Origin of the sequence: Pseudoalteromonas sp. Of7M-16 (assembly GCF_022347805.1) — a bacterium.
Taxonomy (GTDB): Bacteria; Pseudomonadota; Gammaproteobacteria; order Enterobacterales; family Alteromonadaceae; genus Pseudoalteromonas; species Pseudoalteromonas luteoviolacea_F.
Map to the genome: position 1 here is coordinate 173,015 of NZ_JAKRFY010000001.1, position 57,671 is coordinate 230,685.

The 57,671-nt window shown below is 41.7% G+C and carries 59 protein-coding genes (2 of these 59 running past the window's edge); 33 read left to right on the plus strand and 26 right to left on the minus strand.

Features of this window, described 5'->3' with window-relative positions:
• On the minus strand, positions 1-224 hold the beginning of the coding sequence (locus MHN81_RS00775) for a tRNA (guanine-N(7)-)-methyltransferase (protein ID WP_239424791.1). It extends 451 nt beyond the left edge of the window; the window shows 224 of its 675 coding nt (coding positions 1-224); the start codon lies at positions 222-224; the stop codon falls past the left edge of the window.
• A gap of 301 nt (positions 225-525) precedes the next feature.
• Here MHN81_RS00775 and MHN81_RS00780 point away from each other — a divergent pair, with 301 nt between their 5' ends.
• Positions 526-882, plus strand: a complete 357-nt coding sequence (locus MHN81_RS00780) for a hypothetical protein (RefSeq protein WP_239424792.1) — start codon at positions 526-528, stop codon at positions 880-882.
• 326 nt (positions 883-1,208) lie between these two features.
• On the opposite strand, the gene MHN81_RS00785 is transcribed toward MHN81_RS00780, so the two are convergent.
• From MHN81_RS00785 to rph, 6 genes are all read right to left on the minus strand, one after another.
• Positions 1,209-1,976, minus strand: coding sequence for an ABC transporter permease (locus MHN81_RS00785; RefSeq protein WP_036976472.1), 768 nt, complete (start codon positions 1,974-1,976; stop codon positions 1,209-1,211).
• 2 nt (positions 1,977-1,978) lie between these two features.
• On the minus strand, positions 1,979-2,899 hold the full coding sequence (locus tag MHN81_RS00790) for an ABC transporter ATP-binding protein (protein WP_023399781.1): 921 nt from the start codon (positions 2,897-2,899) through the stop codon (positions 1,979-1,981).
• Between the two features lie 42 nt (positions 2,900-2,941).
• Positions 2,942-3,559: a flavin prenyltransferase UbiX gene (locus MHN81_RS00795; RefSeq protein WP_239424793.1), complete on the minus strand. Its 618-nt coding sequence runs from the start codon at positions 3,557-3,559 to the stop codon at positions 2,942-2,944.
• Between the two features lie 4 nt (positions 3,560-3,563).
• Entirely contained in the window at positions 3,564-4,913 is a 1,350-nt protein-coding gene (mpl, locus tag MHN81_RS00800) for a UDP-N-acetylmuramate:L-alanyl-gamma-D-glutamyl-meso-diaminopimelate ligase (protein WP_239424794.1), read from the minus strand.
• Positions 4,914-5,052: 139 nt separating this feature from the next.
• Positions 5,053-5,697, minus strand: coding sequence for an orotate phosphoribosyltransferase (pyrE, locus tag MHN81_RS00805; RefSeq protein ID WP_023399778.1), 645 nt, complete (start codon positions 5,695-5,697; stop codon positions 5,053-5,055).
• Positions 5,698-5,711: 14 nt separating this feature from the next.
• Positions 5,712-6,425, minus strand: a complete 714-nt coding sequence (gene rph, locus MHN81_RS00810; protein WP_023399777.1) for a ribonuclease PH — start codon at positions 6,423-6,425, stop codon at positions 5,712-5,714.
• Between the two features lie 153 nt (positions 6,426-6,578).
• On the opposite strand from rph, the gene MHN81_RS00815 reads away from it, so the two are divergent.
• A complete protein-coding gene (locus tag MHN81_RS00815; protein WP_023399776.1) occupies positions 6,579-7,439 on the plus strand; it encodes a YicC/YloC family endoribonuclease in 861 nt (286 codons plus the stop codon).
• Between the two features lie 141 nt (positions 7,440-7,580).
• Here the strand turns inward: MHN81_RS00815 and MHN81_RS00820 are convergent, their stop codons facing one another.
• Both MHN81_RS00820 and MHN81_RS00825 read right to left on the minus strand, forming a co-directional pair.
• On the minus strand, positions 7,581-8,438 hold the full coding sequence (locus tag MHN81_RS00820; protein ID WP_239424795.1) for an alpha/beta hydrolase-fold protein: 858 nt from the start codon (positions 8,436-8,438) through the stop codon (positions 7,581-7,583).
• A 149-nt stretch (positions 8,439-8,587) separates the two neighbouring features.
• Positions 8,588-9,712 carry a helix-turn-helix domain-containing protein gene (locus tag MHN81_RS00825; RefSeq protein ID WP_239424796.1) on the minus strand — a complete coding sequence of 375 codons (1,125 nt, stop codon included), beginning with the start codon at positions 9,710-9,712 and terminating at the stop codon, positions 8,588-8,590.
• A 242-nt stretch (positions 9,713-9,954) separates the two neighbouring features.
• Here MHN81_RS00825 and MHN81_RS00830 point away from each other — a divergent pair, with 242 nt between their 5' ends.
• The 13 genes from MHN81_RS00830 (at position 9,955) to MHN81_RS00890 (ending at position 23,326) form a co-directional block, all read left to right on the plus strand.
• Entirely contained in the window at positions 9,955-10,629 is a 675-nt protein-coding gene (locus MHN81_RS00830) for a hypothetical protein (RefSeq protein ID WP_239424797.1), read from the plus strand.
• Positions 10,630-11,177: 548 nt separating this feature from the next.
• The gene (locus MHN81_RS00835; RefSeq protein WP_239424798.1) at positions 11,178-11,462 is read left to right on the plus strand and encodes a helix-turn-helix transcriptional regulator; all 285 of its coding nucleotides are present in this window, start codon (positions 11,178-11,180) and stop codon (positions 11,460-11,462) included.
• Positions 11,463-11,468: 6 nt separating this feature from the next.
• Positions 11,469-11,999, plus strand: coding sequence for a hypothetical protein (locus tag MHN81_RS00840; RefSeq protein WP_239424799.1), 531 nt, complete (start codon positions 11,469-11,471; stop codon positions 11,997-11,999).
• Positions 11,983-12,126, plus strand: coding sequence for a hypothetical protein (locus tag MHN81_RS00845; RefSeq protein WP_239424800.1), 144 nt, complete (start codon positions 11,983-11,985; stop codon positions 12,124-12,126). Before MHN81_RS00840 ends, MHN81_RS00845 begins: the two co-directional genes overlap by 17 nt.
• Positions 12,127-12,553: 427 nt before the next feature.
• Complete coding sequence (locus MHN81_RS00850) at positions 12,554-12,700, plus strand: hypothetical protein (RefSeq protein WP_239424801.1); 147 nt, start codon at positions 12,554-12,556, stop codon at positions 12,698-12,700.
• 415 nt (positions 12,701-13,115) lie between these two features.
• Entirely contained in the window at positions 13,116-13,256 is a 141-nt protein-coding gene (locus MHN81_RS00855; RefSeq protein ID WP_023399761.1) for a hypothetical protein, read from the plus strand.
• A gap of 762 nt (positions 13,257-14,018) precedes the next feature.
• The gene (locus MHN81_RS00860) at positions 14,019-14,834 is read left to right on the plus strand and encodes a hypothetical protein (RefSeq protein WP_023399760.1); all 816 of its coding nucleotides are present in this window, start codon (positions 14,019-14,021) and stop codon (positions 14,832-14,834) included.
• Between the two features lie 681 nt (positions 14,835-15,515).
• Entirely contained in the window at positions 15,516-17,528 is a 2,013-nt protein-coding gene (locus tag MHN81_RS00865) for a methyl-accepting chemotaxis protein (protein WP_239424802.1), read from the plus strand.
• 97 nt (positions 17,529-17,625) lie between these two features.
• Positions 17,626-18,249 carry a guanylate kinase gene (gmk, locus tag MHN81_RS00870; RefSeq protein ID WP_023399757.1) on the plus strand — a complete coding sequence of 208 codons (624 nt, stop codon included), beginning with the start codon at positions 17,626-17,628 and terminating at the stop codon, positions 18,247-18,249.
• Between the two features lie 122 nt (positions 18,250-18,371).
• Positions 18,372-18,647 carry a DNA-directed RNA polymerase subunit omega gene (gene rpoZ, locus MHN81_RS00875; RefSeq protein ID WP_023399756.1) on the plus strand — a complete coding sequence of 92 codons (276 nt, stop codon included), beginning with the start codon at positions 18,372-18,374 and terminating at the stop codon, positions 18,645-18,647.
• 183 nt (positions 18,648-18,830) lie between these two features.
• A complete protein-coding gene (gene spoT, locus MHN81_RS00880; protein WP_023399755.1) occupies positions 18,831-20,933 on the plus strand; it encodes a bifunctional GTP diphosphokinase/guanosine-3',5'-bis pyrophosphate 3'-pyrophosphohydrolase in 2,103 nt (700 codons plus the stop codon).
• 11 nt (positions 20,934-20,944) lie between these two features.
• Positions 20,945-21,337, plus strand: a complete 393-nt coding sequence (locus MHN81_RS00885) for a RidA family protein (protein WP_023399754.1) — start codon at positions 20,945-20,947, stop codon at positions 21,335-21,337.
• A 378-nt stretch (positions 21,338-21,715) separates the two neighbouring features.
• Positions 21,716-23,326: a FapA family protein gene (locus MHN81_RS00890; RefSeq protein WP_239424803.1), complete on the plus strand. Its 1,611-nt coding sequence runs from the start codon at positions 21,716-21,718 to the stop codon at positions 23,324-23,326.
• Between the two features lie 24 nt (positions 23,327-23,350).
• Here the strand turns inward: MHN81_RS00890 and asnA are convergent, their stop codons facing one another.
• Positions 23,351-24,346, minus strand: coding sequence for an aspartate--ammonia ligase (asnA, locus tag MHN81_RS00895; protein WP_239424804.1), 996 nt, complete (start codon positions 24,344-24,346; stop codon positions 23,351-23,353).
• 177 nt (positions 24,347-24,523) lie between these two features.
• On the opposite strand from asnA, the gene asnC reads away from it, so the two are divergent.
• The 3 genes from asnC to recG all read left to right on the plus strand — a co-directional run bounded on the left by asnC (position 24,524) and on the right by recG (position 27,864).
• Complete coding sequence (gene asnC / locus MHN81_RS00900; RefSeq protein WP_023399751.1) at positions 24,524-24,982, plus strand: transcriptional regulator AsnC; 459 nt, start codon at positions 24,524-24,526, stop codon at positions 24,980-24,982.
• A gap of 93 nt (positions 24,983-25,075) precedes the next feature.
• Positions 25,076-25,777, plus strand: a complete 702-nt coding sequence (trmH, locus tag MHN81_RS00905; RefSeq protein ID WP_023399750.1) for a tRNA (guanosine(18)-2'-O)-methyltransferase TrmH — start codon at positions 25,076-25,078, stop codon at positions 25,775-25,777.
• Between the two features lie 2 nt (positions 25,778-25,779).
• Entirely contained in the window at positions 25,780-27,864 is a 2,085-nt protein-coding gene (gene recG / locus MHN81_RS00910; RefSeq protein ID WP_239424805.1) for an ATP-dependent DNA helicase RecG, read from the plus strand.
• Here recG and MHN81_RS00915 read toward each other — a convergent pair.
• Positions 27,861-28,256: a VOC family protein gene (locus MHN81_RS00915; protein ID WP_239424806.1), complete on the minus strand. Its 396-nt coding sequence runs from the start codon at positions 28,254-28,256 to the stop codon at positions 27,861-27,863. The two genes, recG and MHN81_RS00915, sit on opposite strands and share 4 nt — an antisense overlap.
• A 14-nt stretch (positions 28,257-28,270) precedes the next feature.
• Here MHN81_RS00915 and MHN81_RS00920 point away from each other — a divergent pair, with 14 nt between their 5' ends.
• Together MHN81_RS00920 and MHN81_RS00925 are read left to right on the plus strand one after the other, a co-directional pair.
• Positions 28,271-28,540, plus strand: coding sequence for a ribbon-helix-helix domain-containing protein (locus MHN81_RS00920; protein WP_023399747.1), 270 nt, complete (start codon positions 28,271-28,273; stop codon positions 28,538-28,540).
• A gap of 112 nt (positions 28,541-28,652) precedes the next feature.
• A complete protein-coding gene (locus MHN81_RS00925; RefSeq protein WP_239424807.1) occupies positions 28,653-29,330 on the plus strand; it encodes a hypothetical protein in 678 nt (225 codons plus the stop codon).
• Positions 29,331-29,396: 66 nt separating this feature from the next.
• Here the strand turns inward: MHN81_RS00925 and galU are convergent, their stop codons facing one another.
• The 7 genes from galU to rplU all read right to left on the minus strand — a co-directional run bounded on the left by galU (position 29,397) and on the right by rplU (position 33,851).
• The gene (gene galU / locus MHN81_RS00930; RefSeq protein ID WP_239424808.1) at positions 29,397-30,272 is read right to left on the minus strand and encodes a UTP--glucose-1-phosphate uridylyltransferase GalU; all 876 of its coding nucleotides are present in this window, start codon (positions 30,270-30,272) and stop codon (positions 29,397-29,399) included.
• Between the two features lie 108 nt (positions 30,273-30,380).
• The gene (gene raiA, locus MHN81_RS00935) at positions 30,381-30,737 is read right to left on the minus strand and encodes a ribosome-associated translation inhibitor RaiA (RefSeq protein WP_023399744.1); all 357 of its coding nucleotides are present in this window, start codon (positions 30,735-30,737) and stop codon (positions 30,381-30,383) included.
• 250 nt (positions 30,738-30,987) lie between these two features.
• Positions 30,988-31,362 carry a DUF3718 domain-containing protein gene (locus tag MHN81_RS00940; protein ID WP_023399743.1) on the minus strand — a complete coding sequence of 125 codons (375 nt, stop codon included), beginning with the start codon at positions 31,360-31,362 and terminating at the stop codon, positions 30,988-30,990.
• A 78-nt stretch (positions 31,363-31,440) separates the two neighbouring features.
• Complete coding sequence (gene folA / locus MHN81_RS00945; protein WP_023399742.1) at positions 31,441-31,932, minus strand: type 3 dihydrofolate reductase; 492 nt, start codon at positions 31,930-31,932, stop codon at positions 31,441-31,443.
• 52 nt (positions 31,933-31,984) lie between these two features.
• Complete coding sequence (gene cgtA, locus MHN81_RS00950) at positions 31,985-33,133, minus strand: Obg family GTPase CgtA (protein ID WP_023399741.1); 1,149 nt, start codon at positions 33,131-33,133, stop codon at positions 31,985-31,987.
• Positions 33,134-33,262: 129 nt separating this feature from the next.
• Complete coding sequence (rpmA, locus tag MHN81_RS00955) at positions 33,263-33,520, minus strand: 50S ribosomal protein L27 (RefSeq protein ID WP_023399740.1); 258 nt, start codon at positions 33,518-33,520, stop codon at positions 33,263-33,265.
• A 19-nt stretch (positions 33,521-33,539) separates the two neighbouring features.
• Positions 33,540-33,851 carry a 50S ribosomal protein L21 gene (gene rplU, locus MHN81_RS00960; protein WP_023399739.1) on the minus strand — a complete coding sequence of 104 codons (312 nt, stop codon included), beginning with the start codon at positions 33,849-33,851 and terminating at the stop codon, positions 33,540-33,542.
• Between the two features lie 379 nt (positions 33,852-34,230).
• Here rplU and ispB point away from each other — a divergent pair, with 379 nt between their 5' ends.
• Entirely contained in the window at positions 34,231-35,205 is a 975-nt protein-coding gene (ispB, locus tag MHN81_RS00965) for an octaprenyl diphosphate synthase (protein WP_063383359.1), read from the plus strand.
• A gap of 33 nt (positions 35,206-35,238) precedes the next feature.
• Here the strand turns inward: ispB and MHN81_RS00970 are convergent, their stop codons facing one another.
• Both MHN81_RS00970 and mutY read right to left on the minus strand, forming a co-directional pair.
• The gene (locus MHN81_RS00970) at positions 35,239-35,511 is read right to left on the minus strand and encodes an oxidative damage protection protein (protein WP_023399737.1); all 273 of its coding nucleotides are present in this window, start codon (positions 35,509-35,511) and stop codon (positions 35,239-35,241) included.
• A 39-nt stretch (positions 35,512-35,550) separates the two neighbouring features.
• Positions 35,551-36,609 (minus strand): A/G-specific adenine glycosylase, encoded by a 1,059-nt coding sequence (gene mutY / locus MHN81_RS00975; protein ID WP_239424809.1) that lies wholly within the window; start codon positions 36,607-36,609, stop codon positions 35,551-35,553.
• Positions 36,610-36,734: 125 nt separating this feature from the next.
• On the opposite strand from mutY, the gene trmB reads away from it, so the two are divergent.
• From trmB to arcA, 5 genes are all read left to right on the plus strand, one after another.
• Complete coding sequence (trmB, locus tag MHN81_RS00980) at positions 36,735-37,460, plus strand: tRNA (guanosine(46)-N7)-methyltransferase TrmB (protein ID WP_036976469.1); 726 nt, start codon at positions 36,735-36,737, stop codon at positions 37,458-37,460.
• A gap of 77 nt (positions 37,461-37,537) precedes the next feature.
• Positions 37,538-38,575: a methyltransferase gene (locus MHN81_RS00985; RefSeq protein WP_239424810.1), complete on the plus strand. Its 1,038-nt coding sequence runs from the start codon at positions 37,538-37,540 to the stop codon at positions 38,573-38,575.
• 145 nt (positions 38,576-38,720) lie between these two features.
• The gene (locus tag MHN81_RS00990; RefSeq protein WP_023399733.1) at positions 38,721-40,340 is read left to right on the plus strand and encodes a HAMP domain-containing sensor histidine kinase; all 1,620 of its coding nucleotides are present in this window, start codon (positions 38,721-38,723) and stop codon (positions 40,338-40,340) included.
• Positions 40,340-40,867, plus strand: a complete 528-nt coding sequence (locus MHN81_RS00995; protein ID WP_023399732.1) for a YfiR family protein — start codon at positions 40,340-40,342, stop codon at positions 40,865-40,867. Before MHN81_RS00990 ends, MHN81_RS00995 begins: the two co-directional genes overlap by 1 nt.
• A 107-nt stretch (positions 40,868-40,974) precedes the next feature.
• Positions 40,975-41,700: a two-component system response regulator ArcA gene (gene arcA / locus MHN81_RS01000; RefSeq protein WP_023399731.1), complete on the plus strand. Its 726-nt coding sequence runs from the start codon at positions 40,975-40,977 to the stop codon at positions 41,698-41,700.
• Between the two features lie 4 nt (positions 41,701-41,704).
• Here the strand turns inward: arcA and arcB are convergent, their stop codons facing one another.
• Positions 41,705-44,032 (minus strand): aerobic respiration two-component sensor histidine kinase ArcB, encoded by a 2,328-nt coding sequence (gene arcB, locus MHN81_RS01005; RefSeq protein ID WP_023399730.1) that lies wholly within the window; start codon positions 44,030-44,032, stop codon positions 41,705-41,707.
• A 262-nt stretch (positions 44,033-44,294) separates the two neighbouring features.
• On the opposite strand from arcB, the gene folE2 reads away from it, so the two are divergent.
• The 4 genes from folE2 to MHN81_RS01025 all read left to right on the plus strand — a co-directional run bounded on the left by folE2 (position 44,295) and on the right by MHN81_RS01025 (position 47,689).
• On the plus strand, positions 44,295-45,215 hold the full coding sequence (gene folE2 / locus MHN81_RS01010) for a GTP cyclohydrolase FolE2 (protein ID WP_023399729.1): 921 nt from the start codon (positions 44,295-44,297) through the stop codon (positions 45,213-45,215).
• A 110-nt stretch (positions 45,216-45,325) separates the two neighbouring features.
• Complete coding sequence (locus tag MHN81_RS01015; protein WP_023399728.1) at positions 45,326-45,916, plus strand: DUF2726 domain-containing protein; 591 nt, start codon at positions 45,326-45,328, stop codon at positions 45,914-45,916.
• Positions 45,917-46,035: 119 nt separating this feature from the next.
• Positions 46,036-46,743 carry a 5'-methylthioadenosine/S-adenosylhomocysteine nucleosidase gene (gene mtnN / locus MHN81_RS01020; RefSeq protein WP_023399727.1) on the plus strand — a complete coding sequence of 236 codons (708 nt, stop codon included), beginning with the start codon at positions 46,036-46,038 and terminating at the stop codon, positions 46,741-46,743.
• 1 nt (position 46,744) lies between these two features.
• Positions 46,745-47,689: a cobalamin biosynthesis protein gene (locus tag MHN81_RS01025; RefSeq protein WP_239424811.1), complete on the plus strand. Its 945-nt coding sequence runs from the start codon at positions 46,745-46,747 to the stop codon at positions 47,687-47,689.
• A gap of 38 nt (positions 47,690-47,727) precedes the next feature.
• Here MHN81_RS01025 and tyrS read toward each other — a convergent pair whose 3' ends face one another.
• Positions 47,728-48,927 (minus strand): tyrosine--tRNA ligase, encoded by a 1,200-nt coding sequence (tyrS, locus tag MHN81_RS01030; protein ID WP_036976467.1) that lies wholly within the window; start codon positions 48,925-48,927, stop codon positions 47,728-47,730.
• A 151-nt stretch (positions 48,928-49,078) separates the two neighbouring features.
• On the opposite strand from tyrS, the gene MHN81_RS01035 reads away from it, so the two are divergent.
• Positions 49,079-50,416 carry a peptidoglycan DD-metalloendopeptidase family protein gene (locus MHN81_RS01035; protein ID WP_023399724.1) on the plus strand — a complete coding sequence of 446 codons (1,338 nt, stop codon included), beginning with the start codon at positions 49,079-49,081 and terminating at the stop codon, positions 50,414-50,416.
• Between the two features lie 46 nt (positions 50,417-50,462).
• Here MHN81_RS01035 and MHN81_RS01040 read toward each other — a convergent pair whose 3' ends face one another.
• Positions 50,463-51,386 carry a hypothetical protein gene (locus MHN81_RS01040; protein ID WP_239424812.1) on the minus strand — a complete coding sequence of 308 codons (924 nt, stop codon included), beginning with the start codon at positions 51,384-51,386 and terminating at the stop codon, positions 50,463-50,465.
• A 9-nt stretch (positions 51,387-51,395) separates the two neighbouring features.
• Positions 51,396-52,766, minus strand: coding sequence for a DNA repair protein RadA (gene radA, locus MHN81_RS01045; RefSeq protein WP_023399722.1), 1,371 nt, complete (start codon positions 52,764-52,766; stop codon positions 51,396-51,398).
• Positions 52,767-52,905: 139 nt separating this feature from the next.
• Here radA and MHN81_RS01050 point away from each other — a divergent pair, with 139 nt between their 5' ends.
• The gene (locus MHN81_RS01050; RefSeq protein WP_023399721.1) at positions 52,906-55,404 is read left to right on the plus strand and encodes a PilZ domain-containing protein; all 2,499 of its coding nucleotides are present in this window, start codon (positions 52,906-52,908) and stop codon (positions 55,402-55,404) included.
• Between the two features lie 19 nt (positions 55,405-55,423).
• Here the strand turns inward: MHN81_RS01050 and ampE are convergent, their stop codons facing one another.
• Both ampE and ampD read right to left on the minus strand, forming a co-directional pair.
• Positions 55,424-56,308 (minus strand): beta-lactamase regulator AmpE, encoded by an 885-nt coding sequence (gene ampE / locus MHN81_RS01055; RefSeq protein WP_239424813.1) that lies wholly within the window; start codon positions 56,306-56,308, stop codon positions 55,424-55,426.
• A gap of 5 nt (positions 56,309-56,313) precedes the next feature.
• The gene (gene ampD, locus MHN81_RS01060; RefSeq protein WP_036976403.1) at positions 56,314-56,877 is read right to left on the minus strand and encodes a 1,6-anhydro-N-acetylmuramyl-L-alanine amidase AmpD; all 564 of its coding nucleotides are present in this window, start codon (positions 56,875-56,877) and stop codon (positions 56,314-56,316) included.
• A 166-nt stretch (positions 56,878-57,043) separates the two neighbouring features.
• Between ampD and nadC the strand changes: the two genes are divergently transcribed.
• On the plus strand, positions 57,044-57,671 hold the 5' portion of the coding sequence (gene nadC, locus MHN81_RS01065) for a carboxylating nicotinate-nucleotide diphosphorylase (protein ID WP_239424814.1). Its footprint extends 212 nt past the window's final position; the window shows 628 of its 840 coding nt (coding positions 1-628); it begins with the start codon at positions 57,044-57,046; its stop codon lies beyond the right edge, outside the window.

The following is a 57,671-nucleotide window of genomic DNA, read 5'->3' on the forward strand; positions in this document are numbered from 1 at the left end:
TTAGCCAAATTAGCTGTACTTTCTCCAACCCCACAACATGAATCCAAAATAATTGGGCCTGAAAATGCCTGAACCTTGTCATTTACTTCATTAAATGCCTTTAAAGTATGCTCAGCAATGGGTTTTTTGAACTCAGCTTCCAGATGCTTTTGCACGATTTCATCTAACTTTTCGTGCAAGTCAGTTTGGTTTGAGGTGATACTCCGAGAGTTTGCGTCAGCCATTTTGCTCGTATCGTTAACTTTAAATGGGGCAATTTTAGAAGTTTGAGAAGTAAAGTAAATAGGGGACTGCCAATTTTAATAGACTTGTCCCTAAGGTATAGCAATACAGCGACAATCAACATTTCGATACGTATAAGCCAACGCCCTCACCAAAATATCAAAAGCGCATCGTTAGACCCAACCCCCTCATTCTATGCTTCTTTTCATGCCTTACTTGGGTACAATATGCACAAGCGTAATGATACGAGATATAATTACAGCTTAAATATCATTAATTTACAAAACTTTTAAGGATACAAAATTGAAAACATTTATCATCGCTTTATTCGCGCTATTAATTACTACCTCAGCTAGTGCTGCGCGATATGACATAACAGCAAATGTTGGTGAAATTCGATTTCACGGTTCAACTCAGTCAACGGCTGGTGGCCATTGGAATGGGGTTGTTTGGATATCATTAGAAAACCCAGATAAAAACCCGAACTGCGTAAAATACCGCAATAAATACGCAGTTGCCGTTGCTAAGGGTGATGATAGCGCCTTGAGTATTGCCCTTATGGCCAAAGCGTCTAACTCAAAAATTTTACTGACGCTAGACGACAGTAAAAAAATGCAAGGCGATGTGACTTGCTTACTTCAATATATTACTTTGCTTTAAAAGCTAAGCTTGTTGTTTAGGCTCAATTTGCATACACGGCGAGCAGCAGTTCGCCGTGTATGATTATATTGGACAGAACATTACTGCATGAAAAAAACAAAGCGCTAAGCGCGTTTATCAAATGACGTTATTGCCAATTAAACTGTGTGTATTAGAACACAGACTCCTTAATGCAACTCGAATCACATTAACACGCCAAAAAGCGCACCATACATTTGTTCTTTGTCTTGCGCCAATAAAAAAACCGATACCATCGCTGATATCGGTTTTTTAATGAGGCAAGCTAAAAGAGTAGGATACCTTTCAGCTGACCCTTTATATTGCCATTAGTGCCTTAGCCCTACACCACGTTTAATCAGGGTTAGTGCTATCGTAAACAGCACAGAAATAAAGCCAATTAACACACCAAATGCAACATAGATATTAACGTCAGAGACACCTAAAAAGCCGAATCTAAACGCATTAACCATATAGATGATTGGGTTGATCTGCGATACCCCTTGCCAAAACTCAGGCAAAAGTTGAATTGAGTAAAACACTCCGCCTAAATAAGTCAACGGTGTCAATACAAACGTTGGGATAATGCTAATATCATCAAAGCTGTTTGCGTATACGGCATTGATAAGTCCACCCAAAGCAAACACCGCTGAGGTTAAAACCACAGTGGCGACAATCACTGCAATATTGTGAATTTGAATGTCGACGAAAAATAAGCTGACTATACTGACAATCAAGCCCACCAGAATGCCCCGCGCCATACCGCCGCCCATATAACCAAGTACAATGACGTAGTTTGGTACAGGTGCAACTAGCAGCTCTTCAATGCTTTTTTGAAACTTGGTGGAATAAAAACTCGACGCCACATTAGAGTATGAGTTAGTGATCACCGACATCATGATTAGGCCTGGGACGATAAATTCCATATAGCCAAAACCACCCATTTCACCAATGCGTGAGCCTATCAGGCTTCCAAAAATAATAAAATAGAGCGTCATTGTGATCGCTGGCGGCACCAAAGTCTGAACCCAGATACGCAAAAAGCGAATGCACTCTTTGATCCATATACTTTTTAACGCAACACGATATTTTAATATGCTCATTGATTACGCCCCTGCTCTAATAACCCCACAAATAACTCCTCTAAGCGGTTGGCTTTATTGCGCATACTTAAAACAGTGTTTCCCTGCTCACTTAATTGAGCAAAAACCCCATTTAAACCCTGTGATTTTTCAACTTCGACTTCAAGCGTATGATCGTCTACCAAGGAATACGCATAACCCGATAGGTTCACGGGTTTTATCGGCGCGTGTAAATCCAAGACAAAGGTTTCTTTATCTAGTTTTGCCAGTAGCGCTTTTATCGTGGTGTGCTCAACAATGACTCCTTTATCAATGATGGCGATATTACGGCACAGCAGCTCCGCCTCTTCCAAATAGTGGGTCGTTAGTATGATAGTGACGCCTTGGCTATTAATCTCACGTAAAAAGTCCCACATTGAACGTCTCAGTTCAATATCTACACCAGCTGTTGGCTCATCCAGTATCAGCAACTTAGGTTCATGCATTAATGCACGTGCGATCATTAAACGACGCTTCATACCACCAGACAAGGTACGCGCTTGTTTGTCTTTTTTATCAAACAAACCGAGCTGTTTAAGGTATTTTTCTGCTCGCTGGTGCGCCACTTGACGAGGTACACCATAATAACCCGCCTGATTCACCAATATTTGGTTGAGGGTTTCAAACTGGCTAAAGTTGAACTCTTGCGGTACTAACCCCAATTCAGATTTAGCATCTTCCAATGCAGTATCAATGGAGTGACCGAAAACTTTGACGTCACCTTGGGTTTTATTTACCAAAGAAGCGATTACGCCTATGGTGGTTGATTTACCCGCACCATTTGGGCCCAATAATGCGAAGAAATCCCCTTCTTCGACTTCCAAATCGATCCCTTTGACGGCTTCAACACCGTTTTTATAGACTTTTCTTAAGCCTTTTATACTTAATGCAGTTGTCATGTACTTCGGATCCCCAATCCCCATAATGTGTTTTGAATCAATTTAATCCCCGTAACCCCAGCGTTTAGCGAGATTATGCTCTATGTTCAGATGATCTAAAATCCGCGCAACCATAAAGTCCACCAAGTCTTCAATAGACTGAGGCTGATGATAAAAACCAGGCGCTGCTGGCATGATGGTGACACCCAATTGGCTCAGTTTGAGCATATTTTCTAAATGAATTGGGCTAAACGGCGTTTCGCGAGGTACTAAAATTAATTGACCACGCTCTTTAATTACCACATCGGCTGCGCGCTCAAGTAAATTATCCGAGGCCCCTAACGCAATGGCAGATACACTACCTGCACTACACGGACAAACGACCATTTTTTTCGGTGCCGCAGAACCAGATGCCACAGGGCTAAACCAATTGTCTTTACCAAACACTTGAATTTGACCGTCTTTGGCATTGCACAAAGCACTGAGCTGTTCAGTTGCCTTAGCCTCATTCCCAGAAAGCTTAACATTAGATTCGGTATCTAGTACCACCCGTGCCGCGCTGGAAATAAGTACATACACTTGATAGTCCAGTGCAACTAAAACCTCTAGTAACCTTAAACCGTAGGGCGCACCGGATGCTCCACTAAATGCTAATGTGATAGGATCTTTATATTGTGACATATGTTTATGACATTACCTTTTCTAGCTCAGTCGTTATGGCATCATGGATGCCATTAAAACCACCATTGCTCATAATTAAAATATGTTGATTTGGTTTGGCCTGCGCAATGACTTGAGCAATGATCTCGTCAGTACTTGAAAAACACTGTCGTCCAGCTTTTTGCGCCGCATCTTTGAGTGACCAAGCCAGTCCATCAGGCTCATATACCAACGCGCTATCTGCCGCTTGTAACGCATTCATCAAGGTATCTTGATGTACGCCCATTTTCATGGTGTTTGAACGCGGCTCTAAAATGGCGATAATTTCATCATCGCCCACTTTTGCACGAAGACCTGCTAGGGTCATTTTTATCGCGGTAGGATGGTGCGCAAAGTCATCATATACTCGCACTCCGCCAATCTCAGCTTTGAGCTCCATACGTCGTTTTGGCGACTTAAAGGTTTGCAATGCTTCGATACTTACTTCCACCGGGATCCCAACATGACGCGCTGCCGCTATCGCCATCATGGCGTTTTTCACATTGTGCTCACCAATAGCAGACCAGCTTACCTCTCCAACAACCTCACTCTCGAGCAGTACTTTAAAGCGACTGCCATCTGAGCTGATTAATTGATACGACCAATCTCCGCCGAGCGATTCTTTTTGACTCCAAAATCCGCGTTCAAGTACTTCATTTATTGCATTATCTTGTGCTGGATAGATGGCTTTCCCCTGCCCCGGTAAAGTCCTTACTAGGTGGTGAAACTGAGTTTGAATGGCGTTTAAGTCCGCAAAAATATCGGCGTGATCAAATTCCAAGTTATTTAAAATTAAAGTACGAGGGAGGTAATGTACAAACTTGCTGCGCTTATCAAAAAAAGCGGTGTCGTATTCATCCGCCTCAATCACAAAAAATGGCGTGTCTGTTACACGTGCTGACAGACCGAAATTTTGTACAATTCCACCGATTAAAAATCCGGGTTTAAGGCCTGCGTATTCTAGTAACCATGCGAGCATACTTGCCGTGGTGGTTTTGCCATGGGTGCCGGCAACTGCCAGTACCCACGCGTCTTGCAACACATGATGTTTTAACCACTCAGGCCCCGAGGTGTATGGTAGGCCTTTTTCTAGCACATATTCAACACACGGATTGCCGCGGCTCATAGCATTACCGATCACCACCACATCCGGTTTGGGCTCTAGCTGAGCTGGATCATAGCCTTGGGTTAACTCAATCCCCAAAGACTCTAGTTGGGTACTCATTGGCGGGTAAACGTTTTGATCTGAGCCTGTTACTTTATGGCCCAAAGATTGTGCAATGGCTGCAATGCCCCCCATAAAGGTGCCGCAGATCCCAAGAATATGAATATGCATAAGTTCAGCTAGTTATGAAAATTGCAGTAAGAGTAACATACTCCAATGAGCCTAGGCTGACTTTATATGCAAAACACTTTTGCACAGACAAAAAAATACCAGCCACTTGGCTGGTATTTTTCAAATCGAGCGAAGCTGATTAAGCAACACCATATTGGTCGCGGTAAGCTTTTACTGCTGCTAAGTGCTCAGAAGCACTACCTTGCTGCTCAAGGTAAGTAATCAAATCAGCTAGCTTTACAATGGATACCACTGCAGTGCCGAAGTCACGTTCAACTTCTTGAATCGCTGAAAGCTCGCCTTTGCCTTTTTCTTGGCGATCAAGCGCAATTAACACACCTGCTAAATCCGCTTCGTTCGCCTTGATGATTTCCATCGACTCACGGATCGCTGTACCTGCTGTGATCACATCATCAACTAACATGATACGGCCTTTAAGCTCAGAACCTACTAGGTTGCCACCCTCACCGTGTTGCTTTTTCTCTTTACGATTAAAGCAATAAGGCACATCTTTGTCATGGTGATCAGCAAGTGCAACCGCCGTAGTTGTTGCAATTGGAATACCTTTGTACGCAGGGCCAAACAGCACATCATACTCAATGCCCGCATCCTCTAGTGCCGCAGCATAAAAGCGACCTAAGCGCGCAAGGTCGCGGCCAGTGTTAAATAAACCTGCGTTAAAAAAGTAAGGGCTTGTACGACCTGATTTAAGCGTAAACTCACCAAACTTAAGTACCTGCTTTTCAAGAGCAAACTCGATAAAATCTTTTTGATACTGTTTCATAACTAACCTTTTGTTTACGCTAATGCTTGTTTTTGAATATCGATGATCTCACGAATTGAATGCTTGGCTAGTGCCAGTAACTCGTCAAGTTCTTCGAATGAGAAAGGTTCACCTTCAGCGGTGCCCTGAACCTCAATTAACTTACCTGTTTCTGTCATGATCACATTCATATCAGTCTCAGCTTCTGAGTCTTCAAGGTACTCTAAATCACTAATGGCTTCACCGTTGTATACACCAACTGAGATCGCTGCAATCATAAACTTAAGAGGATTGGCATTGATCATACCTTTGGCACGCATATGCGTCAGGGCATCAACAAGGGCAACACAAGCACCGCTGATAGATGCAGTACGTGTTCCGCCATCTGCTTGCAGTACATCACAATCAATAGTAATGGTGTTTTCACCCAGTGCAGATAGGTCAACAGCGGCACGTAAAGCTCGTGCGATCAGGCGTTGAATTTCCATTGTACGACCGCCTTGCTTGCCTTTTGCAGCTTCGCGACCATTACGGGTATGAGTAGAGCGAGGAAGCATACCGTACTCTGCAGTGATCCAACCTTTACCCTGTCCTTTCATAAAACGCGGTACGCCCGCTTCCACAGTGGCTGTACACAGCACTTTTGTATTGCCAAACTCTACAAGCACCGACCCTTCGGCATGCATTGTATAGTTACGGGTAAATGTTACAGGTCTAATCTGATTTGCAGTTCTTTCGCTTGGACGCATCCACGTTCCCCTATCATCAAAGTTTCGCAATATTATAAAGGGATCCTTTGCGCTATGCCACGCAATACCAAAAGAAATCTTAGCTTTACCTATCGAGCAGCGTTTTTCTTAGGCTATAATGGCCACGCAAACTAAATTAAATAGGAACTTTATATGATCCATAGTATGACCGCCTACGCTCGAAAAGAGATTAAAGGCGATTGGGGCACTGGGGTTTGGGAGATCCGCTCAGTTAATCAACGCTATCTCGAAACATTTATCCGCGCGCCGGAGCAATTCAGGGCACTAGAGCCAGTAGTACGTGAACGCCTTCGCAAGCAATTACAGCGAGGCAAAGTGGAAGTCTATTTAAAATTTGCAGCAAACCCAGCTCACGTTGGTCAGCTGTCTATCAATGAAACCCTTGCAAAACAAATTCTTGAAAACGCAAAATGGGTGCAATCTATCAGCGGTGGTGACATTAACCCGACTGAAATTTTGCGCTGGCCCGGCGTTATGGAAGCGGAAGAAGTTGATTTAGACGAAGTCAATGGCGCTTTGTTAGCTGGCTTTGATGAGCTAGTTCAAGATTTTAAAGCAGCCAGAGCGTCTGAAGGTGCAAACCTTGAGAACATGATCACCACGCGTTTAGACGGCATTCTTGAGCAAGTATCTATCGTTGAAGGCCATATGCCAGAAGTCACCAAGTGGCAGCGCGACAAGCTTTCGCAAAAACTTGAAGAACTACAAGCTGATATCGATGAGTCTCGCCTAGAGCAAGAACTTATCTACCTTGCACAAAAACAAGATGTAGCAGAAGAGCTAGACCGCTTAAAGTCTCACGTTAAAGAGACCCATAAAATCTTGAAAAAAGGCGGTGCATGCGGCCGTCGTTTGGACTTTATGATGCAAGAGTTTAACCGCGAGTCGAACACCTTGGCCTCTAAGTCAATCAATTCAGAGATCACCAACGCCGCCGTTGAGCTTAAAGTCTTGATTGAGCAAATGCGTGAGCAGATCCAAAATATTGAGTGATATTTTGGTAAACCGAATTTTTGACAAGAGCCCAGCATTACTGGGCTTTTTTGTGTTTATTGGCAAATACGATTGCAAGGGTTCCTAGACAATTGCTCAACTAAGCAATTTAAAACCAGCTATCTTAAACTGATAGCTATATCACTTTGAATAAAGCCATTGCATTGCGCGCATAAATCCAATTGGGAAGGTTGTTTCATGCAGCCCTTCTTCGATCACATCCTGTTTAATGTTTAAGTTTGCATAACGCCGACCTGACAGCTGTTTTACAAAGGCCGTTTGATATTCCAGCCACTTGAAAGGATACCTTTTTGATGTTTCATGTGTGCCTACGGCAAAATACACCCGAGCCGCTAGGTCATCGTGATTTTTTGCGTATTCCCTTTCTTGTTTAAACAACAATCGTTTGTCCCAGAAAAAAGCGCCGCTTAATACCACATAGCTCTCAAACAAGTCGGGTTTATTGAGTAATACGTAACTGGCAAATAAACCACCAGCAGAATGCCCTACCAAGGTACGTTTGTTTTGGTCAATTGAGTATCTGGCTTCAATAAATGGCAGTAACTCACTTTCAATAAAGCTTAGGTATTGCTGGGCTTGACCGGGTTTGAAAGCGCGCCAATTAGCATCAATCGAAGGGGTATAATCTCGAATGCGGCTATGCATCATATTGTCTCCCTTCGAAAACCCAATACCCACTAAAATGACTTTTTCGAGCACACCTGCACTCATGGGTACACTCAGTGAACTCGCCGCTAACGGAAATGCATAAGGGCCATCGTTCACAATAACCACTGGGTATTTGGTCTTCGTTGTTTTTGAGTAACCTTTGGGAACAGCAATAAAAACAGGATAGGTTCTACCCAATTTCTCTGATTTAATTTCATAAACAGACGAGTTAGGTAATGAAAATGCAGTAAGTTTGCTTGTTGCATCAAGGTTTGCCCATGCAAGGTGCTGATAAAAAAATAAAAGAGATAAAATAAAGAATCTGTACATGTTAATCCTATTTCGGCTTAAATATTGTCGTTAAATCTGGACCAAACAACATTGGTCAATGAAACGCTATATTTTCACCGAAATAGTATACAGGCGACCGACCCAGCTTATCTGGACACGTTATGGATTACGCACCTTACTTATCTCTTTTAACCTCCCCTTGATGCAGCGTTTGCGCTATGTTGCTTTCTATATTGGCTAGGGCTTTGTTTTATATACTTTTTAAATGCAGCACCAAATGTCGAACGTGAATTAAAACCCGCGTCAAAAGCAACGGCGACAATTTTGTGATCCGTTTGTTGAAGTAATCGACATGCTTCGCGCACTCGGTGTTGATTCACAAAATCGAAGAAGCTTGTCTTCATATGCTGGCTAAAAGTTTCTGATATTCGCACTTCAGAGACTTGGATTTTGTCAGACAAAGTCCGCAGCGATAACTCACTGTCTTTATAGAGCTGTTCAACGTCCATAACATAAAGGAGCTTTTTGGCAATTTCTACTCTCGCCTCTTCAGTCAAACTCGATTTTGAATACACAGACTCTTTGTCTGAATTTGAGGCTGTTTCGACCCAATCCAATTCAGCATTAGACTCTTGATACACCGGTTGCTGATTGATGCCCCGAAGTGCAATAAAACCAACAAAGAACATTTCAATAACCATATTGGTTAAATAAACACTGCCCGGTTGTTTACCTGTCAACAGCCATAGTTCACAAATTGCGTACCATATCCAAGCCAGTGTGATTACTATAATTACCCATCGCAACCAACTAATTTGTTTATCTTCAATTTGTGAAAACAACATTCTCAGTCGCGATGTATGGGCTCTGAACAACTTAAAAGACATGCCCAAGTATGTAAAAGCAGTGACAACAAATAAAACCAAACCTATCTGACACCCTAATACAGCACGCTCATACAACACAGGATCGCGCGTTAACGGGTTCATGAGCGCCACCTTTTGCTCTGCCGACAACACATAATAAGGCGTAGCAACTAACGCTGCGATAAAAGGAGCGCATAATGCAAAAGTATCTTGGCGCTTAAACCGTTGCTCTTTTTGTTCGGTTAACGACCTAGTATAAAAGTACATAACAGAAGGTAAAAATAGCTTGAGCGAGAACATGATCCCCGCAAGATGCGGCCATATTTCAAAACTGTTAGTGTGCATGTAAAGTTGGTCAAACTTAACCAAGCCATAAATAAACAAAAATAGCGCAAGGAATCGCTCTTGATCACTTCGCCCAGACTGCTTAGTCAGCACTATTGCCATTGATAAAAAACACATTGCAATGGTCATTGACGAAATTATGACTTTCCAAATATCTAGACTTGCCATCGGTACTAAATGGTATTCCTGAGCGCTTTATAGTTACTCCTAATTTACCGCAGCGCACGCTTTTAATCATTCATTTTGAAGCAGTTTTTAGTCCTACCTAGCTTTCTCGGACGCATCGTTACAACAAATAGTGCAGATTTAACACGATATCCTTGTTAAAGCAAAGAGAGGTAATAATGAGTTTAACAGTAGGAATGGTTGGCCACATGGTGTTTGGTGGTGCGGGACTAATTGCGGGTTTTTCAGCCTTTATTGCTAAAAAGGGGTCGCTTAACCACATCTTCATTGGCCGAATATACGTGATAGCCATGATATTAATGGCTGTGACTGGGTTTTATTATGCCTATATAAGAGCTGTACATATTTCTATGTTTGCCGCGGTGTTGACAGCTTACCTGATTGCAACCAGTTGGTTATATGTTCAGAAAAAGGTTAAATATCTAATAATTACAAGGTACTTACCGATATTTTTGGGTTTGCCCGTTTTTGTTTATGCCAGTTATTTAAGCTACCTTGCCATGAATGGCATCACCGATGATTTTGGCCACTTCCAAATTCCAGCGATCAAGTACTATGAATTTGCGTTAGTCACCTTAATTGCTTTTGGCTATGACTTGTTGTTTGGACTTGGGAAAGCTCATAGCTTTAAACAGCGCATGAGCCAACACATTTGGCGAATGGCCTTTACTTTATATATCGCGTGCAGTGCTTTTTTCGAAGGGCAAGCCAAGTTGTTCCCTGAAAATCTACAATATTCGGTATGGTTAAGCTTGCCAGAAAAGTTCGTACTCGGCCTTATGGTGTACTGGTTGTTTAAAGGTAAAATCCAAAAACTTTGGCATAAGTTTTAGCGCTGTAAACTATTCAGCATTGATTGCCAGTGGCTAGCGCACTGGCTTTTGTTTGCAAAAAAACGTTTGCATGAGGAATACAAGTAACCAGTTACCCACCCACCTATAGCAAGAAAACTTGAACAACAGTCGTGCTTTGCAGCACCTCCATTAGTGAAGGTGCTTAAATAGCTCAATGCAAACATGAAGTAGAAAGAACTAAAGTGGTGTTAAAAATTTGGTGACCGCGCTAAGGACATAAATAACAGCTTAAGTAATCTCCTGATAACAGCCTACTTAGAAATATGAGAAGGCGCTAATGTAAAGCTGTATTGATAAAGGGTAAAAGAAGCGCACATAAAAACTGTAAGCTTACGCATCCATAACAGTACCTTATATAACAACATTCATGTAAACAACTCCCCTATTAAGACTTCGATTAATCCACCTTATTTTTATTAATACTTTTATAAAATGCTAATTTTAAAGGGTTTTTGTTAATTTTTAGTTGCGCAAAGTTTCATCTATTGATAATTTACGACAATCTATTAAGGAAGAGGTATAAGGGTGTGGTAGGCAGCACAAGAAGGATCAAAACAGAGAACTTTCGCATGTATGTCCAGCGTTCAATGCGACAACTGCGCAGGGAAAAGAAATGGACTCAAGAGCAGCTAGGTAGAAAGCTAGGAGTTGACCAAGCAACCATCAGTAATTATGAGTCTGGAAAAACGGATATGACGTTTACACAACTATTTGAGTTATTTCTTATTTTTGGTAAAGACTTAAGCGGTATCTTCGATTTTAAAGCATCGGTAATTGCAGATAAACAACAAGAAGAGCAAGAAAAGGAGTAAAAAACCATGTACGAACTTTATTCACTAGTCGATCATGCTCTATTCATTTTTATTATTTTAGGGCTAATAGTAAGCTGGAAAGTTGCCACAGCACGGTGGTTTTTCATTTCATATCTTGTAGTTATCCTGATTAATATGACTATGTTTTCAATAACATTCGAATGGAAAACTCATTACTATATTTTCCAAGCATTTCTAAATATTGTGTTTATACTACCAGTAGTTTATCGTAGGGATTTGGCGTTATTTCTCCATAAGAAAATCGGGGCTAATTTTTATCAACAAGTACATGAAAAGCAAAGTCTTTCCTCTCAAGAATGTATGATTTTAATCATCTTTTTTGGAGCTGCTGTGGTCAACTTAGTTACTTGGTTTGAAGTGTTAGCATATAAGTATTATTGGATTGATAATGCTTATTTTAAACTCTATTTCAGAAATAACATTATTATGGTTATCCAGCTTTTACTTTGTGCTTGCTTTTTAGCATATGCACTCCAAGCTGAATCGAGGGAATTGAATTATGAAAATACTGAATAAACAAATGACTAAAATTATTGTTGGTGGAGACGCTCGAGCCCCAGACCTACCACATAGAGCCCAATCAGTTAAGCAGCCAAGGAATACATTAACACCAACTTCAAAACGCAATGAAGAAAGAGGCTAAGAGCTGTCTCATATCACTACATAACTTTACTAGAAGGAATTGAATAGTGAAGACATTAAATATTAAGGTACTAAAAATATATATGGAGGAGTTCATACGAGCTCCCCGGCACACCAGAGAGCTCAATAGAAAATTTTGAAACAAGCGTAATTGCCTGACAAATATTTAGAAGGTGCATTTTTAGTGCGTCTTCTATTATGAAAATATACATTTGCAAGCTACCAAGTTTACCCACAGCACTGTTGTCTAACTCCCTTAAGAGATGTGTCCTTAAAGGAGGAGTGGATAGCTTGAAGTGGTTGCTTGTATGGATAGGTAACACCTACATAAGGATTTACTTACGAGATAATGTATTTTATTGATTACGCTCGTCTTACGCAGGTGCTTAAAACGCTATCAATACCAACAATGTCTAAGGAAATGGATTATGAAATTACTGAAACTTGATCTTTTAACGCTCGTTCAAGGCGGGACAGGAAGTGCAGATTCACCAAGTTTACCACAAAGAGCTCAACATGTCGCACTACCAAGAATTGAGAAAAGTGGAATTTATAAAAAGTCACTAGAAGATTAAACCTTCACTTCAATGAGTAGGTGCATGTTTGCGCTTACTCCGATGAAAATATACATGAAAAAGTATTTTATAAGGAAATTAAAATATGAAAGTACTTAGTAAAATTCATACAAAACATATTGTCTGTGGCAGTGCCAATGCCCCCAAGCTCCCACCTAGAACTCAGACCATACTGCACAAAATAAACCCTAATGTTTCAACAAACGACTCTTTAATTCTAACGCTGGACATTTAGTCGACAGTTAAAGAGCCGGTTAAGCATTCTCGACTCTGATTCTCAGTGCTATTTGTCTTAAATAGAACTTACTAAAACAAACTATGAAAAAAGCTCAGGTAATGTAATAACCACATTTAGTAGGACTTTCTACGCATTACTTTAGCCACACGATACAACTGCAATCGAAGGAATAGAACGATGAACAAACTAAATATTGAATTTTTAGCGCGTATCCAAGGTGGACAGCACTCTAGAGATCCTGACTTGCCACAACGTGCTCAGTCGGTGAACCAACCAGCATCTAAGCCCAAGATTACTCCACATTCTTGTTTTAGATAGTAGCTGAGCCTATTCATTCTTTAGTGCAGAAAGCGCCTTTAATGGCGCTTTTTGTATGAATATATACATTTTTATAACGGCTGTTGATTTGCAAAAATATGAAGATTTCCTGCTGACAAACATATCAAAGTACTTATTTTCTAATACATTCTCTCTTTACTCGTAATTAAGAGCTTAATTTTCTAGAGTTCAGTGACTTAAGAAGTCATCTTAACTCTTTTCCTAAACTTAAGAATACAATCTCCCCCTTAATACGAAGGTAATGACTATCATTCAATTGAATACATTCTGAATAAAGAAATTCCTAATTGCTCACTTAAAAAATTGTTCATATCAGAACAAGGCGTAAGATAGATAAAGCTCTCAATATAGTCCAGGTTACCAAACGGCTACGTACCCATTATTTCTATTCTTCGGAAGCTTTCAGCATAAGTAATACCCTAGACCAAGATGCCAACAAAACAAGCTCCCCCCACCCTAAGACCAAGCAAGACCGCAAGACAAGCGCTCTATTCAATAATTAACGATATAAAATTTTAAATTGAGAATATTTGCGACCGAACAAGCCTAAAGCCCCCTCATAAAAACAACTACTTAAACCCTGTTTTTGCTACCACTTCTCAATATGTGCAACAAACCACTCACTCGATAAAATAGTTAATATAAAGTCAATTGAATCAGATATTTACTCAACTCCATTTAATTGCTGAATCAACCAAACTAGACAACATTTAACAAGCAATTCAATAAGGAGATATCAATATGAAAAAAGAGCTACTCAACTCTGTTTTATTCACGCTATTTATGCTTTTTACCAACCTAGAAGCACACGCAGACAATTACATAACTTGCTCTAGTTGTTCATCTATTGGCGCAATGCAAAGTAAAGCCAAATCTTACATTTTTGATAGGACCAATGGCGATAGTATGTCATCTACCTATATCGTTCATTTAGTTAGTATTCCCAATGGCATTGCAGGCTCATTTCGCGTCACTTCTCGACCAGAATTAAATAGGTTTGGAGAAATTGAAACCACAGTGACCGCAAGAAGGTCATCGACGCCTCAACACCTAATTGATCAGGCCAAACGTGCACAATCTTATATGTATTTGGCCAAAAAGACGCGAGTTCCCGCCTCTAGCGGCTACCGCTCCGCTTGGGAGATGGCGCGAAATAGTAGTAGCAGAGATAGATTTGACGATTGGGCTGCACAAAACGATTCATTGAAGTATTGGTCGACACAAATAATTTCGATATTTGGCGGCTTATTTTACGACCCACTTGCTGGAATTGAACTATTATTTGAGTTCGAAGATGGCTCTCAACTCATAATGAAAGCAGCAACTTTGCGATCTGGTACTAAATTGCGCTTATCCTACACACGGCATAGTGCGATTGACTCTGATGGAAATCGAATTCCAGATGCAGGTACATCTATCGAAGGAACTTATCAATTTTCGTCGCAATATAAGCTTGAGCAGTACATTCAAAAAGCGGCTGAGTACGGAATTAGAGTAAGAGTAATTTATTCAGGAGTAAGGGGCAGAGTTACGATTGTCCCCATTAACAGGACTTAAACTATGATAGAAATGCTTAGAAATGGCGAATTACATTTAGCCCCGGTAGTGCTTGTGATTCAAGTGTTAATTTGTCTTGCGATTAATATTTTCGTGGCACAGAAATATAAATACAGTAAGGTTGTTGCAGTTTGCATGGCGGTGGTCCCCCTACTAAATATGTATGCGACGTGTGTTTATATTGCCTTGGCAATTTTTCATTCAAGAAAGCCTCTGAGCAACAGTGAAAACTGATTGGCATATAGGCTGAGCCTACATAGCGGCTTGGCCTAAAAGCTCATTCTCTGTGACTTGGATTTGTGACTATATTTCTCGCAACAAAAGTGTAGCTTGAGAATCCTTTGCACAATTCAATTGAACGCTCTGCAGCCACACTGCGTTTTAGCCTAACTCACCAACGTTATTACCGCCTAATTAAACAAAGCTATGTTTCAAAAATACGTGTAAGCCCAATACCACAGCTCGATATTAGTTGTTCAAATCTAGTATTTGGTTGTTTGACGCTTAAAACCTGTACTTTAACCAAGTAACCCTAATTTATGAACTTCTTCATATCTGGATAAGAAACAATCACTCAAATTAATTCTGAAATTCGCAATTTTCGTATCCTTAAATAATAATTTGGGAAGGCAAATTTGATATTCCAAGGAATCGGAGTACATAACTTTCTTGGGTAACAATATGAACTTGAGTAAAAAGCTTTATTTGGCCTTTGGCTGCCTCATAGCATTGATGGTGTTTTCCAGTACTGTCGTTTGGTTTAAAGTTTCCACCGAAACTGCCCGTGCATTCGAAGTAAAAGGCGATGATTTGCCGGGGATGATTTTATACAACCGATTACTACACCTAGAGTACCAATTAAGCAACATCGCGCTTGAATACCTCAACGGAGATATCAGTAAAGTGGGGCAGTTTAACCAGCTGTTTGAGCGCTTCAAATCCACCCAAAAAGAGCTGTATGGATATGAGTCGGCAAAACAAGCTGACCGCGAGAAAATGGCGCGGATCATGACCCTTGCTGAAACCTTCCACCGTGAAGTTAACAACGAGATATTCGCCAAATACGACCCAAGAGCTTATGAGCAGGTGAAGCAACGCGTAGATAAGCTTGAGCAAGAAACTGGCGAACAGTTGGAAAGTTTACTGGACTCTTTAAAAGAGCAAGAATTCAATGACGCACTGAAATCTACTGACTTACAAGAGTCACTCAACGATGACTTACCGGGAGTCCGGTACTACCTAGAACTGGTTGATGAAGCTGGCGATATGATAGCGGCCATCATTTCTCATACCACAGGAGCAAGCGGTGCGGAAGCTGATTTTAATGACGATGCAGAAAGCTTTAGGCACTACTTGAATTTACTCAAGCCACTAGAACAAAAACCGAATGAACTGCGAGATATTGCCCGTATTGAAGAGATGTTCGGTACGATTCAAAGCGAAGCTAAAGATATATTTAAAAGCTATGACTCTACGGCGTATGTGAAAGCACAGCGTAAACTCGCCGATTTGACGTCAAAGCAAATGATTGAGCTGTCTAAAATCCTTGATGTATCGAGCGAAGAAGAAAAAGACGACGCCATAAGGGCATTAGACTTACTCGTAGAAGGTCTCAACACCACCTTGGTGATTATTATTATGATCACTTTAATCGCGGCCATTATAGCGATTGCGGTTGCCTATGTGATCAGCCGCTCGATTGTAACCAGATTGAGCCAGGTGCTTACGATAGCCGAAAGAATAAGTGAAGGTGATATTTCAAGGCCACTTCTGTCTCATGCAGGTAAAGATGAAATAGATAGCTTGGCCGAAGCCACTAATAAAATGTCAAACTCGTTGAACACGTTGTTACAGGCCATCAGTAATGTGGTGAATGATGTTAAAACTTCCAGCGACAACATTGCAGAGACCAATAATCAAATTGCGTCCCGAAGTCAGGCGTCAGCAGATCAGTCCACTCAGGTTGCTACGGCAATTGAGCAAATGAGTGCCACAGTATCAGAGGTGGCATCGCAAAGTCAGGTCGCTGCCAGTCATGCAGATGGCGCGCGCAGCCTTGCATCTGAAGGGGGCTCAACGGTTACATCAACGGTAGAGAAAATAAAATCTGCTTCCAATGAAGTGCAAGACACCGCTGAAAATGTCACTCACCTCGGTGAGCTAAGTAGCCAAATAGGTAATGTGATCGGCGTGATAGGCAGCATTGCAGAACAAACTAATCTACTGGCGCTCAACGCTGCAATTGAAGCCGCACGTGCAGGCGAACAGGGCCGCGGATTTGCCGTAGTAGCTGATGAAGTAAGAACCTTGGCTGAGCGCACTTCAAAAGCCACTGAAGAAGTTGTCAGTACTGTGCAGTCAATTCAATCTCAAACCGAGCATGCTGTTAAGTCCATGGAAAACAGTGTTGCTCAAGTAAATCATAGTGTTTCTATGGCTGAAGATGCAGGAACACAACTTGAAGGCATTGTTACAGGCGCAAGTGAAATTGCGTCCATGATCCAGTCAATCGCAACCGCCACAGAGGAGCAATCTGTTGTCGCAAGCGAAATGGCACGTGATATTTCACAAATTGAGCAATCGAGTCAGAGCTCGTTGCAAGACACACAAGTCGCGGCGCACTCGGCACAGGAACTGAATAAGCAAGCCGAAGAGTTAGCCGTTTTAGTGAGTCGATTTAGATTGCGCAGTTAGTCAAACTGGTAACGAGGCGCACAAAGATTTAAAATAGGGCTTTTTACGGGCAGTAATCAGCTCTATTGCTCCCTTTTGCGTACACAAAGGTTCCACTATGACAAAGACACGCGGTAACTTGTTTATTTTATCTGCCCCTTCAGGTGCAGGTAAATCTAGCCTGATCAAAGCTTTATTGGACAAACAAGCCAACATTAAAGTTTCGGTATCCCATACAACGCGCTCCCCTCGCCCAGGAGAGAATAATGGTGAGCACTACCACTTTGTCACAGTGGATGAATTTAAAGCCTTGATTGATAAAGGGGACTTTTTTGAATGGGCACAAGTATTTGAAAACTACTATGGCACATCAAAACAGGCCATTGAAGATCAACTTAACAATGGCATTGATGTCTTTCTAGACATTGACTGGCAAGGAGCGAGACAAGTAAGAACGCTTTTGCCTGAAGTAAAAACAATCTTTATTTTGCCTCCTTCTCAAAATGAACTGGAGCAGCGCTTAAACAATCGCGGCCAAGATTCGCAAGAAGTAATAGCAGCAAGAATGGCCGAAGCAAAATCAGAAAGTAGTCATTACAACGAATTTGACTATGTCATTGTCAACGACAAGTTTGAGACAGCTTTAACCGAACTTGAGCACATCGTTGTTGCCGCGAGACTACAAACTAAAGCACAACAAGTACGTCATCAGGCACTAATTGCGGAACTTTTAGCAGAATAAACCTGCATTGTCCCCCTATTACTGTGTAGATTAACGATAAATTTTAACCATTCACTTGGCGAACTCGGTGGTTTCAAGTAAACTAGCCCTTTGCTAAATGTATAATTTTTTGGAGTGCTTCGATGGCTCGCGTAACTGTAGAAGATGCAGTAGATAAAATTGGTAACCGTTTCGATTTAATCCTTGTTGCAGCGCGTCGCGCTCGTCAAATTTCTGTTGGTGGCAAAGATCCAATGGTTGATGCTGAAAATGACAAGCCAACCGTTATTGCGCTACGTGAAATTGAAGAAGGTCTGGTAACAACAGACTCTCTAGATTTGATCGATCGTGAAGAGCAACAAAACCAAGAGGCCGCTGAGCTTGCAGCTGTAGCAGCTATCGTTGGTGGTAACCGCTAAAATAAACTTCTAGACGGCTTTTTAAGCCGAATCTAAGTAAAGTTTAAGATAACGCCAGCTTCTAGCTGGCGTTTTTTTTCATTATATTGCAAAAGCTATACGCCTTTGCGTTGGCTTCCGAGCCAATTCATCGTATATTCAATAATAACTATCTATTAACTTCACTGGAACATTGGAGTGTGAATGTATCTATTTGAAGGCCTCAAGAAAAAAATCTCAGAGTACCTATCACCAGAAGACGTCGAGCTGGTACAAAAAGCCTATGTTGTCGCTCGCGAAGCGCACGAAGGTCAGACTCGCTCAAGTGGTGAACCTTATATCACTCACCCGGTTGAAGTGACACAGATACTTGCCAGCATGAAGTTAGACCATGAAACCCTCATGGCTGCGCTGATGCATGATGTTATCGAGGACACCGATTTTAGTCAGGCAGATCTGGCTGAAATATTTGGTGAAACCGTTGCTGAACTCGTTGCTGGAGTCAGTAAGCTAGACAAACTCGACTTTAAAGATAAAAAAGAGTTTCAAGCTGAAAACTATCGCAAGATGATCATGGCAATGACACAAGATATACGTGTTATTCTTATCAAACTGGCTGATAGAACACATAATATGCGTACATTAGGGTTTTTAAGACCTGAAAAACGTCGACGCATTGCCAGAGAAACACTCGAAATATTTGCACCTATTGCCAATCGTTTAGGTATCCACGATATCAAAAATGAGCTTGAAGACTTAGGTTTTCAAGCCTTATATCCGATGCGCCATAGAGCATTAAAATCTGAAGTTGCCAAAGCGCGTGGTAACCGCAAAGAAGTGATCAGCAATATTCAGACAGAGATTGAATCTCGTTTGGAAGAAAGCGGTATCTCGGCTTCTGTCAAAGGACGTGAAAAGCACCTCTATAGCATTTACCGTAAGATGCTCAATAAAGAGCTGCTGTTTAATGAAGTCATGGATATTTATGCTTTTCGCATCAATGTCGACGACATAGATACCTGTTATCGTGTCCTCGGTGTGGCTCACAACTTGTATAAGCCAATTGAAACGCGTTTCAAAGATTATATCGCGGTACCTAAGACCAATGGCTATCAATCTTTACACACCTCGCTAGTCGGCCCACACGGTATTCCTGTTGAAATTCAGATCCGTACCCACGACATGGATCATATGGCTGACAAAGGGGTTGCTGCACATTGGATGTATAAAAAATCCGGTGACAGTGCAGGACATACAGCTCAGCAACGCGCACGTCAGTGGATGCAAAGCTTGCTTGAATTACAACAAAGTGCTGGTTCGTCATTTGAATTTGTCGAAAACGTCAAAACTGAACTCTTCCCTGAAGAGATTTATGTGTTTACGCCAGATGGCCGAATCGTCGAACTCCCCATGGGTGCGACTGCTGTTGATTTTGCTTATGCCGTTCATACCGATGTTGGTAACACCTGCGTTGGGGCTCGAGTTAACCGCAAACCTTATCCGCTGAGCAAAGCACTAGACACCGGCCAAACGGTAGAAGTTATTACCAGTTCCGGGGCGCACCCCAATGCGACATGGCTTAACTTTATCGTCACAGGTAAAGCGCGTTTAGGCGTGAGAAACTATCTGAAAAGTCAGCATCAAGAAGAGTCAATTCAACTTGGCCGACGACTGCTCGATTCAGCGTTAGGTGAACAAAAACTGGATGATATTCCAACCGAGCAAATTGAGCGTGTATTAGAAGAGCACGACCTCAATACCTTGCTTGAGCTTTTAGTCGAGATTGGCAACGGTAATATTATGAGTGTGCTCATAGCCAAACGCCTACTGCAAGCGGACGATGGCATTGAAAGCCTTGCCAAACAAGCAAAGGCAGCAATAATTGGTACTGAAGGTATGCTTGTCACCTATGCTAAATGCTGCCGTCCTGTTCCTGGTGATGCCATCGCAGCCTATGTTAGCCAAGGCAAAGGGTTAATGGTGCACAGACAAGAGTGTCGCAACATCAAAGGCTGGGAAAGCGAGCGTGCTAAATATTGTGTTGTAAAGTGGGAAGATAACCCAGAAAAAGAATACATTGCAGCTCTGCGCGTTGAAATCATCAATCACCAAGGTGCACTAGCTAAGCTGACCAACGTGGTTTCCAGTGCTCAAGCGAATATTGTTGAAATCGCCACTGAAGAAAAAGAAAGTAATTTATATATTATTGATTTAGGCGTGACCGTTAAAGATAGGATCCACGTCGCAAATATTATGCGTAAGATTCGCGTTATGCCAGACGTGCAACGCGTGTATAGAAAACGCTAAAGGAAGTTATTATGAACAAAGCGATTATTTCTACCGATCAAGCTCCGGCCGCAATCGGTACATACAATCAGGCAATTAAGGTTGGCACCGCTGTTTATTTATCGGGCCAAATTCCATTGGTGCCAAACACTATGGAAATCGTTTCAGAAGATTTTAGTGAGCAAACACACCAAGTATTTAAAAACCTATCAGCTGTATGTGAAGCGGCTGGCGGGCAACTTCAGGACATGGTGAAAGTAAACATTTTCATGACTGACTTGAGTAACTTTGCAACCGTCAATGAAATTATGAGCCAGTACTTTAAAACCCCTTACCCTGCACGAGCAGCTATAGGTGTAAAAGAGTTGCCAAAAAATGTCCAAATAGAGATTGACGGTATTATGGAACTGCCTTCAATGAATTAAATTTTCATTGTTGAACTTACATCAAAACGGCCCGCTTTTAGCGGGCCGTTTTTGCTTCTATGTGTTAAACGAAGAGAGCAAATACACAAAAAGCCTAAAATTCTCCAGCGAACTTTGATCTTAACAGCTTGACTACATAATATTAATTAAGCAAGCTGGTAACACATACATACGTATAACCTAATAAAATGAGTCAATCGATGCTTGGTTTTACAGCTTTAAAGGTGAATGTCGGAATTTATTGAGCATTTGGTTGTCATACTAACTACAAATAATATGTTGTGTGTAAGAGGTATTTTTTGCCGCCACTGCAAATAAAAAGGGTAAGTTGAAGTGCGGACTCTTTTATAGAGCCGCTCGGTCTATAAGGAATAGTCTGTGTTTAAAGTCACTAAAGATGGCCAAATATTAATGGACGTTGCGTCAGCTACGCCACCTAGCCAAGCCTTCATCGTCGAGGCGCTTGAGTGCTCACCCTATGCCGATTGTGAAGTAGATCACGACTCCATTGCCGCCTATTTCCAGAGTCAAGATGCTGAGCAACAATTGCTGGTCGCAAAACAAAAAAACGCCCAGTTACGGATCTCCATTTCAGAAGATAAGATGCAGGCTTCAGCCACTTTAAGGACTGCGCAAGGTGGCAGTCTCATTAGCCTAGATCAAGCTAAAAAAATCATCGTAAAGTCCGGCGTATGCAGAGGGTATAAGCAAGCCTTCTTAGAAAGTATTCTTTCCAAACAATTTGATGCACCTCCGGGCTCTGAGCATCACGGTGTTATCGCACAAGGTCGCCCACCAGAAAATGGTCTGCCAGCCAAGCTGATCTCGCATGTTTTGACCCTAAAAGAACGCTTGAAGCAGCCAAAACTCAGAGAAGATGGCACAGTAGATATGCGTGATTTTGGCGCTTTATCCAGCGTCTCTCCCGGCACACTATTGATCACTCAACGCCCTGCCACGCCGGGCAAAGAGGGATTTACAGTGACAGGAGAAAGCATTGAACCTATGCCAGGTGAATCATTTCAGTTAGTTGCAGGAGAAGGCACAGAAATTTCTCCAACGAACCCGCTAGAACTCATTGCAACCATTGCCGGCTGCCCTTCAGATATTCAAAATGGTATGCGCGTAGATGATATTTTTACCATCGCTGACGTCAATGTTAAATCTGGACATATTGAATTTAGCGGTAGTGTCATTGTTACTCACAATGTCGAACCCGGCATGCGCGTAAAAGCGTCTGGTGATGTTACTGTCATGGGCACGGTTGAGTCAGGAGAAATTATCAGTGATGGCAACATTGAAGTGCGTGGAGGTGTTATTGGCCACTTGGATCACAGTGACAACGATCAAAGCTTAACTTGCAAGCTCATTGCCGAGGGCAACATTGATATCGTACACGGACAGTACACCTATTTGGAAGCGCGAAATATCTACATTCAAAAACAAGCAAATCACTGCGATATAAAAGCCTTACGAACTGTCAGAATAGGGTTGGAAGATAACCCTCGCGGTAAACTTATAGGCGGTACAGTATTTGATGCCCAATCAATTACAGCGGGAGAGATCGGCAGCCCATCAGGTGCCACCATGTCAGTCTATCTTGCTAACTCAGGAGTTGAGATCACCAGTAAAACCGACCAGTGTATAAGAGACTTGGGAGAAACTGACGAGCAACTTGATAATCTTCAAAAAGCGGTTGAAAAAGCAGATCAGCTTAAAGATGTCGAAAAAAAGAAAGTGCTCATGGCAAAAATCAGTGCAACCCAAACTCATTACTGTCAACAAGCTGAAGCATTGGAAAATAAGCTCAGCGAACTCGACCATACATTGCATGAATTACTCGAAGGTACACACTTGCAGGCTACATCTGCACTTCACTCTGGCGTCGAGATACATATTTTTGATAAAACATATACGACAAATCGCAGCTACCCTCCGTGCACCGCAAAATTAATTGATGGCCAAATTGAGATTGAGTTTAAAAGTTAGGGGGACGTTGCCCCCTATTGCCAATTATAAAACACCTTCAATAGTCTCTTTGAGCTCGTCTGGCCAAACGCCGACCTGAACTTGCGCAATGTGCTGCTTTTGCAGTAGCAGCATAACTAAACGAGACTGACCAATTCCACCACCAATCGTTTGTGGCAACTCTCCCGCCAATAACGCCTTGTGCCAATCAAATGCGAGTCGCTCCTGCGCATCACTGATTTTTAATTGATGAGATAAAGACTCAGGTGATACGCGGATCCCCATAGATGAGATTTCAAAAGCATCCTCTAACACAGGGTTCCATACAAGGATGTCTCCGTTTAACCCTTGATATTGGTCGCATGTTGCCGTTGACCAATCGTCATAATCAGGCGCTCTAACATCATGAATTTCACCATCACCTAACTCGCCACCGATGCCAATTAAGAACACGGCACCGTATTCTTGCGCAATCGCTTTTTCCCGCTGTTTTGCACTAAAATCAGGGTACATTTTACGCAGCGCTTCAGCGTGAACAAAAGTAATTTGTTCTGGTAAAAATGGCTGACTACCAAACTCATCAGCAATTGCCTGCTCTGTGTGTTTGATGCACTGATAAAGGGTGCTAACGGTATCTTTTAATGTTGCAAGATCTCGCTGTGTATCTCCACAAATGACCTTTTCCCAATCCCATTGATCTACAAATACTGAATGAATTGGAGATAGACGATCTTCATCTGGGCGCAGTGCTTTCATATGCGTGTAGAGACCTTCCCCAACACCAAAGCCATAGTCACCCAGTGTTTTTCGTTTCCATTTAGCCAGCGAATGAACCACCTCAAACTCACTGTCAGCAAGGGTTTTTACGTTTACAGCTACCGCTTTCTCTGTACCACTCAAGTTATCTTGAATGCCATCACCAACTTTTGCCAAGATAGGTGCTTGTACTTCTACTAGCCCCAGTTTTTCGGTTAGCTGCACTGAGAAAACGCTTTTGACACGTGCTATTTGCTGCTGTGTTTTTAAGTATTGTGATTTCATATTGATCCCCATTCCAAATTGTCGATGATTCTGTGTTGTGATTTATCTGATGTACTCATCGTCAACAAATTTCGCGATAAATTCAATATTCAAAAACAAAAATACCCAACAGCAACTTTAATCATCAAAAAAATACCTGTATATTTATTGAATCAATAATTTCACCCCCGATAAGCCATGGAAAATTATCAGATCGATAATCTCGACAAATCTATCCTTAACGCATTAATGAGCGATGCGCGGACGCCATATGCAGAATTAGCCAAACGCTTCGCTGTCAGTGCAGGAACAATTCACGTGCGAGTAGAGAAAATGAAACAGGCCGGTATTATTGAAGGTACAAAAGTATGTATCAATGCCAAAAAACTCGGCTATGATGTCTGCTGTTTTATCGGTATTAACCTCAAACATGCCAGAGATTATCAAGACACCATCGCCAAGCTTGAAAGCTTTGAAGAGGTTGTTGAGGCTTATTATACAACGGGTAATTACAGTATATTTATCAAAGTGCTGAGCTGCTCGATGGATCACCTACACGATGTACTAGTCAATAAAATACAATCAATTGAAGCAATACAGTCCACCGAAACTTTGATCTCTTTACAAGCCCCTATCATGCGCGAGATTCAGCCCTAAGTTTAGCCAGTTTGGTAAATAAATAGGTGTGTACTTATACAGTAATTAATTTGATATAATGCGCTGCAATTTTGAATTTAAGAGCAGTTCTCGATGGAAGAAAATCGCTTTCAGCGCGTTAAACGCATTTTAGAGCAAAGACAAACAGACTTAACGGTATGTCTTGATGAGGTGCATAAGCATCATAACTTGTCAGCGATTGTACGTACCGCCGACGCAGTTGGCTGTCACTACGTTCACGCCGTATGGCCACAAGATCAGCGACGTTTGACTAATAACACATCAGGTGGTAGCAAAAACTGGGTAGACACACAAATGCATGATGATATCGATCAGGCTGTCTCTACTATCAGAGAACAAAACCCGGGGATCCAATTACTGGCCACCAATTTGAGCGACAGCGCGGTAGACTTTAGAGAAATCGATTATACAAAACCGACTGCGGTAATTGTTGGTCAAGAACGCCTAGGTATTTCAGATCGAGCACTTGAACATGCTGATCAGCATATCGTTATTCCCATGGCGGGTATGGTGCAGTCTTTAAACGTGTCCGTAGCAGCGGCATTGATTTTGTACGAAGCACAAAGACAAAGAGAAGCTGCGGGCATGTATCTGCAAAAAGATATGCTAGACCCAAAAGTAAAACACAAGTTACTTTTTGAAGGCTGCCACCCAATCATTGCAAACCGTTGCAATGAAAAAGGATTACCCTACCCCGAGCTAGATGATCAAGGCGAAATCATTGCCGATGATACATTTTGGAACACGCTTAAATTTAGCAAACAGAAAGGATAGTTATGTCTTCACCTAATTTAGCCCACTACCCAATCACAGACTTAAAAGGCGTCGGCCCTAAAGCGGCGCAGCGATTGGCTAAATTAGGTATCGCACACGTACAAGACATGCTGTTTCATTTACCTTTGCGTTATGAAGATAGAGCCAAAACATATAGTATCGCGTCTCTTATGCCGCATATGCATGTAAGCGTGGAAGGTGAAATAGAGCAGGCGAATATCACATTTGGCAAACGTCGTATGTTGGTTTGCCAAATTAATGATGGCACAGGTAGGCTAACTCTACGCTTTTTCAACTTTTCTGCAGCGCAAAAAAATGCCATGCAGCCAGGTAAAATTATGCGCTGTTTCGGAGAAGTGCGACGAGGTCGAGTTGGACCTGAAATGGCGCACCCTGAGTATCATATTAAAAGTTCACTAGATGATATTGATCAGGTAGATGAAACCCTGACCCCAGTTTACCCAACAACCGAGGGGCTTAAACAATTAAGCATTAGAGCCATTGCCGAGCAAGCTGTCGAGTTATTGCAAAAGTATGATATTGATGACCACTTACCTGTTCAATTTAGGCCCAACCAGTTGAGCTTGAAAGATGCGTTACTGCTGTTACACAGTCCACCACAAGATGTCGATTTAACTCAATTGGATTTGGGACAGCATCCGGCACAACAGCGCTTGGCTTTTGAGGAGCTGTTGGCACAAAATCTAAGCCTTTTAAAGCTAAGAAAAAAAAGCCAAGCGGTTAAAGCTGTCGCCCTACCACCGACCAACTCAATAGAGCCCGAGTTTTTAGCACTGCTCCCTTTTAAACCAACCAATGCGCAAAGTCGAGTCGTCAGTGAAATAAAACAAGATCTGCAAAAATCAGAACCCATGTTACGCCTAGTACAAGGTGATGTCGGCTCTGGTAAAACCTTAGTTGCCGCACTGAGCGCACTTACTGCCATCGCGAAAGGTTATCAGGTCGCGCTCATGGCACCTACTGAGATCCTATCAGAGCAACATGCGCTCAATTTTCAGAACTGGTTTGCTAAATTAAATATCGAAACCTGTTGGCTAGGTGGCAAAACAAAAGGCAAAGAGCGCAAAGAAACCCTCGAAAAAATAGCGTCAGGTAAAGCGCAAATGGTGGTTGGCACCCATGCACTCTTTCAAGAGCAGGTTAACTTTTCAAACCTGGCATTAATTATCATTGATGAACAGCATAGGTTTGGGGTGCATCAGCGACTTTCCCTCAGGGAAAAAGGCAAATTTGGTGATTGTTACCCTCATCAGTTAGTCATGACAGCAACACCTATCCCCCGCACCCTTGCGATGACGGCTTATGCCGACTTGGAAACATCCGTCATTGATGAGTTGCCGCCCGGAAGAACACCCATTACCACAGTTGCAGTGCCTGATACACGCCGAGAGCAAGTGATTCAACGCGTTAAAAGTGCTTGTCTAGAACAAGATCGGCAAGTTTACTGGGTCTGTACACTGATTGATGAATCGGAAGTGCTTCAATGCCAAGCGGCAGAAGATACAGCTGAGCAGCTCACAAAACAATTACCTGAACTCAAAATTGCACTCGTACATGGGCGCATGAAAGCCCAAGAAAAACAGCTGATCATGGCAGACTTTAAAGCCGGAAATTATCATGTTTTAGTGGCAACAACAGTGATAGAGGTCGGGGTTGATGTACCTAACGCCAGTCTGATCATCATTGAAAACCCGGAGCGATTAGGCCTTGCTCAACTGCATCAGCTAAGAGGGCGGGTTGGCCGTGGCGCCATAGCGTCACACTGTTTATTGCTATATCACGCACCACTATCAAATACCGCACAAAAAAGGCTAGGAGTGCTCAGAGATAGTAACGACGGATTTGTTATTGCTGAAAAAGATTTGGAGATCCGGGGCCCTGGTGAAGTACTGGGAACTAAACAAACTGGACTTGCGGATCTAAAAATTGCCGATCTGACCCGAGACAAACATATGCTGCCCAGCATCAGAGGCCTTGCATTCTCATTACTCAATCAGCATGAGGAGTGCGTTGACCCGCTGATACTTCGCTGGATGGGCAATCGTGACGAATTTGCAATGGCTTAATTAAAAATATGGTTTCGTTCAATTACCTCTAATTGATAACCATCCGGATCTGTCACAAAAAAGAATTTTGCTACCAGCTGATTTTGTTGATTTAAAGATTTGATTTCAGAGGGTTGGTAACCCTGCATTTTAGCTTTCTGCCACAGAAATTCGATATTATTCGAGCACAGGGCCAAGTGACCATACCCATTACCCAGCTGGTAGGGCGCGGTATTGGTAAAGTTATGCGTCAATTCAAGTTCAAAGTGGCTTTCGCGATCACCTAGGTAAGTCAACGAAAAGTTATCAAACTCTATTGTTCTTCTCACCTCAAACCCAAACAGTTCGTGATAGAATTTAATTGAGCCTGCGAGATCCTTTACACGGATCATTGAATGAATCATTTTAGCCATTGGAGCCTCCAAAAATGTGCGAACTCTACGCCTCCCAGTCACCAGACTTGTACTTAGTCAGCAAAAAATCCATTCGCGTACAGGGAGTTGTGACCAGCTTGGCGCTTGAAAATAAGGTATGGCAAGTATTGGAACAGATCGCAGCACAAGAGCAGATCAGTGTTGCGAAGTTCATTTCTATGCTCTATCAGGAATCAGTTGAAAGGCATGGTGCTGTTAGTAACCTAGCCTCTTTACTGCGTATTTCCTGCCTTACCTATTTGGAAAATGGTACACAAAATTAAAAAGCGAGTGGTAGTAACCTATTACTACATAAGGATTTATAAATCACTTTATCAATCCATATAAACGCTATAGACTTGTCTACCAAATGTCAGACAGTTAAAGCAGTTACCCATGAAATCTCAGTTTGGTAGGCGCGCCTTTACCCACATGGAACTATATAGTCTATTTAATGGCTACATTTATGGTGACGAGAAACTCAAACGAGAGCAGCCCAAACACTGGCATTTTTGGTTGCCGTTATTGGCTTATTATACAGGTGCATACAGCGACGAGCTGGGAAACCTAACTCTCAATGATATTAAGAAAGTAGACTCCATTCACACTTTCGATTTTCATACTCATGGAAAAATTCAATCTAGACTGGTTCCTATTCATAGCGCCTTGTGGGAAGCCGGGCTCGAGCGCTACATACAGCTTGTAAAAGAATCGGGCCATGATCGACTACTCTTTGATTTGCCGTCAAAGTCAGGGAGATATAGCGAAAAAGTACGTATTTGGTTTTCCGGAGAAGGCGAGCGTCTAGGCTATTTACAAAAATGTGGTCTGCCTAATATTGATCAACAAGGTTTAAAAACTGCGATCAGCAGCTTAAGATTAAATTTCGAGCAGCAAATTTATATCTCGGCAATTCAACTGGGAAAACGTCCAGCTATGAGCTATTTACTAGGCCTAAAAGAGGACGGAGCTGCTGTTGAAAAGCTCGACCTTGAAATACTGTCTCGGGTGATAAAACCTGTGAGGGTGGTCAATAACCACATTAGCTGGCAAAGATTCGTTGAGCGCCACTAGAGTGAGAGTATAGACGTTGATCATTTCTATCAAGCAGGCTTCAAGTACCTGCTTGATCTACGCTCGCTATAGAGATTTAATATACTGAGTAAATTCAGTGCCCAAATATTCATCCTTCATTGCATATTGAACGATTGCTTTTAGGTAGCCTAACTTATCACCACAGTCATGAGATACGCCACTCATATGAAAAGCTTCCACAGTCTCATTTTCCATAAGCATATCAATTGCATCAGTAAGCTGTATTTCGCCACCGGCACCGACCGGTGTTCTTTTTAATAACGACCAGATCTTTCTTGAGAGCACATAACGACCAACTACAGCTAGATTCGAAGGCGCCTCTTCTTGTTTTGGTTTCTCTATCATAGACTTAATGGCTGTACTCTGACCTGGGGCCAAGTCTACGCCGTTAATATCGGCAATACCGTACTTACTGACATCTTCAACAGGAACAGGCTCTAACATAATCTGGCTGCTGTTATTTTCTTCGAAACGTTTGACCATGGCAGCCAAGTTTTCACTTCTCTGATCAGCACTGTACTCATCCAATACGACATCAGGCAGTACAACGATAAAATCGTCATCACCGACGATAGGTTTTGCACACAATACTGCATGTCCAAGGCCTTTAGCCTCGCCTTGCCTGACATGCATAATAGTCACATCTTCAGGACAAATTGAGTGTATTTCATCTAACAGTTTTCTTTTGACACGCTTCTCTAACGTTGCCTCCAATTCGAAGCTTGTATCAAAATGGTTTTCAATTGCATTTTTTGAAGAGTGAGTCACCAAAACAATTTCTTTTACACCAGCAGACACACATTCCTTAACGATATATTGAATAAGTGGTTTATCCACAATGGGAAGCATTTCCTTTGGAATTGCCTTTGTTGCAGGCAACATGCGAGTCCCTAAGCCCGCAACTGGTATCACAGCTTTCATAAATGTTCGCTTTAAATAATATAATTTAACTTTGAAATTGATTGTAGATTACTAATCATGTCATTGGAATGAACAACATAAAAAGAGGCCTATAAAGGCCTCTAAATACTAATTAAGATTCATTTCTTGAATAATTTCATGGGCTATTGGTGGAGTTGTACTTACTGGCTTTTCATGTTTATTTGCTTTTAATTGCCCTTTCCTATGTTTTAAAGAAGCATCAAGCTTTTTCGCTGCACTTGCGATCGCTGGATACATTACACCATCTTCCCCCTTAACTGAGATCCTAGACCCCGCATAGTTGGTGCTAATTTCCGTATAAAACTTTTTGTGTTCTTTACTGATAATAATGTCCAGTGATAACAAAGAAGGAAAATGATTCGCAATCTTTGCAAACTTTTCTTGTACATGCTGCTTCACTGAATCTGTCATATCGACGTGATGACCAGAAAGATTAATCTTCATAGGATCTTCCTTTTTTTATTTACCCTATAAATAAGTATTGGAGCATAAGCCCCAATTCTCAAGGCCTAATTTAAGAAAAATGTCATCATGCCGTTATACGTTTGATTTAGGTCATATAACTTTGTTGGTTGAACTATGCAAGGAAAGAGGTCAAAAATGCGCTCACATCTGGGCGCAAGTTACATTTTTAGGGAATACCAGGCACAAAAAAAGCCCCCATCAGGGAGCTTTCTCAGAGCAAGTTAACTTATTATAAGCCAGCTCTTTTCTTAATTTCTGCAATAAGCGGTGAAGAACCGTGACCATTGCTTTCTGCCCAAGCAATGTCAGCACCGTCTGCTAATGCACTTTTAGGTAAACCTTTGACAATAAGTTTACCCGTTTCAACTGCATTGCTTGCAATTGCGTGGCGTAAAATATTATTGCCGTTGCACTGAATTGAACCAAAGATATTACGAACTTTAACACGAGAACTCTTTAAGGCTTTACGAACACGCCCCTTATCATCTACTGCGATGTATTCGCATAGCGTCACAGCTAATTGATCGTTTGCTTTAGTTTCAAAACTTAAAGAAAACGCGCCCAAACCAATAGAAACACTTAACAAAACAGGTACAAATTTCATTGCCAATTCACCTAGCACTTTTTTATTACATAAGGACAAACACTATTGTAGCAATACAGACAACTGTTAGCAACAAAGTCATAATCCTTTATTCAAAGTTACGAACTTATAGTGATATTTATTTCGATCATCAGGCTCATAACTTTCAACTTCACTCTCTACCCACTCGCCAAATGGTAAGTAATCTGGAAATTGCGTGTCCCCTTCGACCTTCAGATCGATATGAGTTAGATACAGCCTATTACATAATGGTAGAAACTGTTCGTAAATATTTCCACCTCCAATGATCATAACTTCGTCTATTTTATCTACTAAAGCTAAGGCTTCTTCAGTTGAAGATGCTGTTTCAATGCCTTCAGCTTGATAGTGTTCATTTCGCGTTATAACAATATTTCGTCTTCCGGGTAATGGACGTCCAATTGACTCAAAGGTTTTACGCCCCATGATAACTGGTTTACCCATGGTTATTTTTTTAAAGTGCTGAAGATCTGCCGGTAAATGCCACGGCATTTTATTGTCATCACCGATCACACGATCCTTTGCCATCGCTGCTATCATTGATATAAGCACAATTTACTCCAATAATATTTTTGTATTAAAAAAGGGCCTAGTGGCCCTTCTATTATCGCTCGTAGATAACTTCTACATCGTAGTCATCTTCGTCCCAATCATCCCAATCGTCATTGCTTTCTTGTGTAGCTTGGCGATGATAAGTATCCCACTTGAATTCAACTTCTTCTTGCTGTTCCTCGTCAAACTTATCTCTTGGTAAGGTATCCAGCAGGCCTTGTATATCGTAACACAATTGCTGTGTGTTGAATTTATTCGCAGCTGAAATTCGATATACTTCTGTGGCATCAAGCTCTTGAGCAATACGCTCACATACTTCCTCAAGTTCATCTTCAGCAAGTAAATCAATCTTGTTGAGTACTAACCAACGAGGTTTTTCCGCAAGTTTTGGACTGTACTGGTGCAATTCATTGATAATGGCAAATGCGTTATCAACTGGATCTGTGCCATCAATTGGCATCACGTCTACGACATGCAGTAGCACACGACAACGCTCCAAATGCTTCAAAAATCGAATACCCAGTCCAGCGCCATCTGATGCCCCTTCAATTAACCCTGGAATATCAGCGATCACAAATGACTTGTTTGCCTCAGGTCTCACAACACCAAGGTTAGGCACCAATGTAGTAAATGGATAATCTGCAACCTTCGGCTTTGCTGCTGAAACACTGCGGATAAAGGTAGACTTACCCGCATTAGGCAAGCCAAGCAGGCCGACGTCAGCCAATAGCATCAGTTCTAACTTTAAGTTTCTAACTTCGCCAGGTGTACCTAGAGTTTTTTGTCTGGGTGCTCGGTTAGTACTAGATTTAAAGCGAGTGTTACCTAAACCATGATAACCGCCTTTGGCAACCAAAAGCTTTTGCCCGTGACGAGTTAAATCACCAAGGCTTTCCTGTGTATCCACGTCTGTGACGCGTGTTCCCACTGGAACTTTTAGAACTAAGTCAGTACCTTTTTTACCAGTACAATTGCGACCTTGACCATTTGTACCACGTTCAGCTCTGTGAAAGCGTTCAAATTGATAGTCAATCAAAGTATTGAGGTTTTCATCAGCTTCTAAAAATACACTGCCGCCGTCGCCACCATCACCGCCATCTGGACCACCATCTGGGACAAACTTCTCTCGACGGAACGAAACAACACCGCTCCCTCCATCGCCGGCTTCAGCACGGATCTCTACTTCATCGACAAACTTCATGGTTACTCTCTTACTGGATTAGAATAGCAACAGCTATTATAGCAAGGTACGCTTAGCTGCTGATAAATAATATGTAGCTATAAAAACAAAAAACCCCGCCTAAGCGGGGTTTTTTAAATCTTTTACCGATTACTCAGCTACGATGCTAACGTATTTACGGTTTAAAGGACCTTTAGTTTCGAAAACTACTTTACCATCTGCTTTTGCAAAGATAGTGTGGTCTTTACCGATACCTGCGTTAGAACCTGCGTGGAACTTAGTACCACGCTGACGAACAAGGATGTTACCCGCTAAAACTGATTCGCCACCGAAACGCTTAACACCTAAGCGTTTACTTTCTGAATCGCGACCGTTACGAGTACTACCAGCTGCCTTCTTATGTGCCATCTTTCTGTACCTCTAAAAATTAAGCGCTAATGCCAGTGATTTTAACTTCAGTGAACCACTGACGGTGGCCCATCTGCTTACGAGAATGCTTACGACGTCTGAACTTAACAATCTTAATTTTCTCGCCACGACCGTGAGAAACAACTTCAGCTGTTACCTTACCGCCATTTACGAATGGTGCACCGATCTCGATCTTCTCACCATCAGCAACTAGAAGTACTGAATCAAATTCAATTGATGCACCAGTCTCAACGTCTAATTTCTCTAGACGAATTGTTTGACCTTCAGTCACACGGTGCTGTTTACCACCACTTTGGAAAACCGCGTACATAATTAACTCCGTTGTGCGCCCTCAAATCGACGCAACTTAATATTCTTCAATAGGGCGCGAAGTTTACGCTAATGTCGAACTGCGCGCAATACCCTAAGGATAAAATAATGAATAAAAATTGGCTTGTTTGAGAGCATTAATTCATTTTCGCCTATTCTAGCTAAAAAGTTCGCATTGCCAAACTGTTTTTTACTGCAAAAACTTTCAACAAAAACACTTGACAGTTCATGACAGTACACATAACGACCACAAAACTGATCAGTATTTAATCCAAATGCTTTTTTTTTCTCTATCATTACTCATAAAATTCGAGTCGGCTGAAATTTTAATGTACAATCTGCGGCGTTTATCTCTAACAGGGGCTTTAGCACGGTATACTATGGATATTAAGACTATCCAATCATTGATTGAGCAAGACATGCTGTCTGTGAATCAACTTATTTTTGAGCAAATGCAGTCAGATGTTGCATTGGTAAATCAATTGGGTTTGTATATTGTCAACAGTGGTGGAAAGCGCGTAAGACCAATGTTGACTTTGCTTGTTGCAAAGGCACTTGAAGCAGAACAACAGAACAAACACATCACGCTAGCAACTATTATAGAGTTTATTCATACCGCAACTTTGTTACACGATGATGTTGTTGATGAGTCTAATTTAAGGCGCGGAGAGCCAACTGCCAATGCTGAATTTGGCAACGCTGCGAGCGTACTTGTTGGAGACTTTATTTATACCCGCTCTTTTCAGCTAATGGTTGGCCTTAACAATATGGAGGTCATGCAAATATTAGCCGATGCGACCAATATAATTGCTGAAGGCGAAGTACTGCAGCTAATGAACTGCAACGACCCAGATACAACTGAGCAAAGCTATATGCAGGTCATTTATAGCAAAACAGCAAAACTGTTTGAAGCTGCAACCTTGCTCCCTGCTGTCGTATCTGAGCAACCTCAAAACATAAAGGACGCTCTGAAGCTATATGGCATGCACCTTGGAACTGCTTTTCAGCTGGTAGATGACGTACTAGATTACAGCGCTAACGCTGAGCTTCTCGGCAAAAATATCGGGGATGACTTAGCAGAGGGCAAACCAACATTACCGCTTATTTACGCGATGAAATCTGGCACCGATACTCAGGTTGCACAAATTAGAGAAGCGATCGAATCAGGCAATGGTATTGATAACTTGTCTGATATTTTGCAAACACTTGAAGATACTCAAGCACTGCAAAAAACAATGGAAAAAGCCCAACAAGAATCGGACAAAGCAATTGCACAATTAGATTGTTTAGACAACTCTACATTCAAAGAAGCACTCATTGCCCTTGCTAAGCTTTCTGTAGATAGAGAGTATTAATATCCTAATAAAAAAGCTGCCTAGGCAGCTTTTTTACTTTTCTGGCGGTCTATAGCCTTCAATTTCTACTTCTTTATTTTCGAATAAAAATCCAACCATTTGTTCTTCAAGCAGCTGGCGGTGTTCAGGGTCCATCATATTTAAATGCTTTTCATTGATCAGCATCGTTTGTTTATGCTGCCATTGCTGCCACGCTTCTTTCGAAATATTATTGAAAATACGCTCGCCTACCTCACCTGGATACAATTGGAAATCCAAACCGGGAGCTTCTTTATTTAACTTCTGACAAAAAACTGTACGTGCCATCTTCTTACCTATAACTCAGTCTCGTATGATGCAACAAGTTTACCCCATTGCCTTTAATACTTTAACTAACTTTTTTGTTGGCGCGGCAAGTCCAACCTCTGGCGGCTGATTTATATCGTACCAGAGCAGCTGATTGTCATGTCCACAATCGGGTATCTGCGTTAACTCGACACAAATAGGATTAATAGTCAGTTCAAAGTGCGTGAATATATGTACAAAAGGTGCCAACGAATATGTTGTCACTTCTATTCCTTGTTGAACTAAAAAAGCGTTCAACTCCGATAACTCCGCAAATTCGAAGAACCCAAATAACCCCCCCCAAATACCACTGCTTGGTCTTTTTTCCATCAACACTTGCTCATCGACTTTGACCATAAGGTGATATGCCGACTTTTTAGGTTTTTCTTTTTTGGGTTTAGAGTTAGGAAACTCTCTAACTTTATTGTTTTTATGTGCAAGGCACCTTTCAACCAAAGGGCAAGATTCGCATTGAAACTTTGAGCGCGAACAAAGACTTGCACCTAAGTCCATCATAGCTTGATTGAACTCTCGTACATCACCAGCAGGCGTCACAGCATTCGTTAGCTCCCACAGGTGATTTTCAACTTTCTTTACGCCGTACCACCCTTCCACCATAAAAAAGCGCGCCAAGACGCGTTTTACATTGCCATCGAGTATAGAGTGATGTTGACCCAGTGCTAAAGAGAGGATTGCACCTGCGGTTGAACGCCCTATACCCGGTAAGTCAACAACCTGCTCGAATGTTTCTGGAAACCTTCCTTGATATTGGTCACGAATGATTTTAGCCGTTTTGTGTAAATTTCTTGCTCTCGCGTAATAGCCTAATCCCGTCCAATGATGAAGAACTTCGTCTTCCGGTGCATCCGCCAAGTCGATAACTGTAGGAAATCGAGACATAAAGCGCTCAAAGTAGGGGATCACAGTTACGACCTGAGTTTGTTGCAACATTACTTCGGACACCCACACCTTATAAGGTGTTTTATCTATTTGCCATGGCAGTGTTTTTCTACCATGGACGTGGTACCAATCCACAACTTTTGTTGCAAACCAGTCTGCTGTTTGACGATCAACGGCCATCTTTATTCTCTGTCTACTTGCTTCAGCCGCCAGTGTAAGAAGCTTTTTAAAAACGTCAAGCCCTTGTACTTATCAGCGTGAACAGGGATAATGTGCGCCCAATTTTTACACCGCAGATGATGACAATGAACGAATCGAGTAAACAAGCACTAGAGCAAGCTGAGCAGGAAGGTAAATATATCCGTAAAGTGCGCAGCTTTGTAAAACGTGAAGGTCGCCTTACTAAAGGCCAAGCAGCTGCACTAGAAAAGTGCTGGCCAACCCTTGGGCTTGAGCATAGCCAAGGCCTACTCAACTTCAATGAAGTATTTGGCAATGACAATGATGTTGTCGTAGAAATTGGCTTTGGTATGGGTAAGTCATTGGTTGAAATGGCTAAGAATAACCCACAGCAAAACTTCATCGGTATTGAAGTTCATCGTCCTGGTGTAGGCGCATGTTTAATGGAAGCCGACGAGCACGGCCTAACAAACTTACGTGTTTTTGAGCACGACGCTGTGGAAGTTTTGGCAGATTGCATTGCTGACAGCAGCCTAAGTAAGCTGCAATTGTTCTTCCCTGATCCATGGCATAAAAAGCGCCACCACAAACGCCGTATTGTACAACCTGAATTTGTACAAAAGATCCGCGCGAAATTAAAAGTTGGTGGTGTATTCCACATGGCAACTGACTGGGAAAACTATGCTGAGCATATGTTGGAAGTCATGCAACAAGCACAAGGCTATGCTAATCAATCTCGAACTAGCGATTACGTACCTAGACCTGAGTTTAGACCGCTAACAAAATTTGAACAGCGTGGTCACCGTTTAGGCCACGGCGTGTGGGACCTTATGTTTGAACGCACAGCTTAAGCGCTTTTGAGGGGGCACAATAGCCCCTTTTAAATCTAACCACACGACCCTACCAGCTAACATTTTTGAGATAAAAAATGCAAAAACTATCTAACCCTAGCCTACTTTTACTGCGCAATGAAGAAGAGCTCCATGGCAATAAAGTTCTGGTCATAAATCACAGCGATGATGGTTTTTTATCTGAGTTAGCCAACCTTAACTCATCAGCACAAATTTATGCCTTCAGTTACAACTTTGCCGATCACCTCGCAGCGTCTAAGCACTCGAATATAAATAGCTTTGTTGGCCACAGTTTGCCGAGTATCGAAAACTTAGATTTGGTTATTTATTATTACCCTAAGTCAAAACCTGAAGCCAATATGATGTTGTCAAACATCAGGGCAAATTTAGGTAAGGCAACTCGACTTTTGGTTGTCGGTGAAAATAAAGGGGGTGTAAAATCAGTCGAAAAGCAGCTCAAACCATATGCACAAGCTAGTTACAAATTAGACAGTGCTAAACATTGTATTTTATACGAGTTTAACGACCTAGAAGCCCAAGAGCGCTTTGATATCGCCGACTACCATCAAATCTTCAGTGTCAAAGTCGCAGAACAAAACTTCAATGCAGTCAGTGTACCGGGCGTGTTTAACCACGGGAAGCTAGACGTGGGAACCGAATTGTTACTTAACAACCTCCTAATCCCTGCCAAGGGAGCTGTTTTAGATTTTGGTTGCGGAGCAGGTCTGATCGCAACATTTATGCTTAATGCACAGCCAAGCTTATCACTGCATTGCTTAGATGTCAGTGCACTGGCTTTGTACGCTAGCGAACAAACCTTGGAACTCAATGGTCATAGCGGGACATTCATTTTAAGTGATGGCTTAGGGCAAGTAACACATCAATTTGACGCAATCGTGAGTAACCCGCCATTTCATACTGGCCTGAATACTGATTACAGCATTGCAGAAGCTTTTATAGCAAATGCAAAGCATAAAATGAAAAAGGGCGCTAACTTACAAATTGTTGCAAATAGCTTCTTAAAGTACCCACCAATTATTGACCAGCACTTTAGTCAGTTCAAAACAGAAGTTAAAAACTCGAAGTTCGCCGTATATCGAGCACAAAAAGCTTAAAATTTCACTTTTTATTTCAGCTAAAGACAGCGTTAAACCTTTAGCTGATAACAAGTTAATGGGAATTATCTGCTTTTTTGTTAACTTACTTAACTAAGCTGCTAAACTAAGATTAGCTGTTAAGAGGTCCACCTATGAGCGCGCAATGGGAAAACACGCAACAAAAACAAGTATAAGAAAAGTTTTGATAAGTGCTGTTATGTTAGTAACAGCTTTGTCGCTCTCACTTTCCATTTCAATCTCAACTTACCTTGATGTAAAAGAGCAGAAGAAATTAATTGTCAATAAGTTACAAATGATTGCGGAGATCATCGCATTTAATGCGCAGATCACGCTGATTTTTGACGACAGAAAAACCGAAGAAAAACGACTCAAATCATTCAACAAAGTTGAACTGGTTAAAAATATCCATATTTATGCCATTGATGATGTCACCAACAAACCGGTGTTTTTCACCAGCTATAACGCCAGTAAAACGCCCCCGGTCCCCCTCAAAGTAAATGAAATAGAAACACTTAAAAAGCCTAAAGTATCCACAGACTATGTTGAGTTAATCATTCCCGTCGAATACGAAGGAAAAATAGAGGGGTATGTGTATGTCAGAGGCGGCTTAGAACGACTATCTCAATATATCAACCAGAAAATACTCGTTGATATAGCACTGACGTTAATTGTGCTTATTCTTGTGCTATTTGTTGCCCGTGCTATTCAAAAGCGCATAGCCAACCCGATAGATTCCTTATCATTGCTCCTACAAGACGTTTCGAAAAATCACAACTACTCAGCCCGAGCAACTAAAAGTGATATTGAAGAAGTAAATATGCTGGCAAATAACCTCAATATTATGCTGGCCCGTACGCAAAACCAATTGGCACGTCATCAAGCTGATAAACTCGAGATAAAGCAACTTAACCAAAACCTCGAAGAAAAGGTCAATCAACGCACCATAGCTTTGCGCGAAGCTAACCAAGAGCTACTCAACACCTTAGAGAGGATGCACCAGTATCAAAACCAAATTGTTGAGAATGAAAAAATGGCCTCATTAGGCCAAATGGTTGCTGGTGTTGCCCATGAAGTAAATACACCTATCGGGTTAGGGGTTACCGGCTCAACGTTACTGAGAGACAAACTTGCAGATATCAACGCAGCTTTTGAACAAAAAACTCTTACTTCAAAACAATTAGAACGTTTTATCCATGATGGCATTGAAAACTTAGATCTCATTTATCGTAATCTCAATCGCGCCGCAGAGCTAATATCCAGTTTTAAAAAGGTCGCGGTAAGCCAAGACGTCGAAGTAAGTTCAGAAGTGAATATCAACAAGCTTTTCAGTGCAATTATTAGCAGTATGCGGGCAGAAATAGACATTAAGAATGTCACTTGGCAACTCTCTTGCCCAGAGCAGCTCACAGTGAGAACAAAAGCCGGACTCCTTCAACAAGTTTTTGAACAACTGCTATCTAATTCACTCATCCACGGCTTTTTAGACCTTAAAGACAACCAAATAAGCATTTATGTTGAGCAGCGTAGTCAATCCCTTGAAATTATTTACACAGACAATGGCGTGGGTGTTTCAAATGCAATAAAAAAACGTATTTTCGACCCGTTTGTCACCACAAAACGCGGAGAAGGTGGTAGTGGGCTGGGCATGCATTTGGTTTACAATTTAATTACTCAAGCTTTAGGCGGAACTATAACGCTATCAGATGACAATAAAAAAGGTACGGAATTTATTATAACTTTGCCTCTAAAAGGGGTAATTTAATGAAAATAATGTACCTAATAGCTGCATTTATTTTTATTTTTTGTAGTTTAAACGTTGACGCAAAATCACCACATGAAATCCGTTCCGCTTTTTTATATCAAATGGCTAAGCTAATCGATTTTCCAGAGCAAAAAAATAAACAAGTAACCAGATTTTGTTTTTATGATTTAAATCATGGTCCAGGCGCTATTTTAAATAAAAATAATAACTTAAAAATACGTGGTAAGCCCATAGATATAATAAAAGTGAATCTTTCTGACCCTTTTAGGGAACTTTCCAAGCGCTGTGATATCACATACATTGATGAAACAATGGAAGATGATATACTATCCTCTTGGACCGATACAATTACCTTAAATATGGTGACTGTAGGCGAAAGTATCGAATTTTTGGAAGGGGGTGGGATTGCTTCCTTGGTCCAAGAAGGGAGTAAAATTCGGTTATATATTAACAGACAAGAAGTTGCTCAACATAACTTTAAAGTGCTCTCTAGGCTACTCGCAGTTTCTAAGTTCTATCCTGACTGATTTTACTTGTTAACAATTGAATATACTCCTATAATCGTTAACATTCGGTTTTATTATATAACACCGAAGTTTTTGTAAATAAAACATTCCGAAAAGGTTAATTAATAATGCAAACGCCAGTCATTCTAATTGTTGAGGATGAAGACGTAACTCGACTGAACCTCGTTAGTTTATTTGAAGCCGAAGGTCATAAGGTAATTGAAGCCATTGATGGCGATGATATGCATGAAAAATTGACAGCAAACGACGATGTCAACTGTGTAATCATGGATATAAACCTTCCTGGTAGAAACGGCCTAATTTTGGCTCGTGAGTTACGCCAGAAAAAAAATGTAGGCTTAATTTTCTTAACAGGTCGTGACAACGATGTCGATAGAATCTTAGGTTTAGAAATCGGTGCAGACGACTACGTTACAAAACCATTCAACCCACGTGAATTAACTATTCGTGTACGTAATCTTATTTCACGTACAGGATCAACGCCTGAAGAGTCGACAATCGACAGCAATGGTGTGATCACGTTTAACGGGTGGGAATTAGACGAAAATAGTCGCTGTCTTACATCACCTACAGGTGAATCTAAACGCCTACCAAAAGGTGAATATAGAGCGCTACGTTTAATGCTTGACTCTCCGGGTCGCATTTTCAGCCGTGAGCAACTAATTAAGCATATGACGGGCCGTGAGCTTCGTGCAAATGACCGTACTGTAGACGTTACTATCCGTCGTATTCGTAAGCACTTCGAAACTGACAGTAACACACCTGAGCTTATTAGTACTATCCACGGTGAAGGTTATCGCTTCATTGGTAAAATCGATAACACTCAACCATAGTTCGCTAAGAGCTTTCAGCGAGTTTTGCAATTAATGAGTGAAGGGTTAACTGCCCTTCTCTTATTAATTCTTCTAAGTCTGATATCCACTGTTCACGCATCTCCGTATCCGCGGTTCCACACTCAGTTTCCATTACCTTCGCATGTTGCTGTACTAGTTTAAGTCCAACAGATCCTGCTGCACCTTTTAATTTATGCGCCACAGAACCGTACTCAGCGACATCATCGTCACGATTTGCAACAGTAAGCTCGTTACAGTACGTTGGGTTTAGTTTAGCGAATAATTCGCAGCTACGTTTAAAGGTATCAACCCCCATAGATGCTACGAAGTCCGTGATAGTTTCAATATCAAGTAAATTGCGCTCTATCTCTAATACCTCTACCGTGTTTTGCTGAATCGTACTAACGTCTTCTTTAACACTATCGATGCCAAATAATTCAGCCAGCATCTTGTCTAGCTTGGTGGTATTAATAGGTTTTGCCAATGCACCTTGAATGCTTATCCCTTGTAGCTCCTGCTCTGCACTTCTGACATTTGCTGTCAAAGCAACAATTGGCAAAGCGTCAAAATGACTATCGTCACGAATTTGTCTAGCAACTTCGTCACCATTTAGATCAGGCAACTGCATATCAAGTAGAATAAGGTCAAGTTCATCCTCAGTTTGAACAAGGGACAATGCATCTTCACCTGTTTCTGCCCAAATTACTTCATGACCGCGCTGCTCAAGTAAGTTTGTCGCTATTTCAGCATTTAGCGGAACATCTTCTACAAGCAATATGTATAAACCACGGCCGGCATAACTTTGCTGATTTGGTGCACTACACAACTCCAATGGGATCTCGACATCAAATCGACTTCCTTTACCTGGCATACTACTGACTGCGATGCGCCCTTTCATCGCTAATACCAAGGCCTTTGTCACCGCTAATCCGATCCCTGACCCGATAGCATTATTGCCTTCAGCATCAGGCGCTTTGTAGTACATATCAAAGATTTTATCTTGCTGCTCTGCTGAGATCCCCACCCCGGTATCAATAATACTCATACTCAACCAAGGTCCACTGTCGCGGTTTTCTCTGCGACACTCAAGAGTCACACAGCCACGGTGAGTGAATTTCACAGCATTATTAATAAGATTCCAAAGCACTTGGCGCAATCGTGTAGGGTCAAGCAATGCGTAAACATCTAACACACCAGAGCGTTGAATTTTGAACTCGAGTCCTTTTTGTCCAGCAATCAGATCTGAAAAGTTGACTACGTCGTTGATAAAATCAGATACATTAATGCTATCCGTCGCGATATCTAATTGCTCCCTGTCGATCTTGTCCAGATCGATAATATCGTTAAAAATATTACCTAGGGTTTCAGCACTTGAGAAAACCGTATTACACCAACTTTTTTGCTGCTGAGTGAGCTCGGTATCTAAAAGCATGCGTGTTAGACCTACGATCCCATTAAGCGGCGTTCTAAGTTCATGGCTTAACGTGGCAATAAATTTCCCTTTGTCTTTATATGCCGTTTCTAATGCTTGCTCCGCCTCTTTACGACTGGTAATGTCACGGCCAAACGCTAACAATCCAATATATTCGCCTTCATTATTAATAAAAGGCAGTTTGCGCATCTCGAACCAGCGGTTTTCATCTTTGACTGGATATTCTACATCCAACGAAATGGTTTGCTGAGTGGCACTGACCTGTGCATCTGTCTCCAATACTTTAGGCACGACCTGATCGACAAAAATCTCATCTGCGGTTTTACCAATTAGGCCTTCGCTATCTTTCCCAATCACTTGTTCGAACTTTTTATTACACCCAGCAAACACACCGTGTTCATCTCGGTAATAAAATAAATCAGGGGATGAATCAACAATTGAGCGCAATAACATACTTTGCTGGGCAAGCTCTTGCTCTGCTTTTCGACGTTCAGTTATTTCGTTTCGCAGCTCTGCAATTGCACGGTGTTTTGCATGCAATGCCATTTTTCGTTCATCTATTTCATTATTAAGTCGGTTGATATTGTCTTTTAGTGTTTGGTTCAACAATTTTTCTTGTTGAGTGGCTGACTCTAAGTACTCTTTCGAGCTCTCCAATTGGCGAATAGCAAAAACAGCAACTGAGATAAGTAAAGGCGAAGTCAGTGCTGCAAATACAACAACAGACAATACATTTACCAAAGTGACTGTTCCTAGTGCCACATAATAAAACATACAGGATAAAACCAATGACGCCACGAGCACCAGAACATAAGCAATTGCTCCAGCTTTGCGTTCACCGTATTTTCGAACCAAATTAGAGAGAATTCGAGCCCAAGACCCGAACGAAGAATCAAGCATAATAATAGTCACCTTGTTAACTTGACCATTATACCTCAGCTGAGCACATATGCGAGCGGCCAAATAGTGTAACTTTATTGAAAAATCTCAAACTTTTAAAAAATAACCGAACCTGAGTAACCACACAAATAGTGTGATAACGTATCAAATACTGCACACTCAATGGGATTTTGTTTATTCTAATTAAGAATATCCACAGAAAAAAAACTCATTTTAGTGTAATATGAGAGCATTTTTGATGTCGTGATTAAAGAGAGTTTAAATGCCAACTTCAATGCCAGACATTGCACACAATGCAGATGCGCTTCAAACCGGAACCTTAGAATGGGTAGGAATGGGGGACATTGAGCTGCCTCTACAATTAGCTAGTAAGGACCTTAATGATCTTCCTGTGAATGCCAAGGCTGATGCATTTGTCAGCTTAGACAAGCCTGAAGCAAAAGGCATACACATGTCACGACTGTTTTTGGCTTTAGATACGCTATCATGTGAACAAACTCTGACGCCTGTCACACTAGCATCATTGCTTGATCAATTTGTGACAACGCACAAAGATCTCAGTAACGCGGCAAAAGTTGTACTCAATTTTGAATTGCCTTTACGTCGTGCATCACTTTTAAGTGGTAAGCAAGGTTGGAAGAGCTACCCTGTAACCATTACAGCGACGATAAAAGAGCAAGCATTAAGTATCGAACTGGCAGTCGATGTAACTTACTCATCAACTTGTCCATGTTCAGCTGCGCTTGCAAGACAACTTATTCAAAATGCATTTGAAGAGCAATTTTCTGGCAAGCCTTTAGATCACGATAGCGTACACGCTTGGTTAGGCACAACTGAAGGCGTAGTCGCTACTCCGCACTCACAGCGCTCTATTGCTAATATCAAAGTTAAGTTGCCACAAGGCGCCACTGAATTCGATATTAAAGGCTTAATAGATATCGCAGAACAAGAACTAAAAACGCCTGTACAAGCGGCAGTTAAGCGAGAAGATGAGCAAGAGTTTGCCAGATTGAATGGCCAAAACTTGATGTTTTGTGAAGATGCGGCAAGAAAACTCAAAGCACTGCTCAACCAAAATAACTTCGACGATTTTTACGTCAAAATCAATCACTACGAATCACTTCACGCTCACGATGCCGTAGCGTACGCTGTCAAAGGCGTAGAAGGCGGTTACCAAGTTTAATATTCAAAGTGGCGTTAAATTTTGTGGTTGTAACGCCAATGATAAATCACTTCCGGCACACTCTTTGCTTAGTAAATTACCAAAGTCAATTTGTTGTCGTGGAGTGATTTATGGAATTAACACTTTTAGCTATTTTAGCGCTTGTAGTCATTGCCTCTATCGTAATTTCAAAATATACCGATGTGGGCGGCAATCCATATCCGTTTAATCGCAAAGATTCGGTTTTTACGACCGTCGAAGCATCATTTTTGCAGCTACTTGAACGTGCCGTTGGTGACAGGTTTAAGATAGTCAGCCGTGTTAAACTTGTCGATGTCATAGAGTGTAAACCGGGTTTATCCAAAAAAGCACGTCGCTCAGCTATCACTAAAGCACAAAATAAACAGCTTGATTATGTATTGGTAGATAAAAGCACGCTTAATATTGTAGCGGCTGTGGATTTGGTCAATAACTCAAATAAGAATGGCCATAAAGCACAAAAAGATTGGTTTGTCAGTGGTGCATTAGAATCCGCAGGGATCCCTCATATCCGCATGAAAATCAAATCTGGTTATAAGAGCCCAGAGGTAAGAGCTGCTATCCTATTCAAGCTTGGACAGAAACCAGAGCAAACCAAACCAGTACGAAACCGCAGTTACAAGCCAGCAGTACTTTCTCCATCGCAGGCTAAAGCCGCAAGTACACAACTCGCAGAAATTTAGACCTCATATGGCTGCTTGAGCGCTTCAAGCAGCTTGCTTCATTGTTTTGCCGCCAAAAGAATGCTTTCAAAATAAGAATGTATATAATGAGCAGTAACTAAAATACAAAGAGAATAATTATGAAAATTGGCATTATTGGTGCGATGGAGCAAGAAGTTACGATTTTACGTGACACCATGCAGTCTCCAAAAACACTTACAAAAGGCGGATTTACATTTTACACCGGTGAGTTAGGCGGCCACGAAGTAACATTAGTACAGTCTGGTATCGGTAAAGTTGCCGCAACTGTTGCAACCACTCTACTTATCGACAACTTTTCACCAGATTGCGTGATCAATACAGGTTCAGCAGGTGGTTTTGAACCTTCACTCAATGTGGGTGATGTGGTTATATCAAGTGAAGTACGTCACCACGATGTAGACGTTACAGCTTTTGGCTATGAAATGGGGCAAGTGCCTCAAATGCCTGCAGGATTTGAAGCTCACCCAGCTTTAATTAAAGCGTCAGAAGCCAGCATTCATGTACTAAAAGATATCCAGACAATGGTAGGTCAGATTTGTACTGGTGATTCATTTATGTGCGATCCTGTACGTATTGATAAAACACGTCAAGACTTTCCAAATATGCTTGCTGTTGAAATGGAAGGAGCAGCAATTGCACAGGCATGTCATGTACTAAATACACCATTTGTGGTGATCCGTTCATTGTCTGATATTGCAGGTAAGGAATCTCCTCAATCATTTGAAGAATACCTAGAAATTGCATCTGTAAACTCATCAAAGCTTGTCATCGCATTACTTGAAGAGTTAACACAGGTAACCCTTTAAAGTGGCACTCATTTTATTGCAAGCCCAAGAGGGCTTGCTTATCTTCTGCCTAGCTGTACTTTGTGCATTTAGCTTAAATCTATCTAAGCTCTATCACCCCAATACCATTTTTACGTTAATAACTAGTAACTTAGCCAAGCGTGTAGTAAAAAAAAGCAATACGGTTACTCAGCATAAGCTCTCTGGCGCGCTCGCTTGTATGTTGCCTACACTAACTGTCGTCTTACTGTTATTTGCACTGTCCTATATTTCTTTTTATCCACAGTGGTTTGGCGGGTTAATTTTATTTTTATGTTTGGATACCCACTTTGAAGGACGGGCAAAGCGCATTGCGAGACTGTTATCTCAAGGTCAAAAAGGCTCAGCTAAACAACTATTGGCCAGCATTGTAATTCGAGACACTGCAAAGTTATCTGAAGTTGGCATCATAAAGGCATCGTTAGATTCTCTGGCGCTTAATACAGTCCGTCATTTTTATCTAATTATCATCTTTTATCTGATTGCGGGCCCCTATTTAGCACTGGCATATAAACTTTTGCTGTTATGCGATCAAAGCTGGCGAAAACAACTTTGCGTGCAACACCCTTTCATGGCTGCCGTACAAAAAATCATATACCTTCTCGAGTGGCTTCCTATTAGATTCTTCATCCTAATTATGGCGTTAACCCAAAACCTTGCGAAAACGCAGCATTACTTAAAGCATTATGCACAGCACTACGTAAATAAAAATTCGGGGTGGATCATAGCGTTGTTTTCTGCCAGCTTGAATGTGCAGCTCGCAGGTCCCCGCTTTTACCATGAAGAGCGTTTTGACAACATTAGGATAGGAAGCGATCGCCAACCTACTGTAGAAGATATTCAACACATGCTAAAGCTATTGAACAGTATGAGGTGGTTTTGGCTGGGTCTAACCGTATTAATTTGGTTTGCAATTAATTTAATATAGCCAAGTGAGCTTTATCACTTGGCTACTGAATAAATGACTTAGTCTACTGTCACTTTCGCAAACTTACGCTTACCTACTTGGTAAATTTCAGTACTGCCTTTTGCTATTTCTAGCTTAGTATCAGTGATTTTCTCTTCACCATTGAGCTTCACCGCACCTTGTTTAATCATGCGCATAGCTTCTGAAGTACTTGCCACAAGGCCAGCTTCTTTTAGTAAGTTGGCAATAAATGTTGTATCGCCTTCAATGCTCACTGTTACTTCAGGGATCTCATCAGGGAGTGCATTCTTTTGGAAGCGCTTGATAAAATCTTGATGGGCTGCCTGCGCATCATCTTCACTATGGAAACGTGCAATCATTTCTTTCGCAAAATCAATTTTGATATCGCGAGGGTTGCGACCACCTGCAACTTCTTCTTTTAACGCTGCAATATCAGTCAATGATTTAGCACTTAATAGCTCGTAGTAACGCCACATAAGGTCATCGGAAATAGACATGACTTTACCAAACATTTCAGTTGGGGCATCTGTAATACCGATATAGTTACCTAATGACTTAGACATCTTTTGAACACCATCTGTGCCCTCAAGCAACGGCATCATTAAGACTGTTTGTGGCTTTTGACCTTCTTCTTTCTGTAACTCTCTACCCATCAATAGGTTAAAGCGTTGATCCGTACCACCTAGCTCAACATCGGCTTCTAGTGCAACTGAGTCCCAGCCCTGAACTAGCGGATATAAAAATTCATGAATGGCAATTGCCTGACCGCCAGCATAACGCTTTTTAAAATCATCACGCTCTAGCATACGAGCTACAGTTTGTCGCGATGCAAGCTTAATCATCTCTGCACTGCTTAATTTCTCCATCCATTGCGAGTTAAATGCAACAGTGGTTTTTTCCGGATCAAGAATTTTAAATACTTGCTCTTTATAGGTTTCAGCGTTTGCAAGTACGTCTTCACGGGTAAGCGGCTTACGCGTGACATTTTTGCCAGTTGGGTCTCCAATCATACCGGTGAAATCACCAATTAAGAAAATGACCTCGTGACCTAAATCTTGGAAAGTTTTTAATTTATTAATTAGTACTGTGTGACCTAAATGTAGATCAGGCGCTGTTGGATCAAATCCAGCCTTAATACGCAGCTTTTTACCTGACTTTAATTTCTCTTTTAGCTCATCTTCAACCAATATGTCTTCTGCACCGCGCTTTATCTCAGCAAATGCAGTTTCAATGTCCACCATTATCACTCCAACTCTAAATTCAGTTTATCGCCCGATTCTAGCCTATATTTCACGGAGTTTAAATGCACAAAATACTGGTATTAACGCTTTATTACGTATATGCTGCACTATTATTCATAAAATTTCTTGACAGCGAAAAAGGCACGTTATGGTACCTGCAGTAAATAAGCTTCCCAAAAAACACAAAATGCTTATTGTCGGTTTGTTAGCTGCAATGACTGGGATTGCCTTGCTGCCTTCAGAAAAGGCCACTGCATCCAAAGATCATAAAGACGATGCATTGGAAGTTGGCAAGCGTTATGAGCTTCCTATCAAAGTTGAAGAACAGCAGCCTGAACAGCTCACTATATTAAGTGCTGAAGCTGAACCCACTAAAGAGCAAGAAAATACATACACTTATGATTACGTTGATCACAAAGTTCGCTCAGGGGATAGTTTAGCTGTTTTGTTTAAGCGCGCCGGATATTCTGCCCAAACACTTCATAACTTAGTTAACACCAATGAAGAAACACGTAAATTAACAAAAATACACCCAGGTGAAACGCTGAGCTTTGCCAGCGATAAACAGGGTAACCTCGCGCAACTGAAATATGTGCTATCCAAAACAGATACTTTGTACGTAACGCGCATAGACGATGGCAGCTACGAAACCAAAATAGCGAGCAAAGAAATTGAAACCCGAGAAAAAACCGCCGGTGGAAAAATTCGTTCGAGTTTTTGGACAGCTGGCATTTCAGCGGGTCTGACGCAAAGACAAATTATGAACTTTGCCAACATTTTTGGCTGGGATGTAGATTTTGCAAACGACATACGTAAAGGTGATACCTTTACTCTTGTGTATGAATCTCACTATGTAGATGGCGAAGAAATTGGCAATGGAAAAATTATTGCCGCTGAGTTTATAAACCAAGGTGATCGATATACTGCAATTAGGCATACCAACGGTGAGTTTTATACTCCCGAAGGACGCAGTATGAAAAAAGCATTTTTACGTGCACCGGTGAATTTTAAGTATATCAGCTCGAACTTTAACCCGAGAAGATTGCACCCAGTAACCAAACAAGTGCGCCCGCACCGAGGAATTGATTATGCTGCAAAGGTTGGTACACCAGTCGTTGCGGCAGGTAATGGTAGAGTAACCAAAGCTGGTTACCATCGACTCAACGGTAATTACATTTTTATTGAACACGGTAGCCAGTACACAACAAAGTACCTGCACCTACACAAGTTACATGTAAAAGCTGGTCAAAAGGTCAAACAGGGACAAAAGATTGGTACTGTTGGAGCAACAGGACGCGTAACAGGACCACACCTGCATTACGAATTCTTGGTCAACGGTAATCACCGTAACCCAAAAACAGTCAAACTGCCAAAATCGCTACCACTACCAAAGCAGGAGCTTGCTAAGTTCAGACCTCTGGCAGACAAAATGTTAGTGAGATTAGAGCGCAAACGTGAATTGATGTTAGCTTTGAATGACAAATAACGAAGTTTGAATAAAAAAGGCGAGGAATTCCTCGCCTTTTTTCTATCTATCGACCAACAATCCTGAGCTTTAAAAACTCTTCGAGCGCTTGAGGATCACCAGCTAGCGGTTGAAGTTGCATACCTAACTGCATAAAGCTCGTCTTTTCTGGAAACTGCATGCTTACTTCAAGTAAAGAGAGCCCAGATACAAAAGATTGAATTGCCTGCTTAGCATTGTCACTTGCAGGTACATTTTCCATTTGTACTGCCAATAACGCTTTTAACTGTTCGTGATCTAAGCCGCTTTGCTGCAATACTTCATCAACTAAGGCTTTTAACTCTCCTTCATTTTTCAAGGTAAAAGCCATATCAACGGGTTGAAGAGATTGTAATGCACTGAGCATTTTACTCTGCATCTGTAACTCAGCTTCCAGAGACACCTCACCTTGGTCGTGCATTTTCTGGATATCCTGCTGTAAATCCATCAAATCTTGGCTATTTGCTAAAGCGATATCCATACCAAAGTTAACCACTTTTTCGGCCGAAACAGCAAATTTAAACTGACTGTCTCCACTGGCTTCATCGTAGCTCATTGTCGAGTTTAAGTTATATTTCGCATTTGCCAATGTAGTAGGAAGCGCTTCTAAAGAAAGGGCCTTAAGTTCGTCTGTCAAAGATAACCCTTCTATCTCCAACTCAGTGAGAGGGCTAACTTTACCGTTTTCATACCCTTTTAGGGAGAAGCGCGCAATATCTACCAATGCGTGCTCACTTTCTTGTGCTTTAAATGAAATGTTTTCGAGTACAACCGTATTACTTAGCAAACTATAATCTACATTTTGATAGTTGACATCAAATCCGGTCTGCTCTGAGAATTGCTGTACCTGCTCAGCAACAACTTCACTTGCAGTTTTATTTGCATACCAGTTAACACCTGCAGCGCCACCTGCAACAGCAAGTGCGACACCTGTAAGAGCTGCTTTATTCATAATAACTCCTTAAAATAGCGCTTCTAATGCATCGTTTAAGCTGGAAACCCCTATCACTTCCATCCCTTCGATATCTTCTTTTGGTTTATTTGCGACAGGTACAATAGCACGTTTAAAACCATGTTTCGCCGCTTCTCGCAATCTTTCTTGACCACTTGGCACCGGACGGATCTCACCGCCCAATCCTACTTCACCAAATACAACTAACTGTTTATCTAATGCATAATTTTTAAAGCTGGATACCAAGGCTGTGATCAGAGCCAAATCCGCACTGGTTTCATTGACCTTTACGCCACCGACAACATTGACAAATACGTCTTGATCCGCGACTTGCAAGCCACCGTGACGATGTAACACCGCTAATAGCATCGCTAATCTATTTTGCTCCAAACCCACCGTAACACGTCTCGGGTTTGCTAATTGCGAATAATCGACCAAGGCTTGAACTTCCACTAAAAGTGGACGAGTACCTTCCCAAATTACCATAACCAATGAGCCAGGGGTTTGTTCTTCACCCCGGTTAAGGAAAATAGCGGAAGGGTTGTTGACTTCTTTTAAGCCTTGTCCCGTCATCGCAAAAACCCCCAGTTCATTGACTGCACCAAAGCGGTTTTTATTTCCTCGCAATGTTCTAAATCGGCTGTCACTGCTGCCTTCCAATAGGATCGAGCAGTCTATGCAGTGCTCTAAAACTTTAGGCCCTGCCAGCGTCCCGTCTTTTGTCACATGGCCAACCATTACAATGGCAACTTGGTTTTGTTTCGCAAAGCGCGTTAAATAGGCTGCACTTTCACGTACTTGAGAGACACTTCCAGGCGCAGATTGAACATCTGTCATATGCATAACTTGAATCGAGTCGATGACCATAATGGCAGGCTTTTCTCTCAGTGCTAGTTGGCAAATGGTTTCAACATTGGTTTCAGCTAAAGTTTTAAGCTTATCTGTTGGCAACCCAAGACGTTTTGCGCGCATAGCGACTTGCTGCAATGACTCTTCACCAGTTACATATAACGTCGGCATAGATTGCGCAAGTAAACACATAGTTTGCAAAAGTAAGGTACTTTTACCAGCCCCAGGTTCACCACCAATTAATATGGCACTCCCCGGGACCACACCACCTCCCAAAACTCTATCAAACTCCTTAAAGCCTGTAGAGAATCGAGGTAACGATTCAAGATTTACTTCATCTAAGGTTTGGATTTTTGCTTCTACCACACCGGCATACCCGGTGGTACCAGCACTACGTGGAGCCGTTTTCACAGAAGGTACACGAAACTCTGTTACAGTGTTCCAAGCTTTACATTCAGAACATTGCCCTTGCCAACGAGCAAATTCCGCTCCACAATCACTACATACAAATGCGGTTTTCTTTTTTCCCATATATATCAAGGCATAGTTATTGCTTAAAAGGAAAACCCAGTTAAGCTACAAGTTAAGAATGAAGCTATACTGACATAAAATTGGCGAAGGCTGAAATAATAACAAAGAGACATTGTCTGCGGACAAACTGCGAACGGCTATGAGTGAAGATAAACTAGAACTACATCAAGACCTTATTAATGACCTAAAAGGAGATTTAGGCGATCCAAATTTTGATTTTATCTTCAAGCAAAAAACAGCACAACTGAGCAAACCAGACCAATTTTTGTTAAAAATGGAAATGACACGCCTATCGCAACCTGTTGCGCGCTTTATTGATTTGCGTGGACAAGTATCTGGTGATGTAAAACCATACGAGCATGACGGGAAGCAGCACTTTATGGACGACCTTGCTATCAGTGTATTTGAGCGTGAAGTTGCGCAGCACGGTGGCTATACAATGGCTGTATATGAAGCGGTCATGCATACCGACAATAATTATAAGGTAATGCAAAAACAAGCTCAGGTCCAAGATGACACTGAGCCAGAAGTCGTATTTGAGCATGAAGCCCAATTAATCCGCTTTGCTTCCTATGAGAGCCGTATCGAAGAGCGTATGAATTACTCTATCAAGATCACGGTTGAGCTAAAAAGCGGTACTACGATACCCGCAAGTACTTCTGACATCTCTTTAAGTGGCGCAAAAATAAAGTTGGGGAAAAGCTACCATGTTCACCCAAAAAACGTCATTACATTGCGCTTAGTCGGATTAGAGCAAGATTTCGAACTCGGCTTAAAAGAGGGTATCCAATACGAGGTTGTCGCTGTTGAAGAGTCTAATTCAGATTATAACTATGTTCGTTTAAAAAGAACCTTCGTAGAGAACAACTCGGGGTTTGACGAGTTTTTGGAAAGCTTTATTCATGGCAATAAACGACGCTATAAGATAAATTTAGACAACACTATGGATGCCGTTGTCTGCAAAGGGTATGAACAGTATTATTTGCCTCGTGTCAGCTCTTTATTTGTGTTTTTTAGTCGCATCAACAACATGTTACTACCGAGCATGGCGCTCACCAATGAGAACAACGCTTTTATCAATTACTACTTTGAAGATGAGCGCAAAACCTCCTGTTTATACAGTATCTTCAACAACAAACGGCTACAAAAACTATTATTGCAGTCAGCACCAGTAAAAGAGGCCTACTGCTACACATTTACTCACTCAAATGGTGGCAAGATCTACTTTTACTCTGCCTTTGATTACGAACTCGAAGAAAACCCTGAATTAAAAAGCCTATTTTTAGGGTTTGGTAGTGAAAAAGAAAGTTGGCGAGTATTTAAAGTACAGTTGATGCCAAGCCACCATGAAGACGCCTACATTCCGCTGTCATTACCTAAAAGCGCGGGGAAGAATGTTGAAAAGCTTAACAGGCGGCCTCCCCCTCGTGCACAAGGATTAATTGAACCTGTACACCATCTCATGCTGCTCACTGAGATAACCACACCTGAACATAAATCACATTGCAGCAAGTTAACTTATCCACAAGAGAGCATCAACCGCTTAAAAGAATTTGGCCATGGTAAGTCTAAGAATCCGCCGCCATTGGAAAAGGTCGCGTTGGAGTATGTGAATTTAAGGTCTCACAAACGCTTTTTATATCGCACCGGGGTCGCGTTAAATATTTCTGAAAGTCAGGTGTTCAATGGTAATACCCGTGATTTTTCGATTATGGGCTTGCAAATTGAAGTTGAACACGCTGTGGATGTAGCCAAAGGGGACCTCGTGACTGTCGATTTGCCCGACCTGCAAAAGATCACCAAACAGCATGTACTGTCAGGTTTGAGATATGAAGTCATGGCTGTTAGCAAATCAAAAACCATCATCAATCTTAAGGTCAAACAAGTCACCAATGCATCTCATACAGCCATCGAATTTTTCACTGCGCTGATCGACAATAACAAAGACAAGCTCCAACCCAGTGAAGAAGCACCTAAGATACCGGGCCTCGCCACTGCGCTCAGAAATATGGTTACCAAAAGCATCTGTCAGCTACCGCTTTACCTCCATAAAAAGGCATCTCATATGGAAATTGGCGCCGTAGGTCATGGACTCTACCCTTCACCATTACACAATATATTATTGCCACACCTCATCAACCACAATGGACAAGAGCTCCTTTTCCCAAATAAGTTATTTCCCAATAAATTCATTGGCGATTCTTTAACCGAGCAATTGAAAGAAAAATCCAGACAAGACAAACCGCTGCGGTTTACACTGTTTGTACACTACGATGAAAAACAATCAGATGAATCAAACCATGGCGTTAAGTCCCAATGCATTCCTTTTGGTGAGCCTATTGAGCCGCTGTTTTTATTTGCCAAAAAAGCCCTAAAGAATGGCATTTTGTTTATCTGCCATTTATATGTGTCCAAAACAGGCCGCCCTGATATGGATCATCTTGCCAATGAATTGCGTTATGTGAGCCACTACGCTCTACACAAGGCTAAAGGCCTAGAAGAAGCGCTTTGGTCGGTTAACGGTGTTTGTGATGTCGTCGATGTAACAGATGTAATGATGCCAGTATTGGGACTGGAGAATCATTTAATTGAGCGTATGCAAAATCGAAAACGCGAGTGGCTAACTAAGCACTTTTAGTCAGCCACCGACGGGCCGTTTAGTTGAGCCCTGCGAATAATGTCAATGCAGCGACTAAAAACAAGTAAAATAAAACATTACGCTTAACCAAGCGCATCATACATGCAGCCTCATATGTGCAACCAAAATATTGCTGCTCTATCTGCTCGGCTGCAAGTGCTGTTTCTGCGACCACTTTGCGATTGCAAGCTTGAAAGTCCAATAAGTATTTAAGCCAGCTGCCAGTGCCTTTTGAAAAGTTGCCGATAATCAAATAACCGAAGCCCGCGAGCCTTGCAGGAAGCCAATTGAGGAAATGAAACAGTGTGCTAAAACGCTGAGTATGCGCAGACATAACTTCAATACATTTTTGTTCGCTTATTGACGGCTCACCATTCACTTTATCTTTTAGTATCTCAACAACTGTTCGTGTTGTGGCGTATAACACAGCCCCTGGCGCACCTAACAATACAAACCAAAACATCACCGCACAATAATGGGTGAAATTTATCCACGCCAATGTTTGGCCAAAGGTCTCCCCTCCGGGTTCATGTTCTGTTTTCGTTTGGCCCATTTGCAAAGCGTATAAAGTGGCAGCTTCGTTATCATCTCTTGCTAGGGCATTGAGGTATCCCTTGTAGGATTTGCGGTATTTCGCACAGCCAAAACAAATCAGCAAAATACATACGTTAAGTACGAGTTGCCACAACACAAATTCAAACAAGCTATATAAAAATGCAACCAGCAAGGCCGGAATGGTCAGCCATAACATGACACCTAAACTGGACTTATATAGCCAACTTGCCGCACTTTGTTGATAGCTCCACTGCTGATAACGAGACAAATAGTAGTCGATTTGCCAGTGTGGTGACCTTGCGCCTAAACGCTCAATGATCAGTGCCAATAATATCGAAATTAATATCATGATTTTTACTCAAATATTTCTAATTCACGTTGTAATAGATCCAAATAGTACGACCAATCAAATGCCTCTCCTGGATCTGTCTTGCGTACCGGCGCAATATCACAATGGCCAACAATCTGCTCAGTGGTAATTTTCGGAAAGCGCACCATGATAGCGCGGCTTACAGCCACGAGAGCTTCATATTGCGCAGTTGTATATGCGTCATTATCCGTTCCCTCTAATTCAATGCCGATACTGAAATCGTTACATTTTTCGCGTCCTTGATGGCTCGATACACCCGCATGCCATGCTCGCTTTGAAAAAGGCACATATTGGATCACTTCACCGTCTCGGCGAATAAAACAGTGAGCAGAGACTCTTACTCCTTGCAAAGATGCAAAGCTTTCATGCGCATGACAATCGATAGTCCCCATAAACAAATCATCGACATAGCTCGTGCCAAATTGGCCTGCAGGCAAAGAGATATTGTGAATGACGAGCAAATCGATATCGCAATCTTTGGGTCGTTCATCATGATGAGGCGAAGGTCTATGTTTGGCAAACTTCAGCCATTGATCTTGATTTTCCATAAAAAAATTAGCTTTCAATTGTAACCTCACTACCTTAGCAAGAATTACTTCTCAGCACTATTGCAAATTTATTTTACGAAAGCATACATCCTTTTATGAAAGAAAATTGTTTCATTGCACTAATCACAGTAGAATTTACAGTATAAGAAACAATGATGATTCACCTATGCAACCTGAACTTATTTCGCAACTTGTAAAACTTGCACTCGATGAAGACCTTAACCATCAATCCGCTGCACAAGGTGATATCACCGCAGCCCTGATCCCAGAGCAACAACAGGCGAACGCTTATGTTATCACCCGTGAAGACTGTGTGTTTTGTGGCAAAGATTTAATCCTAGAAGTCTTTAGACAGGTAGACCCCAATGTTGAAGTGACGGTCTTAGCCAACGATGGAGACAGACTAAACGCCAACGCACGTATTTTTACAGCTAAGGGTTCGGCACGAGCGATCCTTACCGCTGAAAGAACTGCTCTGAATTTTGTTCAAACACTTTCCGGTACAGCAACAACAACTGCACACTATGTGCAAGCACTGGATGGCAGTAACACGCAATTACTAGACACTCGAAAAACCATTCCTGGCTTGAGAGCACTGCAAAAGTATGCGGTGACTTGTGGCGGCGGAAAAAATCACCGTATTGGCTTATTTGACGCATTCCTGATCAAGGAAAATCACATTGCAGCGTGTGGCGGGATCGACAAAGCGGTTCAACAAGCCAAAAGCACTCACCCAGACAAGCCTGTCGAAGTGGAAGTTGAGAGTTTAGATGAACTAGAACAAGCGTTACTTG

Coding starts and splice junctions, on each gene's coding strand:
- MHN81_RS00995 (WP_023399732.1), top strand. CDS start 40,340: ATGAAAATAATGTACCTAATAGCTGCATTTATTTTTATTTTTTGTAGT.
- mtnN (WP_023399727.1), top strand. CDS start 46,036: ATGAAAATTGGCATTATTGGTGCGATGGAGCAAGAAGTTACGATTTTA.
- MHN81_RS00885 (WP_023399754.1), top strand. CDS start 20,945: ATGAACAAAGCGATTATTTCTACCGATCAAGCTCCGGCCGCAATCGGT.
- trmB (WP_036976469.1), top strand. CDS start 36,735: ATGAACGAATCGAGTAAACAAGCACTAGAGCAAGCTGAGCAGGAAGGT.
- arcA (WP_023399731.1), top strand. CDS start 40,975: ATGCAAACGCCAGTCATTCTAATTGTTGAGGATGAAGACGTAACTCGA.
- galU (WP_239424808.1), bottom strand. CDS start 30,272: ATGAAAGCTGTGATACCAGTTGCGGGCTTAGGGACTCGCATGTTGCCT.
- ampE (WP_239424813.1), bottom strand. CDS start 56,308: ATGATATTAATTTCGATATTATTGGCACTGATCATTGAGCGTTTAGGC.
- folE2 (WP_023399729.1), top strand. CDS start 44,295: ATGCCAACTTCAATGCCAGACATTGCACACAATGCAGATGCGCTTCAA.
- MHN81_RS00920 (WP_023399747.1), top strand. CDS start 28,271: ATGTGCGAACTCTACGCCTCCCAGTCACCAGACTTGTACTTAGTCAGC.
- MHN81_RS00850 (WP_239424801.1), top strand. CDS start 12,554: ATGAAATTACTGAAACTTGATCTTTTAACGCTCGTTCAAGGCGGGACA.
- raiA (WP_023399744.1), bottom strand. CDS start 30,737: ATGAAGATTAATCTTTCTGGTCATCACGTCGATATGACAGATTCAGTG.
- MHN81_RS00970 (WP_023399737.1), bottom strand. CDS start 35,511: ATGGCACGTACAGTTTTTTGTCAGAAGTTAAATAAAGAAGCTCCCGGT.
- MHN81_RS01040 (WP_239424812.1), bottom strand. CDS start 51,386: ATGAATAAAGCAGCTCTTACAGGTGTCGCACTTGCTGTTGCAGGTGGC.
- MHN81_RS00795 (WP_239424793.1), bottom strand. CDS start 3,559: ATGTCACAATATAAAGATCCTATCACATTAGCATTTAGTGGAGCATCC.
- MHN81_RS00865 (WP_239424802.1), top strand. CDS start 15,516: ATGAACTTGAGTAAAAAGCTTTATTTGGCCTTTGGCTGCCTCATAGCA.
- pyrE (WP_023399778.1), bottom strand. CDS start 5,697: ATGAAACAGTATCAAAAAGATTTTATCGAGTTTGCTCTTGAAAAGCAG.
- radA (WP_023399722.1), bottom strand. CDS start 52,766: ATGGGAAAAAAGAAAACCGCATTTGTATGTAGTGATTGTGGAGCGGAA.
- MHN81_RS00990 (WP_023399733.1), top strand. CDS start 38,721: ATGGGAAAACACGCAACAAAAACAAGTATAAGAAAAGTTTTGATAAGT.
- gmk (WP_023399757.1), top strand. CDS start 17,626: ATGACAAAGACACGCGGTAACTTGTTTATTTTATCTGCCCCTTCAGGT.
- MHN81_RS00825 (WP_239424796.1), bottom strand. CDS start 9,712: ATGGCAATAGTGCTGACTAAGCAGTCTGGGCGAAGTGATCAAGAGCGA.
- recG (WP_239424805.1), top strand. CDS start 25,780: ATGTCTTCACCTAATTTAGCCCACTACCCAATCACAGACTTAAAAGGC.
- MHN81_RS00830 (WP_239424797.1), top strand. CDS start 9,955: ATGAGTTTAACAGTAGGAATGGTTGGCCACATGGTGTTTGGTGGTGCG.
- arcB (WP_023399730.1), bottom strand. CDS start 44,032: ATGCTTGATTCTTCGTTCGGGTCTTGGGCTCGAATTCTCTCTAATTTG.
- MHN81_RS00915 (WP_239424806.1), bottom strand. CDS start 28,256: ATGGCTAAAATGATTCATTCAATGATCCGTGTAAAGGATCTCGCAGGC.
- MHN81_RS00790 (WP_023399781.1), bottom strand. CDS start 2,899: ATGACAACTGCATTAAGTATAAAAGGCTTAAGAAAAGTCTATAAAAAC.
- MHN81_RS00845 (WP_239424800.1), top strand. CDS start 11,983: ATGAAAATACTGAATAAACAAATGACTAAAATTATTGTTGGTGGAGAC.
- MHN81_RS00840 (WP_239424799.1), top strand. CDS start 11,469: ATGTACGAACTTTATTCACTAGTCGATCATGCTCTATTCATTTTTATT.
- ampD (WP_036976403.1), bottom strand. CDS start 56,877: ATGGAAAATCAAGATCAATGGCTGAAGTTTGCCAAACATAGACCTTCG.
- MHN81_RS00815 (WP_023399776.1), top strand. CDS start 6,579: ATGATCCATAGTATGACCGCCTACGCTCGAAAAGAGATTAAAGGCGAT.
- MHN81_RS00820 (WP_239424795.1), bottom strand. CDS start 8,438: ATGTACAGATTCTTTATTTTATCTCTTTTATTTTTTTATCAGCACCTT.
- MHN81_RS00855 (WP_023399761.1), top strand. CDS start 13,116: ATGAACAAACTAAATATTGAATTTTTAGCGCGTATCCAAGGTGGACAG.
- MHN81_RS00940 (WP_023399743.1), bottom strand. CDS start 31,362: ATGAAATTTGTACCTGTTTTGTTAAGTGTTTCTATTGGTTTGGGCGCG.
- MHN81_RS00925 (WP_239424807.1), top strand. CDS start 28,653: ATGAAATCTCAGTTTGGTAGGCGCGCCTTTACCCACATGGAACTATAT.
- asnC (WP_023399751.1), top strand. CDS start 24,524: ATGGAAAATTATCAGATCGATAATCTCGACAAATCTATCCTTAACGCA.
- spoT (WP_023399755.1), top strand. CDS start 18,831: ATGTATCTATTTGAAGGCCTCAAGAAAAAAATCTCAGAGTACCTATCA.
- ispB (WP_063383359.1), top strand. CDS start 34,231: ATGGATATTAAGACTATCCAATCATTGATTGAGCAAGACATGCTGTCT.
- MHN81_RS01035 (WP_023399724.1), top strand. CDS start 49,079: ATGGTACCTGCAGTAAATAAGCTTCCCAAAAAACACAAAATGCTTATT.
- MHN81_RS01015 (WP_023399728.1), top strand. CDS start 45,326: ATGGAATTAACACTTTTAGCTATTTTAGCGCTTGTAGTCATTGCCTCT.
- cgtA (WP_023399741.1), bottom strand. CDS start 33,133: ATGAAGTTTGTCGATGAAGTAGAGATCCGTGCTGAAGCCGGCGATGGA.
- MHN81_RS00985 (WP_239424810.1), top strand. CDS start 37,538: ATGCAAAAACTATCTAACCCTAGCCTACTTTTACTGCGCAATGAAGAA.
- MHN81_RS01050 (WP_023399721.1), top strand. CDS start 52,906: ATGAGTGAAGATAAACTAGAACTACATCAAGACCTTATTAATGACCTA.
- trmH (WP_023399750.1), top strand. CDS start 25,076: ATGGAAGAAAATCGCTTTCAGCGCGTTAAACGCATTTTAGAGCAAAGA.
- mpl (WP_239424794.1), bottom strand. CDS start 4,913: ATGCATATTCATATTCTTGGGATCTGCGGCACCTTTATGGGGGGCATT.
- mutY (WP_239424809.1), bottom strand. CDS start 36,609: ATGGCCGTTGATCGTCAAACAGCAGACTGGTTTGCAACAAAAGTTGTG.
- MHN81_RS00860 (WP_023399760.1), top strand. CDS start 14,019: ATGAAAAAAGAGCTACTCAACTCTGTTTTATTCACGCTATTTATGCTT.
- asnA (WP_239424804.1), bottom strand. CDS start 24,346: ATGAAATCACAATACTTAAAAACACAGCAGCAAATAGCACGTGTCAAA.
- rph (WP_023399777.1), bottom strand. CDS start 6,425: ATGCGTCCAAGCGAAAGAACTGCAAATCAGATTAGACCTGTAACATTT.
- rplU (WP_023399739.1), bottom strand. CDS start 33,851: ATGTACGCGGTTTTCCAAAGTGGTGGTAAACAGCACCGTGTGACTGAA.
- rpmA (WP_023399740.1), bottom strand. CDS start 33,520: ATGGCACATAAGAAGGCAGCTGGTAGTACTCGTAACGGTCGCGATTCA.
- rpoZ (WP_023399756.1), top strand. CDS start 18,372: ATGGCTCGCGTAACTGTAGAAGATGCAGTAGATAAAATTGGTAACCGT.